This window comes from Novosphingobium beihaiense (assembly GCF_022832375.1).
In the GTDB taxonomy this organism is placed as follows: domain Bacteria; phylum Pseudomonadota; class Alphaproteobacteria; order Sphingomonadales; family Sphingomonadaceae; genus Novosphingobium; species Novosphingobium beihaiensis.
Window position 1 is genome coordinate 112428 of sequence record NZ_JALHLG010000003.1, and the last position, 57671, is coordinate 170098.

Here is a 57671-nt window from a genome sequence, read left to right on the forward strand (position 1 = left end):
GTGCTTGGCCTCGAAATCGCCGCCAAGGGCACGATCCCTCCGCGTGAGCGCGAACTGGCGATCCTGCGCATCGCTCTGCTCGCCCGCGCCCCGTTCGAATGGTGCGAGCATGTCGATATCGGCAAGGCCTTCGGCGTCACCCCCGAAGAGATCGAACGCGTGATCGCGGGCTCCTCCGCCCCCGGCTGGAGCGAACACGACGCAGCCCTGCTGCGCGCAGTAGAGGAAATGATCGCCGACCACTGCATTTCCGACGCCTCGTGGAATACGCTGGCGAAGACTTATGACGAAAAGCAGATGCTGGAACTGCCGATGCTCGTGGGATCGTACCTCATGACAGCGATCCAGCAGAACTCGCTGAAGATCCTGCCGAAGGGCAACGGGTTCGATTACCGCTGAGCCAGATCAATTCGCAACCGCCTGCCACCCGTTATTGTGGCAGGCACATTCCATCGGAAAGGACACCGGCATGAAGAAGGGCTTCGTCGACGACATCGAGAAACTGACCGAAGAGAACACCGACTTCCGCCGGGTTCTCTACACCGGAGAGAACCTGCAACTGGTGCTCATGTCCATCGAGCCCGGGGATGAGATCGGAGCAGAGGTTCATCTCGACATCGACCAGTTCTTCCGCATCGAGGCCGGAGAAGGCGAAGTCTCGATTGATGGCGTGGTGCACAAGGTCAAGGCGGATGACGGCATCGTCGTCCCCGCGGGCGCCCTGCACAACGTGGTGAGCACCGGCAAGGAGCCGCTCAAGCTCTACACCATCTACGGTCCGCCCGAACACGTCGACGGCACCGTGCACAAGACTTGTGCCGAAGCCAGCACGGCGCACGAGCACTTCGACGGTGAGACCACGGAATAGCCCCTGGTCAGATTCTTACCCTAGATGTTCTGGCAGAACGGCAGCGGCCAGTCCTGAGCTTGGGCCGGGGTGCTTTGCTGCTTCGGAACGGACGCTTGCGGGACAAAAAACGGTATGCTGTGCGGGTTTTCGGCCCCGTGCCGTGCCAGCAGCTGTGCCACTTCCGCGCGCGGCATGCTCCGTGCGAACAGGAAACCCTGCCCGATCTTGCACCCCAGTTCCTGCAGCTTGGCCGCCTGGGCGGGCGTTTCCACCCCTTCCGCTGTAACGCAGGCTCCCAGCTTTTCGGCTATGGCGACTAACCCGGCGATGATCGTGCAGCTTACTTCGTCACCGGGCAGGCGGGTCGTGAAAGCCTGGTCGATCTTGATGGAATCGACCGGCAGTTCCAGAAGATGGGTAAGCGAGGCGAAACCGGTGCCGAAATCGTCCAGCGCGATGCGCACGCCCCGGCCGCGCAAGGCCGATATGGCTTCGGCAACATGCTTGTCCCGGTCCCCAATATAGACGTTCTCGGTTACTTCCAGAACGAGCCGGTTGCGGAGCCCATCATCGGCAAAGAACCTGTCGAGCGTCTCCTCAAGCCGCCCGCCACGCATGTCCACGGCCGTGACATTGACGCCGACATAGCCGAAATCGATCCCCAGGTCGCGCCAGACCTTCATGTCCCTCGCCACCGTCGACAGCATACGTTCGGTCAGCACCGAAGCCACGCGTGCATCGCTGGCAGCATCGGCAAAGGATGCGGCCGAAATGATCTCTCCACTGGGTGAAACCATGCGGCACAAGGCCTCAAGCCCCACGATACGCTGATCCTTCAGGCGCACGATCGGCTGATACCAAGCCTCGATGCGCTCTTCCTGCAACGCATCGTCGAGGCTTTCGATCGAGGACATATGCGCGGTGATACGCGTGCCAATGTCACTGCAATATTTCACGAACCCGCCGCGCCCGCTTTCCTTCGCATGATAGAGCGCCAGATCGGCATTGTGGCGCACGGCATCGGCGGATGCTTCGTCTCCAACGACAACCGCCCCGCCTATGGTGGCCTCGGGAATGAGGGAGAATTGATTGCAATCGACGGCAGGAGCCAGAATCTCCAGAATGTCCCCGGCAGTTCGCCCGATATCTTCCAGCCGCGCGGGATCCTTCACCAGCAGGGCGAATTCGTCTCCGCCGATCCGGAATGCACTGTCGGGAACCGCAAAGCGCGACAGCCGCGCGGCGACTTCCTGCAGCAGCCGGTCCCCCATCGAATGGCCGAAGGTGTCGTTTACGGTCTTGAGATTATCCAGATCCATGATCAGGATCGCCCAACTGCCCGGATCATCGCAATTGAGATGGGCAATGGCCCGGCTGAAACTGCCCCGGTTGGGCAGCCCGGTCAGCGCATCGGTATTGGCCCGCCGTTCACGATCGGCGGCCCGGAAATGATGAGCAAAAGCAAGCTCGCACAAGTGCAGGCAGACCCTGACAATCTCGCGTTCTTCATCGGTGGGCCCGCGCGGCGTGCTGAAATAGAGCGCGAAAGTGGCCAGAACCGTCCCGGAGTCATCTATCAGCGGCGACGACCAGCAGCCTTTCAGGCCCAGCGAAAGCGCTGCGGCCTGAAAGTCCGGAAAAGGTGCCCAGCGCGGATCGTTCGCGATATCGTGCGCTTCCACCGGCTGTGCGATATAGGCCGCCGTCCCGCAGGAGCCGACCTTCGGCCCGATAGCAAGGTTATCGAGCCCCTGCGAATAGGCTTCAGGCAGACTCGGCGCGGCAAGAGGATGAAGCGTGCCGCTGCGGTCCACTGTCAGAACGGAACAGGTGACCCCCGGCAGCCGGTCTTCGATATGCCAGCAAATCTGGGCCATGACCTCGGCAAGAGGCATGCCCTTCGCAATCAATTCAAGTATGGCTGCCTTGAACTTCAGCACATCCGGTCCAGTCTCTGTCCTCCGTTTCAGCACCGGTTGCTAGCGTACAATGATTAACGGTTGGCCACTTCACGCCTATGCGCCGCCACGTCCCACAAGTGCTGTAACCTGTAAGAAAATGGCCGGGGCGGGCAAGGCAAGAAGCCGCCCCGGCCTAGTCTCAGGAGTGAACCGGGCGCCCCATGACAAGCGCCGGGCCCGGAGGGGCTTGACCAGAGAGCCAAGCCGCGTATCAATAGCTATTGATAATCATTCTCATTTGCAACCCCTTTTGGAGATTCGGCCATGTATCAATATGTCGACCGTCCCCTGAGCACTCTCGACGAAGGGGGCCGCTTCCTCGTCTGGTCCATGCGCGCCTGGGTCACGGCAATCGGGCACAAGCGCTGCCCGGCCCGGATGCTGGCCCCGGCCTTCGCCAAATGGCGCATGATCGGGGGGCTGCAGGCCTTCCACCGCACGATGCTGCTGTTCAACCGCGATGCGCTGGAAACGTTCGCGTTCTGCTCGCTTTCCTGCCCGCATGTGTCCGAGCATGAGGCTGTCATTCTCGAACTCGTCACTTCCATGCGCGATCGCGGGCCGCAGGCCACGCGCGACACGCTGGAACTGCTGGTGGCAGAAGAAAGCGTGGGCGACATGCTCGAAGCCCTTTCCCGCCTGGGCGCGGTGCTGGCAATCGCGGGTATCTTTCCGGGCGAACCGGCTCCTGTCAGGGACGCGCGCGGCTGACTGGCTCCGCGCGTCAGTCCAGCGGCGCGACGTCCACCGAAAAGAGCATCTTCTGCTGCGAAGAGCCCCGGAAGGTGCCATCCAGCGGCGCAACGTCGGAATAGTCGCGGCCCATGCCAATGAAGATGTGGTCGGCACCGGCCAGCACGGCATTGGTCGGATCAAATCCGACCCAGCCCAGATCTTCGCCGCACCACAGGTTGACCCAGGCGTGCATGGCGTCCGCGCCGACCAGACGCGCCTCCCCCGGCGGCGGCAGAGTGCGCAGATAGCCGCTGACATAGGCTGCCGGAATACCATGCGCGCGCGCCGCGATGATCATCACGTGGCTAAAGTCCTGGCATACGCCGTGGCGGTTGCGGAAGGCCTGAATCGGCGGCGTGTCGGTGAGAGTGGCGCTGGAATCGAATGCGAATTCCTCATGGATCGCCTGCATCAGCGTGTGCCCGGCTTCCATCACCGGCATGGCCTCGCCCAGAAACGAGCCCGCCCACATCGCGATATCGTGCTCGGGCACCGCGATCGGTGACGCGAAGATGTAGGACGCAGGCGCCAGTGCCGAAAGATCGGGAGTCTTCATCGCCCGCTCGCGCAGATCGGCAAGCCCCGGCCCGGACGCCTCGCTGATAAAGAACGGCAGCGGCTCGCGCTCCACGGTAAAGCGGCTCTCGATCTGCAGCCGGGTAATCGGTTCGCGCAGCGAGAAATGCGCTTCGTTCACATAGTAGCCGCCATCGTTCTCATGCACTTGCGCGGGTTGCGGATCGACCGTCAGCGCATAGCCGCTCACCCTCTGCCCCTGCCACTGGGCCGGGCGCAGACGCACGTTGAACTTCGCAAGCCTGACAGGCGTTGCGTATTCCAGCCTTGTCTTATGGGTAACGGCGTAGCGCATCACAGCAACCGCGTTCTCTTCTCCGCATCCTCACGATCGAACTTCAGGAAATACCGTTCGGAAATGTCGTCCGACAAATTCTGGAGCTGCAGCTCGATAGCCCGCAGCCGCTCCGGCGTCATGTCGGGGGCAAGTGCCGCTTCCAGCTCGCCGCGCAGCGCACGGACGGCACGCAGCGGAGGCTCGGGAATATTGTCGTCGCGCAGGCTGGGCAAGGCGGAAAGGTGCTCGACCACTTGCACCACCTGAAACTTCAGCGCCCGCGGATTGTCGGGATCGAGCAGGACAAGATCGCGCACCGGGTTGGTCATGGGGACAGTCAGGTAGCGGCTGCGGTAGACGATCTGGCTGTCGCACAGGTCGAGCAGCATGCCCAGCGGCTCCACGCCGCAATCATCGCCCGACAACCGGGCCGCCATCCGGCAGATCGCCTGCGCACGCTCGATCCGGTGCCCGATCTGCAGGAACCGCCAGGCCGCCGAACGCACCATGTCTTCCGAAACGAGTCCGGCCAGGGCACTGAAATGCTCGGTCAGCCAGCGCGCGGAGCTGAGCATGCTTTGCGGCCGCTCGACATTGATCGAGGGTATCGGCCTGCTGACAATGCGCCAGAAATCGCGGGCAAAGCGTTCACGCAGTGCCAGCCCGACTTGCAGCCGCTGGCGCATCAGCGCGGGCACGCCGCCGGACAGGCGCGTGCCGGTCAGCACTTTGGCGCTCACTTCCACCACCGGCTTGTCTGCCGCCGCGGCATCGATCGCGCCGAATTGCAGCAGCAGATCGACAAGGCCCGGCACGCCCCCGCCTTCGGTTTCGGCAGCGCTGTCCCCCTCCATCGAACTGCCCAGCAGTGCACGCACGATCCGCACCACCGTTTCGGCCCGTTCATTGTAACGGCCAAACCAGTAAAGGTTGTCCGCCGCCTGACTGGCCAGGATGCCGCCCCCGCGCGAAATCGGCGGTTCCCCGGCAGGGCGCGGCGGGACGGAGGGCCCCGCAGGCTTATCATCCACCACCCAGACATCGCCGGACAAGTCCCCTGCCCCCATCAGCGAGGTCGGCAGGGTGTGACGGGAAGACAGGTGGGCGAAACCGCCGGGCATCACGGTCCAGCCGCCATCGGCGGTGCGGGCGACAAACGCGCGCACGGTAAAGGGCCGCGGAGCGATCGCGCCGTCGATCACCGCTGGCGTGGTCGAGAGATGGACGATTTCCTGCGCGCAATAGTCCATCGGCCTGCGCCGCATGGCCTCCAGCAATTCCGTGCGCGCCTCTGCCCCGAAACTGCTGCCCACGGCAGGCTCCCGGCTGGGCAGCCCTTCCACCGGCAGGCCAAAGGCAGGCAGCAGCGCCAGTTCGTCAAAGCGGCGGGAGACAGTCGCGCTTTCGGCCGCCTGGCCGCACCACCAGGTCGCGACGTTGGGCAGGATCGGGTCCTCGCCCAGCAGCACTTTGAACAGGCGCGGCATGAAAGCAGAAAAAGCCGGGGTTTCCAGCACTTCCGCGCCCGGCCAATTGACCATTTCCACGCCGCCCGAAGCCCAGGCATCGAACAGGCGCGCAACACCCAGTTGCGACTTGGCATCGAAGGACAGCGGATCGAGCGATGTCGTGTTGATCCAGCGCCAGACCGCATCGACGCGCTTGGGCCCGGCGATCGTGCCGACATAGAGCCGGTCATCGATCACGGACAGATCGCGCCCTTCCACCAGCGGCAGGCCGAGATAGCGTGCCAGATGCGCCTGTTCCGCATAGGTCTGATTGAACCGGCCGGGCGTCAGCAAGGCAATGCGCGGCCCGTCCCGCCCGCAGGCCGCCGCCATGCCATCACGCATCTGCGCGAAGAAATCGGTAACGCGCCGGACGTGATTGTCAGCCAGGACATGGCCTGCCGCACGCAGCATCGCCAGGCGGTTTTCCAGCGCATAGCCTACACCGCTGGCAATGCGCACACGGTCCCGCAGCACGCGCCACTGCCCGCGCGGCCCGCGGGCGAGATCGGCGGAATAAACCTGGATGAAGTGTCCGTTGCGGGGCCTGCCGTCCAGCATCTTGCGCGCGAAGAACGGGCTGCCCGCGACCACAGCGGCAGGCAAGTGGCCTTCCTTCACCACCCGCTGCGGACCATAGACATCCCCGGCCAGCCGTTCGAGCAGATTAGCCCGCTGGATCAGGCCGCGCTCCACTTCGGCCCATTCCCCGGCACCGATGATCAACGGCATCGCCGTCAGCGGCCAGCCGCGCTCTTCCTCGTCGCCAGTAACGCGAAACGCCAGGCCCAGGTCCGCCGCATGGCGGGCCGCCGCGTCCTGCAGGACGGAAAGATCGCCGTCCGCACTCGCCGCCAGCCCTTCCGCCACCGATTTCCAGCACGCCGCCGCCGCCCCGGAGGCATCGCCGTAGAGATCCCCCCCGGAAACCTCTACCGGATAGGCATCGAGCCACCCTGCCGGGCGCTCCGCAGTGCTGACAGACGGCTTTTTCGCCATGTCTTCACACAAGGCCTATCGGACGCCGCAGGTCAAGCGTGCACGGAAACTCGCCGGACAGTTCCACCGGCGGCACCGGCAGCGGGCCCGGCGAGTGGCCGTTGTCTATGAACCGCGCCTTGCGCCGGGCTTCCGCCTCATAGTCATTGACCGGCACCGTATCGTAGCTGCGCCCGCCCGGATGCGCGACCTGATAGACGCAGCCGCCCAGCGAGCGGCCGTTCCACAAATCGAAGATATCGAACGTCAGCGGCGCCTGCGGCGGCAGCATCGGGTGGAGGCACTCGGCCGGAGCCCACGCCTTGTAGCGCACCCCGCCCACGCCTTCGCCCGGCGTCACCATCGTCAGCGGCACCCGGCGCCCGTTGCAGGTGATCACATGGCGTCCCTGCACCAGTCCGCTCGCCCGGACCTGCAGGCGTTCGGTCGAACTATCGACATAGCGCACCGTACCGCCGATCGCACCGGTCTCTCCCAGCACGTTCCACGGTTCCAGCGCATGGCTGATTTCAAGGCTGACGCCGCCGCCCTCCACTTCGCCGTGGACCGGGAAGCGGAACATGCGCTGCGCCTCGAACCAGTGGGGATCGAAATCGTAACCCGCGCGGCGCAGATCGCCCAGCACGTCCAGAAAATCGGCCCAGACGAAATGGCCCAGCATGAACTTGTCATGCAGTTGCGTGCCCCAACGCACCAGCGGCCCGTCCTGCGGCTCCTTCCAGAACCACGCAGTCAGCGCGCGCAAGAGCAATTGCTGGGCCAGGCTCATCTTGCCGTCCGGCGGCATTTCGAAACCGCGGAACTCGACAAGGCCCAGCCGCCCGGTCGGGCCATCGGGGCTGAACAGCTTGTCGATGCAGATTTCGGTGCGATGGGTATTGCCCGTGACATCAACGAGCAGATTGCGGAACAGGCGGTCCACCACCCAGGGCGCAGGCTGCTGCAAATCCGGCCCCGGCACTTGCGAGAGCGCCACTTCCAGTTCGTAGAGCGCATCGTGCCGCGCCTCGTCGATGCGCGGGGACTGGCTGGTCGGGCCGATGAACAGGCCGGAGAACAAATAGCTGAGCGAAGGGTGCCGCTGCCAGTAGGTAACGAAGCTCTTGAGCAGGTCCGGGCGGCGGATGAACGGGCTGTCGAGCAAGCTCGGCCCGCCGAGCACGATGTGATTGCCCCCGCCGGTGCCAATCGAGCGCCCGTCGACCATGAATTTGTCCGCGGTCAGCCCCACCTCACGCGCGCAGTCATAAAGCGTTTCAGTGATCTCCACCGTCTCGCGCCAGGACGCGGACGGATGGATATTCACTTCGATCACACCGGGATCGGGCGTCACCTTGAGCACGGTAAGGCGCGGATCGGGCGGCGGCGGATAGCCTTCGATGCGCACCGGCAGCTTGAGGTCCTCCGCCACGGCTTCAACGGCCGCGACGAGTTCGAGATAGTCCTCCAGCCACTCGGTCGGCGGGATGAACACGGCCAGATAATCGCCGCGCGGTTCCACCGTCATCGCCGTGCGCACCGCGCCTTCGATGATGTCCTGCTCGGCCACGGGCTGCTGCGAAACATGCGGTTCGGGCACATGTTCGAAGCGCTGGCCGGAAAGCCGTTCGCGCGATTGCATGCCCCGCTCTGCGACCTGCTTGCGGAAATCCGCCAGCGGCTCGCGCGGTTCGGCCGTATCGCGCGGGTGGATGTAGGGGAAATTCGCCGGAGCCACATATGGCAGCGAGCCCAGCGGCAAGCGGTAGCCGACAGCGGAATCGCCGGGCACCACCGTCAGCACGCCCTTGCGCACGCGCCACAGCTCACTGCGCCAGCGCGGCACGCTCTGGTCCCGGGCATTCCAGCGCTGCACCGGCAGCACGAAACCGGCCGGCTTGTCGAGCCCGCGCCGGTAGGTGCGCTTGAACCGGCGGGCCAGTTCCTCGTCCTCGATAAGGGGATCGAGCGGGGTGACGTTCACCGGCAGCTCGTCTTCGCGCTGCATCCACACGCCGGTGTCTTCATAGACCGGCTGGACGAACTCCGGGCTAACCCCCAGCCCTTCGGCCGCGGCCCGCAGCAGTTCCCCCGCCTGTTCCACCTCGATGCTGGGCACCGGATCGGGATCGCCGCCCTTCTCCAGCGGCTTTTCCCCGGCGATCAGACTGTCATCATGCCAGATCGGCACCCCGTCCTTACGCCAGTAGATCGAATAGCCCCAGCGCGGCAGCGTCTCGCCCGGATACCACTTGCCCTGCCCATGGTGGAGCAGCGAGCCCGGTGCGAATTTCTGCCGCAGCAGGCGGATCAGCCGGTCAGCATAGGCCGCCTTGGTAGGGCCCACCGCCTCGGCATTCCATTCGGGCGCCTCAAAATCGCTGGCGGCAATGAAGGTCGGCTCGCCGCCCATCGTCAGGTTGGCTCCACCCGCATTCAGATCGGCATCGACCTGATCGCCCAGCGCCAGCAGCTTGTCCCAGCGCTCCTCCGTGAAGGGCTTGGTGATGCGCACGGCCTCGGCAATGCGCGACACGTCCATTTCGAAATGGAAATCGACTTCGGCCGGTTCGGCCATGCCCTCGATCGGCGTAGCCGAGCGGTAATGCGGCGTGGCGCAGAGCGGAATGTGCCCTTCGCCTGCGAACATGCCCGATGTGGCATCGAGCGCGATCCAGCCCGCGCCCGGCACATAGGCTTCCGCCCAGGCGTGAAGGTCGCTCACATCCTCCAGCACGCCCTGCGGGCCTTCCTTGGGGATGACATCGGCGACAAGCTGGATCGAATAGCCGGAGACGAACCGCGCCGCGAAACCCAGGCGGCGCAGCAACTGCACCAGCAGCCAGGCCGAATCACGGCACGAGCCGATGCCCGCCGCCAGCGTTTCTTCCGGAGTCATCACCCCGGCTTCCATGCGGATTACATAGTCGATGCGCTGCTGGAGCTTGCTGTTGATATCGACCAGGAAATCGACGGTGCGCCCTTCGTATCCGGCATGCTGGGCCACCAGTTCCTCGAACAGCGGGCCCTGTTCTTCCATTTCAAAATAGGCGGCCAGATCGGCCTTCATCGCCTCCGAATAGGTGAAGGGATATTCCTCCGCGTCCGGCTCCACGAAGAAGTCGAACGGGTTGATCACGGCCATTTCGGCCAGCAGGTCCACCTCGATCGAGAAATGATCGACCGGATCGGGGAACACCACCCGCGCCAGCCAGTTGCCGTGCGGATCCTGCTGCCAGTTCAGAAAATGCTCGGGCGGGCTGATCTTCAGCGAGTAGTTGGGAACCGCCGTCCGGCTGTGCGGCGCCGGGCGGAGCCGGATCACCTGGGGGCCGAGACGGATGCGCCGCGAATAGCGGTAGCGGGTGAGATGGTGCAGGGCAGCCTTGATCATCGAGGCGGACTTTGCGCCAAACAATGCTGCGCTGCAACGATGTTCATTTCCCGTCTTGATCAAATTCGCTAGATTCAGGCAAGTTTGCCTCCACTGCCCCTTAATTGTCATCCTTGCATGCAAGGGGCGCCGTTGTGAAAATGAGAAACATGCTGGATACGCGCGAAGAATCGGACGCCACGGGAACCTGCGAAACCTCGCAGCTCGCTACTTTGCCCGAACGGTTTTTCAATCGCGAACTGAGCTGGCTGTCTTTTAACGAGCGCGTGCTCGCCGAAGCGACCAATCCCAACTACCCGCTGCTGGAGCGGCTGCGCTTTCTTTCGATCTCGGGCAGCAATATCGACGAGTTCCTGATGGTGCGCGTCGCGGGCCTTGCCGGGCAAGTGCGCAGCCAGATCGAGGAAGTCTCGATCGACGGCATGACGCCTTCCCAGGCCCTGACCGAAACACACGAGAAGGTGCTGGAGCTCGACGAAGTTCAGCAAAAGGTCTGGTCCGGGCTCAAGGCCGAACTCGCCGGAGCCGGGATCGCGGTGATCGGCGACGAAAAGCTGGACCACACCCGCGAACGCTGGGTGCGCGACTATTTTGAAGAGCACATCATGGCGGTGATCACACCGCAAGCGATCGATCCGGCCCACCCGTTCCCCTTCGTGGCGAATCAGGGCATTGGCGTGCTGTTCTCGCTCACCCGTATGGCGGACGATGCGCCGGTGATGGAGATGGTGTTGATCCCCTCCTCGCTGCCGCGCTTCATCCGCATCCCGGGCGAGGAAGCAGCGTGGATTTCCATTGAGGACCTGATCTGCCGCAACGCGGACCAGATCTTCCCTGGCTTTCGCGTCAACGGCCACGGCGTCTTCCGCATCCTGCGCGACAGCGACATCGAGATCGAGGAAGATGCCGAGGATCTGGTGCGCTATTACCGCACCGCGATCCAGCGCCGCCGCCGCGGCCTGGTGATCGTGCTGCAGCTTCAGGGCAAGTTCGATCCGGCGGCCGAAGAGCTGCTGCGCACCCAGCTCGGGCTCGACCGGGCGCTGATCATCAAGACAGAAGGACTGATCGGCTTTACCGGCCTCTCCTCCCTGTGCGACGAGGACCGGCCCGAGCTGAAGTTCGAACCCTATTCGCCCCGCTATCCCGAGCGCATTCTGGAGCATGACGGCGATATCTTCGCGGCCATCCGCGAAAAGGACATCGTCATCCAGCACCCCTACGAAAGTTTCGAGGTGGTGATCGATTTCCTGCGTCAGGCCGCGCGCGATCCGGACGTGATCGCCATCAAGCAGACGCTTTATCGCGCAGGCAAGCAATCGGCGATCATCTCCGCCCTGATCAAGGCGGCGGAAGCGGGCAAATCGGTGACGGCCGTGGTCGAACTGAAAGCCCGTTTCGACGAGGAGCAGAACCTGCTCTGGGCCAGCCAGCTCGAACGGGCAGGCGTGCAGGTGATCTACGGCTTCGTGGACTGGAAGACCCACGCCAAAGTTTCGATGGTGGTCCGCCGCGAGGGAGACAGCCACCGCACCTACTGCCACTTCGGCACCGGCAACTATCACCCGGTCACGGCGCGCATCTATACCGACTTGTCCTATTTCACCGCCGATCCCGCGGCCGGGCGCGATGCGGTGCGGCTGTTCAACTTCATCACCGGCTATGTCGAACCCAAGCGCACCGAAGTGCTGGCGGTTTCTCCCATGGGCCTGCGCGCCAAGCTGGACGAGTGCATCGACGCCGAAATCGCCAATGCCCAGGCAGGCAAACCGGCGGCGATCTGGGCCAAGATGAACTCGCTGACCGATCCGCAACTGATCGACAAACTCTATGAAGCCAGCCAGGCGGGGGTGGACATCATCCTTGTCGTGCGCGGCATCTGCTGCCTGCGCCCGGGCATCACGGGCCTGTCGGAGAACATCTCGGTCAAATCGGTGATCGGCCGCTTTCTGGAGCATTGCCGCATCTGGGTTTTCGCCAATGGCGCGCACCTGCCCAACCGGCGTGCTCGGGTATTCCTCACCTCGGCTGACGGGATGAGCCGCAATCTTGACCGGCGCGTCGAAGTCATGGTGCCGATGCGCAACAAGACCGTGCACGATCAGGTGCTCGATCAGGTCATGATGGCGAATCTGCTTGATACCGAACAGAGCTGGATTCTGGGGCCAGACGGCACTTATGAACGCGTGGGCGACGTGGAAAACCCGTTCAACCTGCACCGCTATTTCATGACCAATCCGTCACTTTCCGGGCGCGGGGCTGCAATTGCCAGTGGACGAAAGGTGCCAAAGCTCTCGCTAAGGCGCGGCAATATCTGACATAGGGGCCTCAGGCCGCCCGGACGACCCGGGCCTTACGAATCGCCTGGATTGATGATCGGGATCAGCCACTCGACCGAAAAACGCGCCATTATCGACATCGGGTCGAACACGGTGCGCCTCGTGGTCTACAACGGGCCGCCCCGCGCGCCGGTCGTGGTCCTCAATGAGAAAGTCAACGCGCGCCTCGGCCGCGATCTCAGCAAGACCGGCACCATTTCCGACAAGGCGATGCGCACCGCGCTCTCGGCGCTGGAACGGTTCGCCGGGGTGCTGCGGCTGCTCAAGGTCGGCAATGTCGAGTGCGTTGCCACCGCCGCCGCGCGCGATGCCAGCAACGGTCCCGAATTTCTCGAAGCCGTGCGCAGCTTCGGCCTGTCCCCCCGCCTGCTTTCGGGCGAGGAGGAAGCCCGCGCCAGTGCCGCTGGCGTAATTTCCGCCTTCCCGCACGCGCGCGGCGTGGCGGCAGATCTGGGCGGCGGCAGTCTGGAACTGGTGGAAATCGGCGGAGCCGAAGGCGGGGAAGTAATCGGTGGCGGCATCACCCTGCCCTTCGGCACGCTGCGCCTTCCCGACATACGCGCGGCCGGACCGGAAGCTCTCGCCAATGCCATGCGCGCGGGGCTGACGGAAAAGACCTGGGACAAAGGGCGCGGGCTGCCGCTCTACATCGTCGGCGGATCGTGGCGCGCGCTGGCACTGCAGGCGATGCGTGTGCTCGAATGGCCGGTGGACGATCCGCACGGCTTCGAACTGCCCGCTGAAGACGCCCTGCGCCTTGCGCGCCAGTTCGCGAAAGGCAAACCCGGCGATCCGGACCCGCGCATTTCCAATGCGCGCCTGACCACTTTGCCCGACGCCGCCGCTTTGCTGGTGCAGCTGATCACCTGCCTTGCCCCCTCGCATCTGGTGTTCTCTTCCTGGGGCCTGCGCGAAGGCCTGCTGCACATGCAGCTTCCCGCCCGCATCCGGCAGGAAAGCCCGATGCTCGCCAGCGTTGCCGGTTTTGCACTGGGCGCGCGGATTTCCTTCGACGATGCCGTGCGTGTGGCCGACTGGACCGCACCGGTCTGCCGCGACGAGCCGCAGGACGGCGAAGTGCGGCACGCGGCAACGCTGCTGGCGCTGGCCACGATGCGCACCGAACCCAACTTGCGCACCGAAGAAGCGCTGACCTGGGCGCTGCGCAAACGCTGGATCGGGCTCGACATGCACGGCCGCGCAATGATGGCGATGACGGTCTTCGCCAATACGGGGCTGACCGAAATCCCGTCCGAATTCCTGCGTCTGGCCGACCGGGCGGATCTCGATCGCGCCATCGGCTGGGGCCTGGCCGTGCGCCTGTGCCGCCGCCTTACCGCGTGCGCCGAAGCCGGGCTTGCCGCCGCTTCGCTGGCGATCCGGGACGGCAAGCTGGTACTCACGCTCGATGCGCTCGCCCGGCCGCTGTTCAGTTCCAGCAACAACAAGGACCTCAAGGCCCTGGCCGAATGGCTCAAGCTGGAAGCGGTGGTCGAAACGGACGAAGGCGCACTGGCAGCAAGCTGACGCTCCCCGTCTCAGCTCATCCCGTCATCCTACCAGCGTCTTGCTCTCCGCGATCTGGCTGATCCCGCGCTTGCCGTCCTGACGGTCAAGCTGGACGACGATGTCGATCACCGAAGCGGCATATTCCAGCGTTTCGGCGCGGGTGAGGCCAATCCCGGTCTGCATCGACATCAGCGCGATCTGCTCCAGCGCGCCGCGCGGCGTGTTCGCGTGAACGGTCGAGAACGAGCCGGGATGACCGGTGTTGATCGCGCGCAAGAAGCTCACCGTCTCGGTGCCGCGCAGCTCGCCCAGAACGATACGGTCGGGCCGCAGGCGCAACGCGGCTTGCAGCAGGTCGTTGGCGGAAACCTTCGCCTCGCCCAGTTCGCCCTTCACCGCGATCAGGCCGACGCCATTGGCGCCCGGCAAGTGCAGTTCGGCGGTATCCTCCACCAGCACCACGCGTTCGTGGCCCGGAATTTCGGACAGCATGGCATTGAGGAACGTTGTCTTGCCGGTCGAGGTACCGCCCGAAATCAGGATCGTGCGGCGGCGGCGGATGGCATCGCGCAGGAACGCGATGGGCTCGGCCATGGCATCGGGCGCCGGTTCCTCACGCGGCGGCGTAATCGGGCCCCGGTCATAGGCATCGAGCGGCAGTTCGAGCAGGCGGTGGCGGCGGATCGCCATGGCCCAGTTGGCGCGCGTGGCAGGCGGACCGACAAGCTGGATACGCGCCCCGCTCTTGCCGCCATAGGCAGGCAGCGTGGCGGACAGCAGCGGATGTTCGCGGTTGATGCCCTGATGGCTGATGCGCGCCACCTGCTCGGCCAGCCGCTGCAACAGGCGGTTGTCCATCTCCGGCAGCAGAACATGCTGCATCCCGGGATGCGCGGCATCCTCGATCCAGACTTCGCCCGGCCGGTTGACGAGGATTTCCGTCACCGTCTCCCGGTCGAGCCAGGGGCGCAGCGGCGCCAGATAGGCATCGAGGTAGACGCTGCGCGGTGCCTGCGGCTCGGGGTTTGTGTCAGCCAAGGCCGCGCTCCCCGTACCGCGCTCGGGCTGCAAGGTAAGAACCTCCGCCATGACAGGTCACTGGACCTCGCTGAAATCGAGATCCTTGGCCGTGAACACGCGGATCGGCTGGCCCTGACGCACGCGGATCGTTGGCCCCACGGAGGAGTTGTTCTGCACTGCCGCTGCCGCCGCCGACTGGCCGCCGCCGATCACGACATTCGCGCCGCTGGACGCCAGCGTGGAAAGGCCGCCCACCACCGAAAGCAGCATGGCTGAACCGAAACGTTCGAAGAAATGGCTGTTGACCTTGCCCGGCAGGCCGGTTTCGCCGCCAAAGGCAATTGCTGGCGAACCCAGGTTCACCGAAACCCCGTCCGGACGGATCAGGCGGGTCCAGATCACGTAAGCGCGCTTCTGCCCCGATGTCAGACCGCTCTTGTATTGGCCGATCAGCCGCGAGGAGCGCGGAACCAGCACGTTGCGCCCATCAAAGCTGCGCACGTCGGTGGAAACGATCGCGCGCACATAGCCGGGCACGTCGGTATCGATCGCGGTTTCCAGAACCGCCGGGATCAGCGTGCCCTGCGTCACCGTGGTCGCGGGATCGAACGAGCTGGCCGCCGTCGCGGTCGTGCCGGTGCCGGAAAGGCGCGCGGCGAAATCCTCGTTGGCATTGCCGCCGCTCTTGGCTTCGGCCGCAGAGCCAGCCACGGCGGGAGCCGCACTGACACCTTTGTCGAAAACGACAGTCGGGCTAGCATAGGGATTCGCGGACGGAGCAGGCTTGGCGGCCGGCGGTGCGGCCAAAACCGGTGCCGGAGCCGGGGCAGGCAGCGGTGCCGGCACAGCAGGCTTCCGCTCGGGAACCGCCTCGGCAACAGCCGGGGCTTCGGGCTGCGGTGCGGGCGCCTTGTCCGCCCCCGGATTGGAACCGGCCGAACTGTTGCGGACTGAATCCATCGACCACAAGGTCAGGCCGCCCAGAGCCGCGATGATCAGAACACCGGCAGCCAGGCCCAGCCCGTCCCCACGCTTGCGCTGCGTGACTTGCGGCAGGACATTGCGCGTGGCCAGATCGATGACCTGTGCCCCTTCGCCATCGCGCGGATCGGTCGCGGCATCGGGCGTCAGGCGTTCGCGCACGGATGAATTGGGCGCCATCTCTTACTTCCCCTGTGCAATCGCGGATTGGGACGTGTTCGCAGCCATCGCTGCCCCCGAAGCGGCCGAAACCGGATGGGTGTTTTCCAGCACCGCGCTAGCCTTGCCCGAACGCAGGATGATCTTGCTGGGCACATCGGGCAGCACGATCGTGGATTCATGCACCGAATAGTTGACCGGCCCTTCCTCGCCCTTCTCGTTCTCGATCAGGATGGCGGGAACTGCCGATTTCTCGGGCCAGACGAGGTATGTGGAATTGCCATCGTCATAGATGCGCGCGGGCAGCAGCTTGTCCGAACCCGAGCGCTTCCAAGCGAAATTCAGCTTCGCCGGATCGGCGGGCACGGCCATCGGATCGCCCGACGCCAGCGCTTCTTCCATGGGATTGAGCGCAGCCACGGCCGCGCCCGGAACAGGTGCCGTCTTCGGCTCGTCCTTGTAAGTGAAGCGCAGCATATAAAGCGGCTTGGACTTGGGCGAGGCCACGAGATCGAAGAAATAGGTATGGCGGTTGGTCACGACCGTCATATTGGTGCGCGCCGCCGTTTCGAGCGGCTTCACGAACAGCAGATCCGCCCGCTTGTTCGGCGTGATCTGCCACGCCTGGGAATCGCCCACCGCCACATTCTCGATCGATTCGCCGTCGCCAAAGGCAATCGCGGCCTGGATACCCGCCTTGCCATCGATCCGCACCACTTCATTGTCGCTATAGGCGTGATCGACCAGGCGTGGATCCTCAGCCTGCGCCGGAACGGCCAGGGCGAGCAGAACAGGCGCGAGCAGCGCGGCGCGCGATACCATGGCGCGGGTCATTGCATTTTCTCCTTTGCCAGCGTCCGGCCGGCATCGTTCGAGGCGCCGCGAAACCGGCTGCCGATCCCGCGCGTGCGGGACGTATTGCTGCTGGCGTACATGGGCTCGATGCCGCCGCCCGTCACTTGCGTCACCACTGTACGGCGGTCGCTGCTGCGCGTTTCCGTGCCTGCGGATGGCTGCGAAACGTCGGCCATGGCGGTGGCACCAGCGCTGGCGATCCCCGAAGCGCGCCCCTGCACAGCGGCCGGAGCCGGTGCCGGCGTAAACGCGGGAACCGCCGTTCCCGCCGCCGCGTAACCGCTGCCCGCGCCTTGCGCCCGGCCATCTCCGGCAAGCCCGAAGACGCGCCAGCCCGCCGCCATTGTCGACGCGACCTTGACCACCATGATCATCAGCGCGACGTGAACGGCAGCAACCAGGAAAAAGGCCATGGCGGCCCGCGCATCCACTTCCCCCAGCGCGGCGCTCTGCACCATGCCGGAAATGATCGGCACCAGCAGTTCCAGCGTGACCCCGCCGCCCAGCACCACGAACAGCGGCGTCACGGCCGTCAGCGCTACCCCGCGCAGCCAGCCCGCCGTGAGGCCGCGCGTGCCGTCGAACAGCCCGAAAATGATGAAGACCGGCCCGATGGCGAGCAGAACGGCCAGCGCGATCCGCGCCGTCAGCAGCACGCCCACGGTGCCCAGCAGCAGCAGCAGCGCGCCCATCCACATGATCGTATCCGGCGTCAGCAGCCCGGCCGCGCTCGTTGCCGCCTTGGCGGCCTCGCCGTTGCCCGCGCCCTGTGCGCTGCTGTTCGAGGCGATATCCGAGATCGCGCCGAAGACGATATCGATGCGGTCGCCGAAGATCGTGGTGGCAGAGCCCTTCACACCCATCAGCTGCGCCGCGATCCAGTCCGGCCCGCCCAGCGCGAGATTCCAGACGAACGTCTGGTATGCGGTCAGACTGGTCACGAGCACCAGGACGACGCCCAGACGCAACATGCGCGGCGTCAGCGCGGAAATGCCCAGGGTCGTGCGGCCGGTCAGCAGCGAATAGGCGAAGAACACGATGTAGAGCGTCAGCACGGCGGTGAGCACAGGCGCCATCGCCCCGCCCGCACCGAACAGGCGGCCAAAGGCGCTCCCGGCCATTTCGTTGGCCACACAGTCGACCGCCCGCAGCGCCGGGGCGACCCCGGCGGAAGCGACTTCGGTCAGCTTGTCGCAAGTGCCCGCCATACCGCTTACTCGGCCGCCTCAATCCAGAGCTGGCCGTCTTCGGCATCGCCCGGCCACTGCATGCCGGTGAGCACCGGATACCAGACCGCCGGATCGTCCCCGTAACTCTCGCGAAGCTGATCGAGCTTGCGCACCGTGCTTTCGCGGCCGGAGAGAACCGTGAGCACTTCGGGCATGCCCGAAAGATCGAGCCGGACCACCACCGAGGCATCCGACTGGCGAATCAGGAAGCAGCGCGATTGCGCGGGCAGCGTACGGATCACATCCAGCTCGTGCTGCGTCAGGCCGAAGCCTTCGCAGTAATCCTCATACCGCGCGCGGGCATTGGGCATGAACACCATCGTCGCGGTCTGTTCGACCAGCGCGGTTGCGATCTTGCTGTCCAGCGCATCGCGGGCCGACTGGGTGGCGAAACCCACCAGCGCATTGCGCTTACGCAGCGTCTTCAGCCAGTCGCGGATGCGCGCGGCGAAGACCTCGTCGTCGAGCGCTTTCCAGCCCTCGTCGATCAGGATCATCGTCGGCTCGCCGTCCAGCCGTTCCTCGATGCGGTGGAACAGGTACATCATGACCGGCGTGCGCAAGCGCGGGCTTTCGAGCAGCGCGGTCATGTCGAAACCGAGCACGCGGGCGGAAAGGTCGAGCTGATCGTGCTGGTTGTCGAACAGCCAGCCGTACTCCCCGCCTTCGATCCAGGCATCGAGCCGCGAGGCGAGATCGCCCGGCTCGGGACGGCGCGCGCCCGCCAGCAGTTCACGGAAGTGCGAAAGGCGGCGCAGCGAGGGATCGTTGTGATAGGCCGCGTCCACCGCATTGGCGATCGTCGCCAGTTCCTCCGGCCCTCTCGCTTCGAGCAGCACGCCCAGCCAGTCGCGCAGGAACGCGCGGTTGGTGGCGGAGTCGGGCAGCGAGAGCGGGTTGAAGCCGGTGGGATAGCCGGCGGCAATGCGGCTGTAGGTGCCGCCGATGCCGCGCAGAAACACTTCGGCGCCCCGGTCCTTGTCGAACAGGATGGTGCGCGGCGCGAACTTCTGCGCCTGGGCGGCGAGGAAGTTCATGACCACCGTTTTACCGGAACCCGACGGACCGATGACGGTAAAGTTACCGAGATCGCCCTGGTGGAAGTTGAAGAAGAACGGCGTCGAGCTGGTGGTGGAGAGCAGCGTGACCGCATCCCCCCAGTGATTCCCGCTCGCCTGCCCCATGGCAAAGCCGTGAAGGCTGCCGAAACAGGCCATATTGGCGCTCGAAATCATCGCCCGGCGGACAATGAAGCTCTCGTTCCCGGGCATCTGCCCCCAGAACGCAGGCTCCAGGTTCACGTCCTCGCGTACGGCGACGGCCCCGGCATCGGCCAGCGCGGCGGCACACGAAGCGGTCACTTCGTCCAGCGATTCGAGCGAATCGGCCCGCACCAGCACCGAGAGGTGATGATCGCCAAAGCCCACCGAGCCGGTGCCCAGTGCATCGCGCGCGGAACTCATTTCACGCCGTTCGGCCACGGCTTCCTCGTCCGCCGAGCGCAGGCGGCGAATGGCGAGATCGATGCGTTCGCGCGCGATCTGGCGGTCGCTGGGCGCGTAACTCTCGGTCAACACCAGTTCGCAAGGCAGGCGCAGCAGCGCGTCGGTCAGGCCCGGCGCAGTCGAATCGGGATAGTCCTTCAGGCTCACGATCGAACCGACCGTGCCGCGCCCGTTGGCGCCGCGCAGCTCCAGCGCGTCCATGCCGAAATTGATGCGGCGGTAGCCCAGCATATGGCCGACATCGGCATCCTCGGCAGGACGGCGCACCGGGCGCATCTCGCCGTTGTAAAGCGCGCTCAGCAGTTCGAGCACTTCCGAACAGGTGCCGGCCTGCCCTTCGTAATCCCCCAGCAGCCTTGCGCCATAGGCCCCGAGCGAGGCGGCCATGGCGCTGCCCGCAGCGCGCAAGGCCCGCACGTCGGCCGGATCGGCCTCTTGCGGGGCATAGCCCTTGTTCTTCATCATGCGCGAGAGCTTGTCCGCCCAGCCCGCCTTGCCGCGCGCGGGGCGGCGCACCAGGGTAATGAACTGGTCGTTGACGAAGAGCGCGCCGGAGCCCGTCCGCGCCCGCCAGCGTGCATCGATATGGGCGGCCAGAGGATCGTCGAAATGGCCCTCCATCTCGATTTCCACGCGGCGGCGGATCACGTGATGATAGAGCACGAACCGCGCATCGAGCGTGGAGCGCAGCAGCACCTCGCGCGTGGCGACATGGGCGTTAAGCTCGTCGGTATCGGCGGTTTCGAAGGCAAGCCCCGGCACCATCAGCGAGAACATCACCGAACCGTCGCGCAGCAGCAGGACGTTCTCGTCCACCAGCGCCGCATAGGGCAGCCGGTCGCCCACCAGCACTTCCCGGGCGCCCCAGCCCTTCAGCGGCGATTTCCTGCTCTTGCTCATAAGTCCCCCATCCCCGCTTGCTGCTCAGGGTGCGTAGCTGTTGCAGCCCCAGCGCTTCCAATTGGCAACGCGCGGGCACTTACTGACTTTGGCGATCCACAAGTCAAACACGCGCGGCTCCCGCAAGCAAGCGAGATAGCCCACGCCATGAATCACCGCCGCTGCGGGCAAGGCCCAGAAGCTCTTGGTGATGAGGAAGATTTCCGTCGTCACCGCGGCATTGATGATGAAATAGCTATAGGTGACACCCGCGAACATCTGCGGCCGCGTCAGCGCGCGATGGACGGGATAGCGGGCGAGCCCCATCAGCCGCCCCTTAGCCTACTGCTGCCTGCTGAATGCCCGACACGATCGCGCCGGCACCGAACAGGATGAACACGCCGATGATGACCGTGGCGCCGAAGCGCCAGTTCAGGCGCCCCGTCAGCATCATGAAGCCGACGGCGGCCACCGCCATGACAGCAACCGCCGTGGCGACATTGCCCAGCAACGTGCCCTGCAGCCAGCCGAGAGCCGCCACGATCGGGCCGCTGCCCGCCGGATCATTAGCAACCGTCTGCGCCTGCGCGCCCATCGGGGCCAGCGCCGCGAAAACCGTAGCAAAAGCACTGAAAACACCGCCACGCTTGCGGCGCGAAATCTGAACGTATCGAATCACCATGCCCTCCGTATGAGCGCCCATTGCGCTATACTAATGACAGGTATGTGACGATAACACGGCCAATCTTACACACGTGGAGCAAGCGTTTTCATCCTGCAGCACTGTAAAAGCGCAGAGGACGCCGGTTTCCACCAGCGCCCTCACCCCCGGCAAAAGCCTTCGCATATTTATATAGAACGCAACCCGAAGTGCAGCGGGACAAACGTGCGCGAAATCTCAATCCCAGACGATATCTGGGCGATACTCAGCGCGAAGCCTGCGCGTTCGCGGACAGCAGCCTGTTGAGCGCAGTGCGCGCCGCCAGACGCGAATCCATCCAGGAACCGTCAGCCAATTCCAGCTCATACCGGTCGGAACTCGCCATTGCCGCGCGGTAAGATACGATGGCCTTGTCGGTCCGGCCTGCGGCTGCATAGGCAGCCCCCAGATTGATCAGTGCGGCAGGATCGCCCGCACGCACGGCGCTACTGGCCTCCAGTTTCCGCAAAGCCGCATCGGAGCGGCCACTGGCCAGTTCTTCATAGGCAACGTCCTGCACCTTGCTGGCGGCAGGTGCTTCCACCGCAAGCGAGAAGGCGGACTGGCCAAGCAGTGCGGCGGTCATAAGGGCAGTAAGGGACACGGTCACTCTCCCGGTTTAGCTATCGATTGCAATGTATCCTCCACTTCCCGGGGCGATTTCGCAACAAAATGACGCAAGTGTCATAAAACTGCAATTTAATCGTGAATCGGCGGAAAAACCGCGAGTCGCGGAAGGCACACCACTGCCTGCGCACCGATGGTCATATTCAAGTCATATAAGTGAATATTATTGTCACTGTAGCGCCAACAAACTGTCACCCCTGCCGCCTAGAGGCCCCTGCAACGAGGTGTGGAATCGCCGCCTCGTCCGCGACTCGAACACGGGGGAAACTACGTGAAGAAAATTTCCGGTCTGCTGCTTGTTGGTTGCAGCGCTCTCGCTCTCGCCGGCTGCGGCGCTGATGATATCTCTTCGCCGGGTGCCGGCAGCATCACTGTCAACAACCCGGCCCCGACTCCGGCTCCGACCCCCACGCCGACATCCGGCACGGTCACTGCCGCGGCCGACTGCCCCGCGATCGGCGCGACGACCCAGCTCAGCAACGACGGCACGATCAGCGGTCCCGAAGGCACCTGGCGCGTTTGCACCCTGCCCGCGCTGATCGATGCGGACACCACGCTGCCGAAGATCGACGGCCTGCTCTATCGCCTTCACGGCCGCGTTGACGTTGGCTGCGATGGCGGCTTCAACGCCCCCGCCACCGGCGCCGCCTACACCACGACGACCGCAAGCTGCAACGGCCGCTCGCTGACGTCGGACACGAACGTTACCCTGAAGATCAACCCCGGCGTCATCGTCTATGGCGAAAACGGTTCGGAAGCCGCCTGGCTCGCCGTCAACCGCGGCAACAAGATCGACGCGCAGGGTACTGCCGCCCAGCCGATCATCTTCACCAGCGCGCAGAACGTGCGCGGCGAGAACGATGACACCGCGCAGGGCCAGTGGGGCGGCGTCGTCCTGATGGGCCGTGGCACCGTCACGGACTGCACCGTGGGTTCGATCGCCAACAGCAACTGCGAGCGCGACACCGAAGGTTCGGTCAACCCCGCCCGTTTCGGCGGCAACGACAACACCTACGACGCCGGCACCATGCGGTACTTCCAGATCCGCTACTCGGGCTACGTCCTGGGTTCGGACGTGGAACTTCAGTCGCTGACCGCAGAAGGCGTGGGCAGCGGCACGACGCTGGAATACTTCCAGAGCGTGAACAGCTCGGACGACGGCGCCGAGTTCTTCGGCGGCAACGTGGGCTTCAAGCACTACATCTCCGTGGGTGCCGACGACGACAGCCTCGACCTCGACACCGGCCTCCAGGGCAAGTTCCAGTACCTGCTGCTGCTGCAGCGCGACGGTGACGGCGACGCCCTGATGGAAATCGACAGCAACGGCGCCGAAAGCGACACCCCGCGCCAGAAAACCATCATCGCCAACTTCACTGGCGTTCAGCCCAGCGCGAACAACAACAGCGACGATGCTGCCGTGCTGATCCGCGGCAACTCGGACATCACCTGGGTCAACGGCATCCTCAACGTGCCGAACAACGAGTGTCTGCGTCTGAACGGTTCGGGCACCACCCCGGCCACTCTCACCGCCTACTCGACGGTGATGACCTGTAACGCTGCCAAGTACCTTGGCACCGGCTCCTACAGCGTCACCGACACCCAGACCCAATTCGGTTCGGGTGCGAACGGCAACGACGACTCGTTCACTTCCACGCTGACTGACGCCTTTGTGAACGGCACCAACGAAAGCGGTGTAAGCCCGTTCGACGCCAGCACGCTCGACTCCTTCTTCGACACCACCGACTACATCGGCGCGGTCAAGAATGCGGCCGACACCTGGTATCAGGGCTGGACCTGCGACAGCTCGATCGCCGAATTCGGCTCGGGTGAAGCTTGCACGGCGCTGCCCACCACCTGATCGGGGACCGCCCGGAACATAGGGAGGGGGCGGTCGCTTATGGCCGCCCCTTCATTGCATTCAAAACCTGTTTTCAGGGGGAATTTAGATGACCAAGCCGCGGCTAGTCTCGCTGCTGCTGCTTTCCACGTCGATGCTTGTGCCGTCTCTGGCGCACGCGCAGGAAAGCACTCCGCCCGCCGACACAAGCACCCAGTCCTCCGCATCCGAAGCAGAAGACGCCCAGGACGATACTCCCGACGTCTCCTTGCCCGGCGGTGAAATCATCGTCACCGGCAACCGCAAACGCAACATCGAGCAATATGCGCCGCAGGTCGTTTCCGTCCTTTCGAGCGCGGAAATCGCCCGCACCGGCGAAGGCGACATTGCCGGCGCTCTGGGCCGCGTGACCGGTCTTTCGGTTGTCGGCAACGGCTATGTCTACGTCCGCGGCCTGGGCGACCGCTATTCGCTGGCACTGCTCAACGGTTCGCCGCTGCCAAGCCCGGAACCACTCAAGCGCGTCGTTCCGCTCGATCTGTTCCCGACCAGCGTCATTGCCTCCTCGCTGGTGCAGAAGAGCTATTCGGTCAACTTCCCCGGCGAATTCGGCGGCGGCGTGATCAACCTCACCACCAAGGCCATTCCCACCGAGAGCTTCCTGACCATCGGCGGCGGCATCGGCTGGGACAGCGAGAGCACCAACAAGCTCGGCTATACTTACTACGGCAGCAAGACCGACTGGACGGGCTACGACAACGGCAACCGCAACAAGTCGGTCGAACTCAAGCAGTACCTGAAGAGCGGCACGCTGCTCGACGGTTCGAGCGATGAAGCCAAGGCGATCGGCAGCACCCTGATCAACGGGCGCAACGCCGTGGTCCAGACCGAAAAGAACCTGCCCGTCAACTTCTCCGGAAGCCTTTCGGCAGGCACCAGCTTCGACATGGGCGGCGCAACGCTGGGCGTGATCGGCGCGGCTGGCTACTCGAACAAGTGGCAGACCAAGGACATCACGCAGCAGCGCGTTGCCGGCCTTGAAGCCGATCAGTTTGCCCGCAACTTCCGCAATGTCGTTACCGACAACCACATTGTCGTCAACGGGCTGCTCGGGCTCGGGCTCGAATGGGGCGAGAACCAGCTGCGCTGGACCAACCTCTATATCCACGACACCATCAAGCGGGCTGGCCTGCGCTCCGGCCAGCAGGACAACAATACCACGATCGACTATCTGTATCAGGATACCGGCTGGTATGAACGTCAGCTCTTCGACACCCAGCTCGTCGGCGAATTCAAGTTTGGTGGCGACACGGAACTCGACTTGCGCGGCGGATACGCGAAATCGAAGCGCGATGCGCCTTACGAGATCGAATTCCAGTACGTGCGCCTCAATTCGGGCGGCCCGTTCGGCGATTCCTACGTCAACCGTCTGGACGGCGGCAACCAGGGCGATGCCCGCGTGGCCTTCTCCAAGCTTGACGAAGATGTCTGGTCTGCCGGTGCCGACCTCTCGCACACGTTCGGGCCGGGCTGGACGGGCACGGTGGGCTATGCCTACCAGCTCAACGACCGCAGCACCTCGCGCCGCGCTTTCCAGTTCCGCGCCGCGGGTGACAACAACCTGATCTCGTCGTTCGGCCTGCTGCGTCCGGACGTTCTGTTCCAGCCGGGCACCTTCTACGTCGACGACGTGGCCGGCCTGAACTATTCGATCCTGACCAACGAGATCGACTTTGGCGGCGCCGCCTTCGACGCATCGCTGAACAACCACGCCTGGTATGCCAAGCTGGCCGGTCAGCTGACGGATGCCCTCTCGTTCGATCTGGGCGTGCGTTGGGAATATGCCAACCAGAAGGCGGCCGTGGTCCCCGTCACCGGCACTACGACCTCGATCCCCGATACCGAACTCGAAAACGAGTACTGGCTCCCGGCACTCACCCTCACTTACGAAGTCCAGCCGGGCATGCAGGTCCGGGTCAGCGCCTCGAAAACGATCGCACGCCCGCAGTTCCGCGAGCTGCTGTACCAGACCTTCTTCGATCCGGACAGCAACCGCAGCTACCGGGGCAACCCGCTGCTGAAAGACAGCCAGCTGTACAATGCCGAAGGCCGTTTCGAATGGTACTTCGACCGTGACCAGCGGGTATCGGTCGGCGTGTTCTTCAAGCGCCTCGACAACCCGATCGAAACCTACCTGACCGACGTCAACAGCTTCATCACCAGCTATGCCAATGCACCGAAGGCTGACCTCTACGGTGCCGAAGTCGAGCTGCAGAAGTACTTCGACCTGTTCGCCGACCGTCGCCTGCTGATCGGGGCGAACTACACCTACACCAAGTCGAAGATCAAAGTTGGCGCAAGCGACACCACGGACGTGTTCGGTGCTCCGAATTCCCCGGCCAGCGCCTACTTCCGTGATGGATCGCCGCTGACCGGCCAGTCCGAGCATATCGCCAACGTCCAGATCGGCCTGGAGCAGCAGGGCGGCCTGTCGCAGCAGACCTTCCTGTTCAACTATGCCAGCAAGCGTTCGATCAGCCGCGGTCTCGCCAACTCCGGGCAGCCGGACTACGTCGAGAACCCCGGCCTCACCATCGACTTCGTTGCGCGCCAGGGCATCTATCTGGGCAGCAAGGAAATCGAGCTCAAGCTTGAGGCCCGGAACATCACCGGACGCAAGCACGAAGAATACCAGCTGCTTCCGACCGGCCGGATCGACGTCAACACCTACGACGTCGGCCGCGTGTTCTCGGCATCGGCTTCGATCAAGTTCTAACCTGTTCCTCACCGGAAGGTCCCTGCCCTTCCGACGGCACCTATACGGCCCGGCTGCAATCATGCGGCCGGGCCTTTTTTTTGGCTTTCCCGCCCGGCAGGCATCGCGTAAGCGGGCCATTGTCATCTGGGGAGTAGCCGTCCGCCCATTCCCGGCGGAACCTGCCGTCAACATACTTGGCCGAGAGGCCATGGCGCGCAGGAGAGTGGGATACCGCTCGGGCGAGACCAATGACGCTTGCGGTTCCGTCTGGCCGGGCGGGTGCCGTATGCGTCGTTGCGTCCTGTCTGCCCGGCCCGGAGAATTTTCTTGGAAGCCCTTCTCACCTCCACCGCCGTCGTTGCCCTTGCGGAGATCGGCGACAAGACGCAGTTGCTGGCGATCGTGCTGGCTGCCCGCTTCCGCCGCCCCTGGCCCATCATCGCCGGTATTCTGGTGGCGACACTGGCCAACCATTTCCTGGCCGCGCTGGCAGGCGAACAGGCCGCCGCGCTCCTGGACGGGCGCTGGTTTCGCTATCTCATCGCGGCAAGTTTCATCGTCATGGCGGGATGGACGCTGATCCCCGATACATTCGAGGAAGACGACGAACCAAAGCCTGGCCGCTTCGGCCCGTTCCTGGCCACCACGATCGCGTTCTTCCTTGTCGAGATGGGCGACAAGACCCAGATCGCCACGATCGCGCTCGGCGCCCGTTTCCAGAGCGTGCTGCCTGTGATGACCGGCACCACGCTGGGGATGATGATCGCCAATGCGCCGGCGGTGTTCCTGGGGCAGGAGATCGTCCGGCGCGTGCCGCTCGGCACGGTACGCATAATCGCCGCTTTGCTGTTCCTTGCCATCGGGCTGTGGCTGCTTGTGCAGACAACCGGCTGGGTTTGACAGGCGGGGCACAGAAAATCCGTTTCAAAACAGGCACTGCATCGTCCGTACTTTGACTGGAACGAGACTCCCCGCCTACGTGGGTCCGCGTAGGCCCGTTCAAACAGAAAACTCGCGTCCGTGCACTATTAGGGCGTGACAGTCATTTAACTTGACGAATGAATGACAACTTTGGCGAGGGCTTTTCAACCAGCAATCAAGCCAGAGTTTTCCTGCAAGGAACGGCACATGCTTGAGTGGTTCGAAAAGAAAGCGCCCATACGCGAAAAGTTCAAAACGCTGCTGATTGTTCACACGGGCCTGGGCCTTATCGGACTGGCTACGACGGCAGCGGCTGTATACAGCGACCTGCCTGCCATCCTCTTAATGGCGATCGCGGCGCTCACCTGCGCCGCCATCACTGCGACTGTTCTGGTTTCCGGCGAGCGCATCTGTACGCCTTATGTGAATACCGTCGGCCGCATGGAGGCCCTGGCCGCCGGGGATACGAGCAGTGAAGTGCTCTATACCGATTACGAGGACTGCGTTGGCCGCATGACCAAGGCCATGGCGGCTTTCCGCGACAACGCCGTTCAGGTTCAGAAGAACCACGAAGGCCAGGAACTGGTGGTCGCCAGGCTCGGGCAGGCGCTCAAGGCGTTGTCGAACAATCGCCTCGATTGCGAGATCCGCGAAACCTTCCCCGCGGAATACGAAGCGCTGCGCCAGGACTTCAACCGCGCGGTGGAATCGCTGACCGATACGATCTCAACGGTGCAGCGGACAGCGAATGCCGTGCTGACCGGCTCCTCCGAAATCCATACCGCGTCGGACGACCTGTCGCGCCGTAACGAACAGCAGGCCGCCAGCCTCGAAGAGACCACTGCGGCCATGAATCAGGTGACGCAGGGCGTCAACGAAACGGCCACTTCCGCCGTCGGCGCTCAGAACACCATCTCCAATGCCCACCGCGAAGCGACCGAAGGCGGTGCCGTCGTCGACCGCGCCGTGCAGGCCATGGGCGCAATCGAGCATTCCGCGCAGGAAATCAGCCAGATCATCGGCGTGATTGACGGGATCGCCTTCCAGACCAACCTCCTGGCACTTAACGCCGGGGTGGAAGCCGCCCGCGCCGGTGATGCGGGCAAGGGCTTCGCGGTCGTCGCCAACGAAGTGCGGGCGCTCGCCCAGCGCTCGGCCGATGCCGCCAAGGACATCGGCGCGCTGATCACGGCATCGACCGAACAGGTGGAAAGCGGTGTGAAGCTGGTCGGCGAAACCGGCGAACTGCTCTCCAAGATCATGACCCGCATCAGCGATGTGAACGAACAGATCGCAGGCATTGCGGAAACCTCGCAGAGCCAGGCCGCAGGCCTCAGCCAGGTCAATACCGCCATGAGCGAACTCGATCAGGTTACGCAGCAGAACGCCGCCATGGTGGAAGAAGCCAGCGCCGCGACCCGCTCTCTGGCGGACGAGGCGCGCGAACTTTCGCATGTCGTGGGCCGGTTCAGCTTCTCCGGCGCAAAGGCCCCGGTTCAGACCGTCACGGCTGCCAAGAGCGCTAAGTCCCCGCGGCCCGCCGCCGCCCGGCCTGCTCCGGCCTTTGAGGGCAACCTGGCGCTCAAACAGGCGCCTGCTACTGAAGACTGGTCGGAATTCTAATCCGCCGCACCGGCTGGAGACAGTATAGCCAGGGGGACTTGAGCGCCCCTTGGCCGCCTACACCGCGTCGAACACATATCCCAGCGAGCGTACTGTGCGCAGCGGATTACCCGCTCCTGCGCTTTTGAGGGCGCGGCGCAGACGGCCAATCCATACATCGACGGTGCGCTCGTCCACCGGCGGTTCCTGCTTGCCGAGCGCGGCGATAAGCTGCCCCCGGCTGAACACGCGCCCCGGATGCTCGATGAAATAGCGCAGCAGGCGCAGTTCGTTGGGCATCAGCGGGATCGGCTTGCCCTGCCAGCGCGCCTGGAACGCCGCAACATCCACCGTAAGATCGCCTTGCGCGACCATACGGATGCCCGCACTGTCCTGATCGCCCAGATTGGCGCCCAGCACCCGGTCGAGCAGCGCGGTACGGGTGAGCGGACCGACCATATAGTCGTCCGCGCCCATGCGCAGCGCGCGCTTGCGGTCCTCCAGATTGTCTTCCTCAAGCACCATGGTGACATGGGCATGGGCCGTCAGCGGATCGGCGCGCAGGCGGCGGCACAGCTCCAGCCCCGACATTTCGGGCAGAACCCAGTCGACGAAGATCCACAGTGCCCCTTCGATCAGGGGAAGTTCGGCGAAATCCGTCCAACGGTGCAGGACAACGTCGAATTCGTCATGCCGGAAAGCTGCCAGCCCTCCGGAAAGCTCACTGGCCAGTAATATATCGATCCGCCGCATTGCCCCTGCCCGGTTAACTTGGCGGGCTGTCTGCCCTCCGATTATGACGAACGGGTGACGTATCGGTGACGGGAGTGTGAAAACTTCTATCCCGCAGCCGCGTATGTGGATTGTCATTGAACTGACCCGCAAACGTCACGGCGGCGCAACGCCATTCTGCCAAGGAACGCATCGCGAGCAACCGGGGGCAACCGAGCGATGCGAACCGACATGGATACTCTTCTCGATCAGTACACCCGCCCGGCGGCCGGTATTCCAGCCTGGCTCGACCTTCCCGATCCCAAGGGCTTTCGGCCCAAGCGCAAGTACCGCACGATCTGGATTTCGGACATCCACCTCGGCACGCGCGGCTGCAACGCGGCGTTGCTGGTCGATTTCCTGCGGTCGGTTGAGTGCAAGACGCTCTATCTGGTGGGCGACATCGTCGATGGCTGGCGGCTGCGCAAGGGCTGGTACTGGCCCGATGCCCACAACGAAGTGGTGCGCCGCATCCTGAAAATGGCGCATCGCGGCACCCGCGTGGTGTTCATCGCTGGCAACCATGACGAAATCCTGCGTGACTATGCGGGGCTGACTTTCGGCGGCGTCGAACTCGCGCTCGAAGCGGTTCACGAGACAGTGGACGGGCGCAAGCTGCTGATCACCCATGGCGACGCATTCGATGGCGTCGTGCTCTACCACAAGTGGCTCGCCTTCCTGGGTGACCAGGCCTACGGCATGCTGCTGCGCGCCAACATCGCCTTCAACGCCGTGCGCCGCCGCCTGAAAATGCCCTACTGGTCGCTTTCGGCCTACATGAAGAAGAAGGTCAAGAACGCGGTCCAGTACGTGTGCAGCTATGAAGAGGCTGTTGCGTCCGAAGCGGTGAGCCGTGGGTTCGACGGCGTGGTCTGCGGTCACATCCACTGCGCCGAGATCCGCCAGTTCGGCGGCATCACGTATTATAACGACGGCGACTGGGTGGAAAGCTGCACCGCGCTGGCCGAAGACTTCGAAGGCAACATCGCAATCATCGATTGGGTCGCCGAGACCGGCGGCCATGCCAGCGAGGTTGCCGTCAGCGAGCTGGGCGCCGCGGCCGCAGCCGAAGCACCGGCTGGAGCAAACGCGTGAAACTGGCTCTGGCGACCGACGCCTGGCTGCCTCAGGTCAACGGTGTCGTCCGCTCGCTTTCCGCCACACTCGATGAACTGCGCGCACGCGGTCACAGTGTCGAGACGATCACGCCCGACCGGTTCCTGACCGTGCCGATGCCCGGCTATGCCTCGATCCGGCTGGCGATGGCTCCGCGCTTCGGCGTGCGCCGGATGCTCGACCGGGCCGCTCCGGAAATCGTCCATATCGCCACTGAAGGGCCGATCGGCTGGGCCGCGCGCGGCTGGTGTCTTTCACGCGGGGTGCCGTTCACCTCTGCCTTCCATACCCGCTTTCCCGAATATGCCGCTGTGCGCACCGGGCTTTCGGCCGAATACTTCTGGCCGATCCTGCAGCGCTTCCACGCACCAAGCAGCGCCGTGCTCGTCTCCACCCGAAGCCTGGCAGACGAACTGGCCGGACGCGGTATCGCCCACACGCGGCCGTGGAGCCGCGGCATCGACCACACCCTGTTCAAACCGGAAGGCCCGCGCCATCCGGCCATGACCGCCCTGCCCGGTCCGGTTCTGCTGAATGTCGGACGCGTCGCGCCGGAAAAGAACCTTGAGGCATTTCTCTCCGCCGATGTGCCCGGCAGCAAGGTCGTGGTAGGCGATGGCCCCGCGCTCGAAAGCCTGAAGCGCCGCTATCCCGGCGTGCTGTTCCTCGGCGCGCTGGCGGGCGAGGAACTCGCGTCTGCCTACCGCGCCGCCGATTGCTTCGTGTTCCCGAGCCTGACCGACACTTTCGGCCTCGTCGTGATCGAGGCGCTGGCCTGCGGCACGCCTGTGGCGGCCTATCCAGTAACAGGCCCGATCGACATCCTCGGCCCCGATGGCTGCGGTGTCGAAACACGCCTGCCCCACCCGGGCGGCGCCATCTCCAACGATCTGGAACAGGCCATCACTGCCGCCTTGCGCGTCGAACGCGAACAGGCAGCGGCGATGGGCGCGCTCTATTCGTGGGAACGGGCCACCGGCCAGTTCCTTCGTGCCATCGTGGCGGCGGTCAATGGCCAGGGCCCCGCGCTGAAAAGCGCCGCATAAGGCGCTTGCCCGTTCCCGGGGTTTGACCGTCCCTGCCGATTGCTGTTCCTTCTTCCGCAAAGGGATTCGGGAGAGGGAATTTCATGAAGCCGCATCGCGCGCTGCCTCCGCCAAGACTGGCGCCTTTGGCCTTCGGGCTGCTGGCCATTCTCCTGGCCGCCGCAGGCTCCTTCGCCGGTGCTGCCTCTGCAGAGACCGTGAAGAACACTCCGGGCGTCACCCCGGCAGGCGAGAAGTTTCCCGAAGGCGCCCAGGTCTATCGCACCGCATGCGCGGCCTGCCATGAAACCGGCGCGGGCCGGGCGCCTGCGCGTGTGTTGCTGAGCTACATGACGCCCGATGCCATTGTCACGGCACTGACCAGCGGCGCCATGCAGGCGCAAGGTTCCGCGCTCAGCCGCGAACAGAAAGTAAAAGTGGCCGAACACCTTTCCGGCCAGGCCCTTGGCACCGCGCAGGCGGCGCTGCCGGAACCGCCGCCTTGTGCCCCAGACCACGCAGCGTTCGACCGCAGGCAGATCCCCGCCTTCGCCGGAGCAGGACTGGACCATGCCGCGACTCATTCGATCTCCACCGCGCAGGCCGGGATCGGCAAGACGAACGTGAGGAGGCTCCGGCTGAAATGGGCCTTCGGCTTCCCGCAGGCCAGCCGCGCCCGCTCGCAACCGGCGCTGGGCGGCGGCGCGATCTTCGCGGGCAGCCACGGCGGCAAGGTCTATGCGCTCGACCGCGAAACCGGCTGCATGCGCTGGACATTCGACGCCGGCGCGGAAGTGCGCACCGCCATCGTCCTCTCTCCTTGGGAAGCAGGCGATGCCGGTGCCGTGCCCCTCGCCTATTTCGGCGACTGGGCAGGCAACGCCTATGCCGTAGAGGCCTTTACCGGCAAGCTGGTTTGGAAAGTCCATGCAGACGAACATCCTGCCGCCGTCATCACCGCCAGCCCGGCGCTCCATGGCGATACGCTCTACGTGCCGGTTTCTTCACTGGAAGAGGCCGCAGCGGCCACGCCGGGCTACAAGTGCTGCTCGTTCCGTGGCTCGGTGCTTGCGCTGGATGCCCGCACGGGCGCCGAAAAGTGGCGGACCTGGCTGGTGGGCGAACCCAGGCCGCAACCCGGTGGAAATACCCTCGGCCCCTCGGGCGTGCCGGTCTGGGCAGGCATCGCCATCGACCGCAAGCGCGGCAACCTGATCGTGGCGACAGGCGACAATTACACCCATCCGGCAACGGACCTGTCCGACGCGCTTGTCGCGATGGACTTGCGCACAGGCGCGATCCGCTGGCATTTTCAGGCGCTCGCAGGCGATGCCTGGAATGTCGATTGCGTCACGCCAGATCCCGATAATTGCCCCGAAGACGCCGGGCCGGACTATGACTTCGGCGCTCTCCCTGTTCTCGCCACGGGCAAAGACGGACGAGACTATGTCCTTGGCGGACAGAAATCGGGCCAAGTCTGGGCCGTGGATGCACAGACCGGCAAGCTGGCCTGGCACCGGCAGGTGGGGCGCGGCGGTATGGCGGGCGGCGTGCACTTCGGCCTCGCGGCGGACAGCGGCCGCGTCTACGTTGCCATCAGCGACATGCCCGATTTCGTCGACCGCCCTTTCCCGCCAGCCCCCGGCCTCCATGCGCTCAATCTTGCGGCCGGAACGCCGCTGTGGAGTGCCCCCGCGCCTGACGAAGTCTGCAAGGGCCGCCCGCTCTGCGTGCCCGGCAACAGCGGCGCCTTTACCGTAACGCCCGAACTGGTGCTGGCAGGAGGAGATGATGGCTACGTGCGCATCCTCGATGCCGAAACCGGCGCACAACTCTGGCAGTTCGACACTGCCCAGGACTTTACCACCGTCAATGGGGTGCCCGCCAAAGGCGGCGCGATGAGCGGCGGGGCGGCGCCGGTGGCGGACCGCGGCCAGCTCATCGTCTCGTCAGGCTATGGCTTCGTTTCGAAGATGCCGGGCAATGTACTGCTGGTATTCGAGGTGGAATAGGCCGCTTCTGCGCCTCAACACGAACGGAACGTGGTGCTGATTGAGACGCGGCCCCTAAATCACCGGAACCCCAGGCTGCGAGAGATCGCGGCAGCCTCGTCCAGCACCAGCCCAGCCAGTTCATCCAGACGGCCCTGCGCACGCTCGCTGGGCGCTGCAACCACCAATGCGCCAACCACGCCGCCTGCCGCATCGCGGATCACACTGGCAGTGCCGGTCACGCCGTCCGCCGCCTGATCAACGGTCTGTGCGAAACCGTCGCGGCGGGCCTGTTCTACCGCCCCGGCCAAGGCAACAGGATCGATCTCGGTAGTGCGGGCCAGGCGTTCGGGGGCCACGCGCTTGAGGTAGGACTTCACGGCCTCCGGCGAACAGGTCGCCAGCAACGCACGGCCGCCTGCCGTTGCGTAGAACGGGCGCCGGTCTCCGATCGAGACCGAATAGCGCACGACATTGCGGCTCTCGACGAGATCAACATAAGTCACCATGCCGCCCTCATGATCGCCCACGGCCAGCAGCACGGTCTCGCCTGTCCGCTCGCACAGGCGGCGCATACCTTCGCGGACCAGATCGGAACTGTGCAGGCGGCGGCGCGCTTCTGTAAGCGCGCTGCCCAGCCCGAAAGCGCCGGGGCCAAGCCGCCAGGCACCATCCGCCGCTATCACCAGATCCTCATCGGCAAGGCCGCGCAGCAGAGCGGCAAGGCTGCTCTTGGGCGTGGCAAGACGGCGGCTGAGATCAGCCAGTGAAACCGGTTCGTTGCTGGCGCACAGAGCCTCCAGCAGGCGGATGACGCGCGTCACCGACTGCGGGCTGCCTCCGCCACGGCGTTCGCCGCCTGCCCCTGTTTCCCGTGCCCCGCTCGTCAATTCGCCCTCACCGGAATGCCGGGATCACTTCCCGTGCAAAGGTCTGCGCATAGGCGAGGAAGCGCTCCGCCGGAAGTCCGGGTGGCTTCATCATCGTGAAATGCTCCACCGGCGCCTGTTCCAGCAGACGGGTGAAGTAGCCTATCGCCTCGTCCGGCGTCAGGATCTGCATGATGCCGCTGGCTTTGAAAGCATCGAGGTCCATGGGCTTCATCGCCGCATCGTCGAGCCCGATCGCCTTGTCCTCGTTCATCCATTCGCCGTAGGCATTGCTGACGTGGTGATAGTAGGGCGCGAGTTCGTCCAGCGCCGCCTGCTTGTCATGCGCGACCACCATCATCAGGCCTTGAATCCAGATCCTGGCCTGCGCCGGGTCCTTGCCCTGCTCTTCCAGCTTCTGCTTGTAGAGCGGCCAGATATCCGCGTTGCCGAAGTAGCCATCGCCATATTTCGCCACGCGCGCCATGGCCTTGGGCGCAAAGCCGCCGATGTAGAGCGGAATCTGTCCCCGGCTGGAAAGCGGACGGGCCTTGGCGCCTTTCAGGTTGAAGAACTTGCCTTCGAAATCGACCGTCTCGCCGTCCCACAAGCGGCGCACGATGTGCAGGAATTCATCGAAGCGCGCGCCCCGCTTGGTGAAATCGAGCCCGTGCGCGGCATATTCGCGGGCCCGGTAGCCGATCGCCAGCCCCATCGCGAGCCGCCCGCCAGACAGCGTATCGAGCACCGCGCAATCCTCGGCAAAGCGCAGCGGTTCGTAGAGCGGCCCCAGCGCGATGCCGGAACCGATCCGCATCCGGCTGGTCCGCGCGGCGATGGCCGCCAGCGCCACCATCGGCGAGGACATGTAGCCATCGTCCGCCAGATGATGCTCGGGCACCCAGGCGCCGTCGAAGCCCAGCGCCTCGGTCTCGGCGATAGCGTCCAGGGTTTCGCTGTAGAGCGCTTCGGGCGCTTGCTGCCACTGTGCCGGATTGCGGAAATCGTAAAGGTAGCCGAAGCCTATGCCCGTCATGCGCCTGTCCCGTGGATATGGTTCGGCAGCGACATTAGTGGGCTGGCATGCCCCGGCAAGGCGCAGGGGCGATCAGTGGCCCCGCCCTTCCCGTTCGTGTCGAGCGAAGTCGAGACACGTTGGCACAGTGCTGGCGTGTCTCGATTTCGGGCTTTCAGCCCGAAGTTTATCCTGAGCGCGTCGAAGGGCTCGACACGAACGGACGGAATTTGCCGGACGTAAGACCTCGCTCAGGACAAGCGGAGACAATTCAAAACGCGGCCTGAAAGCCTCGCCTCAATTCACGTCCATCGCGTAACCGGCGGCGCGCACGGTGCGGATGGGATCGGTGTCGCCATCGCGGTTGATCGCCTTGCGCAGGCGGCGAATGTGGACGTCCACGGTGCGCTCGTCGATGTCCGAGTCCATGCCCCAGACGCCATCGAGAATCTGCTGGCGCGAGACAACGCGGTTCGGGCGTTCCATGAAATAGCGCAGCAGGCGGAATTCGGTGGGGCCAAGGTGCAGCGGCTCGCCGCCCCGCCGCACGCGGTGGCTGGTGGCGTCCAGCTCGATATCGCCCCATTGCAGCACATTGCCTGCCAGCGACGGGCGGGAACGGCGCAGCAGCGCCTCGATCCGGGCCATCAGTTCGCGCGGGGAGAACGGCTTGGTGACGTAATCATCCGCGCCGGTCTTGAGCCCGCGGATCATGTCTTCTTCCTCGCCGCGCGCGGTGAGCATGATGACCGGGATCTGCGCAGTCTCCTTGTCCTTGCGCAGCTGGCGGCAGACTTCGATGCCCGGCACCTGCTCGATCATCCAGTCCAGCACGATGGCATCGGGCATCTGCTCACGCACCATCAGCAGCGCTTCCTCACCATCGGCGGTGGAACGCACTTCATAGCCTTCGGCGCTGAGATTCCAGGTCAGCAACTCGCACAGGGCCGTATCGTCCTCGACGACAAGAACGGTGGGGTTCATGCGCTCAGCCCCGTATCGTCGGTCTGGCTGTCACGCTCGGTGCAGTATTCGCCGGTGGCAGCGTAGTATACCATCTCGGCGACGTTGGTCGCATGGTCGCCGATGCGTTCCAGATTGCGGGCGATGAACAGCAGCTGCGCGGCGCTGGTGATGGTGGCCGGGTTTTCCATCATGTGCGTCAACAGCGAGCGGAACAGCGTGTTGTAGAACTGATCGAGCTTCTGATCGCGCCGGATCACTTCCACCGCCAGCGCCGCATCGCGCGAGCCATAGGCGTTGAGAACGTCGCGCACCATGCTCTCGGCGATCTCGGCCATTGTCGGCACCAGCGTCACCGGCTCGATCTTGTAGCGCCCTTCCAGCGCATTGACGCGCTTGGCGATGTTCTTGGCATAGTCGCCGATACGCTCGATCACACCTGAAATCTTGAGCGCGGCGATCACATCGCGCAGATCGTCGGCCATCGGCGCGCGCAGGGCGATGGTGCGCACCGCAAGGCGATCCACTTCGGCTTCCAGCGCATCGAGCTTGGCATCGGCGGCCACGACCCGCTCGGCCAGGTCCTCGTCATGCTGGGTGAGCGCGGTGATGGCATCGCGGATGGCCACTTCGGCCAGGCCGCCCATTTCCGCGACGAGGCCGCGAAGCTGGCCGATCTCCGAATCGAATGCCTTGACGGTATGGTCTACCATGGCGTGTTCCTTCTCAGCCGTAGCGGCCGGTAATATAGTCCTTGGTCTTCTCTTCGCGCGGGTTGGTGAAGATCTCGCTGGTCTCACCATACTCCACAAGGTTGCCAAGGTGGAAGAAAGCCGTGCGCTGGGAAACGCGGGCGGCCTGCTGCATCGAGTGGGTGACGATCACGATCGCATAGTTTTCCTTCAGCTCGTCGATCAGTTCCTCGATCTTGGCCGTCGCGATCGGGTCGAGCGCCGAACAGGGCTCGTCCATCAGGATCACTTCGGGGCTGACGGCGATCGCGCGGGCAATGCACAGGCGCTGCTGCTGGCCGCCCGATAGCGCGGTTCCGGCGTCGGAAAGACGATCCTTCACTTCGTCCCACAGGCCCGCCTTGGTCAGCGAGCTTTCGATCACCGCATCCATCTCCGCCTTGGAAGAGGCAAGGCCATGAATGCGCGGGCCGTAAGCGATGTTCTCGTAGATCGTCTTGGGAAACGGGTTCGGCTTCTGGAACACCATGCCGACGCGGGCGCGCAGGGCCACCGGGTCCATCGACGGGGCGTAGATATCCTCACCGTCGAGCAGGATCTCCCCCGTCACGCGGGCCCCGGCGATCGTGTCGTTCATGCGGTTGAGCGAACGCAGGAACGTCGACTTGCCGCACCCCGAAGGGCCGATGAAGGCAGTGACGATGCCATTGTCGATATCGATCGATACGTTGTCTATGGCCTTCTTTGGGCCATAGTACACGTCGACGTTGCGGGCTGTAAGCTTGGTTTCGGTCATGTCCCTACCAGCGCACTTCGAACTTGTTTCGAAGGTAGATCGCAAGGCCATTCATCACCAGCAGGAAGACCAGCAGGACGATGATGGCGGCGGAAGTGTTCTGGACGAAAGCCTTGTCGATCTCGTCAGACCACAGGAAAATCTGCATCGGCAGCACGCTGGAAGGATCGGTGACCCCGCCCGGCGGCGTGACGATGAAGGCGCGCATGCCGATCATCAGCAGCGGCGCGGTCTCACCCAGCGCGCGGGCCATGCCGATGATGGTGCCGGTGAGGATGCCGGGCAGCGCGAGCGGCAGCACATGGTGGAACACCGCCTGCACCTTGGAAGCGCCCACTGCCAGCGCGGCATCGCGGATCGAGGGCGGAACCGCCTTGATCGCGTTGCGGCCGGAGATGACAATGACTGGCATCGTCATCAGTGCCAGCGTCAACCCGCCCACAAGCGGCGAGGAGCGCGGCAGGTTCAGCGTGTTGATGAAGACGGCAAGGCCCAGCAGGCCGAAGATGATCGAAGGCACCGCCGCCAGATTGTTGATCGAGACTTCGACCAGCTCGATCCAGCGCGAGCGCGGCGCGAATTCCTCAAGGTAGATCGCCGCCAGCACGCCCATCGGGAACGAGAGCAGCAGCGTCACCAGCATCGTCAGGATCGAGCCCTTGGCCGCGCTCCAGATACCGGCCGTGTGCGGATCGGTGGAATCCGAACCTGACAGGAAATTCCAGTTCAGGCCGCCCAGCCCGTTGTGCATCATGATGAACAGCAGCAGCGCCAGAAAGGCGAGGCTGAGCACAATGGCGCCCAGGCCGATGAGCTTGAAGCGGCGCTCTGCCGCGTGGCGGCGGGCCAGGCGCTTCGCGAACGCCGGCGAGCTGAAAGTGGAGTTATTACTCATAAGCTTCGCGGAACCGTTTGACGACGCGCAGGGCGATGATGTTGAGGATCAAAGTGACGATGAACAGCACCAGCCCCAGCGCGAAAGCGGAGAGGGTCTTGGGGCTGTTGAACTCCTGATCGCCCGTCAGCATCTGGACGATCTGGTAGGTCACCGTGGTCATCGAGGCGAGCGGGTTGGCGCTGAGACGCGCAGAGGCACCGGCGGCCATGACCACGATCATGGTCTCACCGATCGCACGGCTGATCGCCAGCATCACACCGGCGACGATGCCGGGCAGCGCGGCGGGCAGCAGCACTTTCTTGATCGTTTCCGAACGGGTCGCGCCCAGTGCCAGCGAACCATCGCTCATCGCGCGCGGCACGGCGGCCAGCGCATCGTCGGCCATCGAGGAGACGAAGGGGATGATCATCACGCCCATGACAAGGCCCGCGGCCAGCGCGCTCTCGGTCGAAGGGTTGGCGACGCCGAGCGAAGCGGCGGTGTCGCGGATCAGCGGCGCCACCGTCAGCGCGGCGAAGTAGCCGTAGACCACCGTGGGAATACCGGCGAGGATTTCGAGGATCGGCTTCACCCATTTGCGGATCGTGCTCGATGCATATTGCGTGAGGTAGATCGCGCTCATCAGCCCGAGCGGGATCGCCACGATCATGGCGATGATCGCACCGATATAGATCGTGCCCCAGAACAGCGGCACCGCGCCGAAGTTGCCATCGATATCGACGCCGCGCGCATTGCCCGGCGCCCAATGGGTGCCGGTGAGGAAGGCGATCGGGGATACATCCTTGAAGAACAGCCCGGCCTCGAACAACAGCGAGGCAACGATGCCGAACGTCGTCAGGATCGCCATCAGCGAGGCAATCAGCAGGAGCGCCAGAATCGCCCGTTCGACATGGGTCCGCGCCGGGAAGCCCGCACGGACGCGGGTGAAGCCGTAGCCGCCGCCCGCCAGCGCGACGATCAGCACCAGCAGCGCACCAATCGCACTGAAACGCCCCTGTGCCGCGCGCATCGGCTTGGCCAGTTCCTCGGCCAGCGGATCGAAAGCCACGGCGTCTGGATTGGCGGCAAGGTTGCGGGCATCGGCCAGCACCGCCGCCCGGTGCATGTCACCGGCGGGAAGCTGCACAGCGGCTGGATCGGCCATGACGGCCCCATCGACGAGCCCGGGCATGATCATCGACCATGCAGACCAGGCCAGCAGCGCCGGAACCAGGATCCACAGCGCCATGTGCCAGCCGTGGTAGCCAGGCATCGAATGCATCGATCCCCGGCCGGTATAGAGCAGCCGGGCCCGGCCCCGTGCGGCAAACCAGCCGACAAGGCCCAGGCCGATCACGGCCAGGAGAACTCCTGAGAGAATCATAACTGGCCGTAACGTCCTTTACTTCTGGGCATTCAGGCTTGCGGGGCAGCCCGGCGGGCCGCCCCTGCGCACAAAGTGTCTGCGGATCTTACTTCAGCACGCTCGGATCGAGCGGCGTCATGTTGGCAATGACCTCGGCATTCTTCTTGCGCACGTCTTCGGTGGCAATGATCATGCCCTTCGGCTTGAGGTAGCCATCGGGGCCCCAGGCCTGGGTCCAGGCCTCGGCATAGGCCTTGAGGTCCTTGATCGGGCCGAGGTGCTGCTTCTTGATGTAGATGTAGAGCGGACGCGCGCCGGGATAGCTGAAGTTCGCAATGGCGTCGTAAGTCGGCTTCACGCCCGAAAGCGGGATGCCGTTCAGCGTGTTGATGTTCTCTTCCAGATAGGAATAGCCGAAGATGCCGATGGCCTTGGGGTTCTGCGACAGCTTCTGAACGATCAGATTGTCGTTCTCGCCCGCATCCACATAGGGACCGTCCTCACGGATGTCGTGGCAGACCGCCTCGTACTTGTCCTTATCGCTCTTCTTGAGCTCGCCCATTGCCGGGTCGGTATCGCAGCCGGCCTGCAGGATCAGCTCCTTGAGCGCATCGCGCGTGCCCGAAGTCGAGGGCGGGCCGTAGACGAGGATCGGCTCGGCGGGCAGCGAAGGATTCACATCCTTCCAGGTCTTGGACGTGTTGGGCTTGCCGAACGGATTGGCGGCCAGCGCCTTGTAGATATCGGTCGGGGTCAGCTCGAAGCCAGGCCCCTTCTTGTCTTCGGCGAAGGCGATGCCGTCGATGCCGACCTGCACTTCGACGATGTCGGTCACACCGTTCTTCTGGCACAGTTCGTATTCCGACTTCTTCATGCGGCGCGAAGCATCCTCGATGTCGGGATTCTGAGCACCGATGCCCGCGCAGAACAGCTTCATGCCCGCGCCGGTGCCGGTCGATTCGATGACCGGAGACTTGTGTCCGGACTTGGCGAACTCTTCCGCCACGGCGGTGGCGAACGGATAGACCGTGGAAGACCCCACGGCCGTCACGTAATCGCGCGCACCGGAACCGGATCCGCCCGAGCCGCCGCAGGCGCTGAGCGCGAGGACGGAAACGGCAGCGAAGATGAATGTGTTGGTCGAACGCATAGACTTACCCCTTGGGCTTTATTCTGGAACGCCCCTATTGGGGTACAATGACACTTCCATGACGAAGACATGACATTGTATGCCGATTCCGGAAATTGCTGAAAAATGCTTGGTTTTTGGCCAATTTCTGCGACATTTTGCGACAAGAAACCCAACGGGCCCGGTCTAGGCGCAGGAACGCCAGGTTGCAAGCGCGGGCAGAGCGCAGTGCCCGGCCTTGCCAGCGCTTGCTACGGAATCAGAAGTCGAACTGCGCGCGCATGCCCATGGCATCCGCGCCATAGCTGGCATCGCCATTGGCCGTGACCGGCGCGTCCTTCACCCAGACATGCCCGTAATCGAGGATAAAGCGCACATAGTCCGTGGGAATCCACAGCGCGGAAATCCCGGCGGTCTGCTGGCGTCCGCCACGGATTCCGGCATCCGTCAGATCCAGCCAGTCGTAACGGGCATTGATCTGCACCGCGCCGAGGCCGCCGCTGTCGAGACCATGCTTGGGCTTGATGCGGCCATAGGTGCCGTTCTTGTAGGCGGTCGTATCGTCCGTCAGCAGGTAACCCACTTCCGCGTAACCGCCATTGAAAGTGGGATCCTTGAAGCCGGTGCGGCGAACGGTCTGCCAGAAGCTTTCCGCCGTCGCGTGGAAGCGGCCCTTGATATAGGCAGCTTCAAGCCCCAGCCCGCGCTCCTGCGTGGCGCTGCCAATGCCCGCCTTCACGAAGCGCAGATCGGTCGTGTGGACGAACGGACGGGTCTGATACGTGACGGTCGGTATTGTATCATTGAGCGTGCGCACATGAACCGAGCCGCCCAGATGCAGCGTGCCCCCCGCAACCCTGGGCATCGCGGCCAGACGGCCATCGACGCTCCACGACTTGTCGCTGTCGCTGCCCAGCGACTTGGGATCGTCGGCAAAGACGCCCAGTTGCGCAACCACGCCCTTGCCCAGATATTGAGCATTGAGGCCGATCCGCCGCTCGAAACCGAACGCCTGCGAGAAGCTGGCGCGCTCCTGGAAGCTGGTGAACAGATCGGAGGTCATTTCCTCCAGCCCCCAGTTCGGTTTCTGGTTGCCCAGCGTCAGGGTGACATTCCTGCCCGCCTGATAGGTCAGGTACATGTCGTTGATCGACACATCGGAATTGGCGACGTTGATCTCCGCCCGGTAGCCGAAACCGCCCGGCATCGAACCGTCGAAGCCCAGATAGACCCGGCGGAACTCGACGCTGGAGCCAAGGTGCGCCTGCTCGCCCACCGTCAGCCCCGAAGGCCCGTTCACACTGCCGAAATCGACCTGCATGCGGCCGCGCGGCTTGAAGCTCCAGCCGTCGTCCGTGCTGATCTGCGGGGCGCCCTTGAACGCGATCTTCACCGGCGGTTCCTTGGCAGCGGCAGTCTGCGCGGCGGCGGCGGCCTGCGTCGCATCCCCGGCAACCTGTGCAGCGGAAGCCGCTTCGGCCTTGGCGGTGGCCAGTTCCTCTTCCAGCGAATCGATCCGCTGCGCCATCGCCTGCATCTGCGCACGCATCGCCGCGAGTTCTTCCTGAATGGATGCCGCATCGGCGGCACTGGCCTGAGTGGGCAGCGCCCAACCGGCGGAAACGGCCAAAGCGACCGTCGAAACGCGAATGATAGCCCTCACTTCCAGCACCCCTTATGAACACTAGGTTACAATTTGGCGACGCCAGTATGACTGTTATATTTCACTTTGATGACGGACGGAACGTAAATCGTCCAGGCCCGGACGCAGGCTTACAGTCCCCGCGTGCCGCCGTATTGCGAAAATCGCCGGGAAGCCTCGGGCCAAAGACAAAAGGCAGGAACCGGGGATCCGGCCCTGCCTTCAGATATCGCGATCCCCGGAACAACCGGATCAATGCGATCCAGCTGCCCCGGGGCCCCAGCGAAGGCCGCCCGGACAAGCCGGAAGCGGCCTTGGAAAGGGATCAGAAATCGATTTGCGCGCGCATTCCCATGGAATCGATGCCGTAGGAACCGTCACCATCGGCCGTAACCGCGGCGTCATCGACCCAGGAGTGGCCGTAGTTCACGAGCAGACGAAGGTTGCTGACGGGGATCCAGACAAGCGACAGTCCGGCCGTCTTCTGGCGCCCGCCCATAATGCCACCATCGACAAGATCGACCCAGTCATAGCGCGCATTGACCTGCACGGCGCCCATGCCTCCCTTGTCCAGCCCGTGCCGGGGCTTGATCCGCTTGAAGACACCGCCGGAATAGGCCGTCGTATCGTCGGTCAGCAGATAGCCCACTTCGCCATACCCGCCGGTGAAAGTGGAATTGGCCACTCCAGGACGGCTCACTTTCATCCAGCGCGATTCGGCGGACGCATGGAAGCGGCCGGAAATCCAGGCACCTTCGAGCATCAGCTGGGTTTCGCTATCCGCCGCAAGCGTGCCGGTATCGACAAGGCGCAGGTCGGTCGAATGCAGGAACGGGCGCGCACGGTAGCGGGACGAAACCACGGAACCGCCCAGTTCCTTGTAGTGCGCCGAGCCGCCCAGATGCAGCGTGCTGCTGCCCAGCTTGGGCGCGAAAACGACACGGCCGTCCACGCTCCAGACTTTGGCGGTATCGGCACTGATCGTCGAAAGATTGTCGCTGAACACGCCGCCCTGAACGATTACATCGCCGCTGGTATACTGCGCGCTCAGGCCAAGGCGGCGCTCGAAGCCGAACGCCTCGCTGACAGCGGAACGCTCGGTAAAACTGGTATAGAGGTTTGCCGTCAGGTCTTCGAGGCCGGTAAACGGTTTCTGGTTGCCCAGCTTCAAAGTGACGTGCCTGCCTGCCTTGTAGGACACGAAGGCATCGGCCAGCGATACCGACGAACCGCCGACGCTCACGTCCACCCGGTAGCCCACGCCGCCCGGCATGGCGCCTTCGAACCCGATCCAGGCGCGGCGCAGTTCGGTGCCGACGCCCAGACGGTCATTGCCCGAGCCGGACAGGCCGGAAGGCGCATTGATGCCGCCTGCGTCAAGCTGAACACGGCCGCGCGGCTTGAAACGCCAGCCGCCCTCACCGCTGAATTCGGGCGCGCCCTTGAAAGCCACCTGCACGGGCGGAGCCTTTTCGGCCGTGGCCTTGGCTTCGGTTGCGGTCTGTGCTGCCACCTGTGCGGCCTGGCTGGCGGTATCCGCCTTGGCGTTGGCCTCGGCCAGTTCCCCTTCCAGCGTATCGATACGCTGGGCCATGGCCTGCATCTGCGCGCGCATCGCCGCGAGTTCTTCCTGCACCGATGCGGCATCGGCCGCATGCGCGGGCATCGCCCAGCCAGCCGAAACGGCCAGCGCAAGCGCCGAAGTGCGAAGCGTAATATTCACTATCAAAACCCCCCTGAACCTTCCTAGCAACCGGACGGACATCGATGTCCGCCCGGCTGCCGCGCAAGGCCCTGCAGAGGGGAGCAACACCCGCCCCCGTTATCGCGACCCGCGACGGCAAGGGGCAGCTTATGCGGGAAAGAAGCTAAACTTCCTTAAGCGGCAGCATAAGGGAAGCTGTCGTCCCCGCTCCTAACCGGCTCTCAACATCGAAGCGGCCGCGATGGCGTTCGACGATGTGCTTGACGATGGAAAGCCCCAGGCCGGTTCCCCCAGCCGCCCGGCTGCGGCTGGTATCGGCGCGGTAGAAGCGTTCGGTGATGCGCGGCAGGTGCTCGGGCGGAATCCCTTCGCCTTCGTCCTGGACCGAAACCAGCACCCAGCCGGTGCTGGCCGCCTCGACCGAAACCATGACCGCCCCGCCCGGCTTGCCGTACTTGAGCGCATTGTCGATCAGGTTGCGCAGCACTTGCGAAAGCTGCCCGCGGTCCCCGGCAATCACGGCATCGGTACAATTGGCCGTAACCGAAACCTGTCCGCCGCTGCGGAATTCCCCCACCACTTCGTGCGCCAGCGCGACCAGATCGATCTGGTCCGAGGGCACCTCGTGCTTCACCGCCTCGATCCGCGACAGGGACATGAGATCGCCAATCAGTGCCTGCATGCGCTGCGCTTCATGGCGGATCGTGCCGAGGAAACGGTTGCGCACCGTCTCGTCACCGCCCGCCTTGGGGTTTAGCAGCGTTTCCACGTAGCCCAGCACATTGGCCAGCGGCGTGCGCAGTTCATGGCTGGCATTGGCCACGAAATCGGCATGGGATTTGGCGACGCTGACCCGCTCGGAAAGATCGTAGAGGCTAACCAGCCGGTCGGTCGGGCTCAGCGCCCTGCAATCCACTTCCCAAACCGAGCCGCCGGTCGAAAGGCCGGTCACTTGCGCCAGACCGCCAGTATCGCTCAGGATTGCAGCCACTGCCTTGGGATCGCGGATGGCGATGCGCACGTCCTGCCCGATAATATGCGCGCCCAGCAATCCCTGGGCCGCACTGTTGGCAAAGCGCACCTGCCCCCGCGATACGACAAGCGCAGGCGTCTGCAACTGTTCGAGGAGGTAGACTCCCTCGACGGTCATGTGTTCATTTCCCCTTTCCGGCATCCTCTTGCCACACTGTTACCATATGGCTGCCACGCACGAAGGTCCGTCCTTACTATTTGAAAGAGACAGTCCAGTGGCAATGGCAATACCGAGGCAATTCCGCAATCAAATCCACAAACTGCTTGCAGCAGGGGGCTCTTGCCCGCTGGCCAACCGCCCAGACAGTGGTTATGCTGCGTGCGCGAGAGCCGAACGGGTGACGACCATCCCCGGGAGGCCCCCCGTTCACAAGGCCGCGAGGAGGAGCGCGGTTTTCCCGATGGAAAGGTTTTCGTGACGAAATTCACTTCCGATCGCTTGCTCCTCTTCGGCGCCACCGGCGATCTTTCCCGCAGGATGCTCCTGCCTTCCCTCTGCGCGCTCGACGCCGAGGATCTGCTCGATCCGCAGATCGAGATTATCGGCACGGCCCGGTCGGACATGGACGATCTCGGCTTCCGCAACTTCGCGCGCGAATCGCTCGAACAGTTCCTGCCGGCCAACCGGCGGGGCGGCATGGCCACGTTCCTCAACCGGCTGAGCTATCAGCAGCTCGACGCCAACGATCTTTCCGGTTTCGACGCGCTGGCCAACAAGGTGGGCACGCCGCAGGAAGGGCTTTCGATATTCCTGTCGACCGCGCCCAGCCTGTTCGAACCCACCATCCACGGCCTTTCCAGCAGTGGCCTGGCGGGAGAGCGCGTGCGCATTGGCCTCGAAAAGCCGCTGGGTATCGATCTCGCCTCCAGCAAGGTGATCAACGACGCGGTTTCCGCCGCTTTCCCCGAAGACCGGATCTACCGGATCGACCATTATCTGGGCAAGGAAACCGTGCAGAACCTGCTGGCGCTGCGCTTTGCCAACCTGATGTTCGAGCCGCTGTGGAACGCGGCCCATATCGATCATGTCCAGATCACCGTGTCCGAGACGGTCGGGCTGGAATCGCGCGTGGCCTATTATGACGATTCGGGCGCCCTGCGCGACATGGTGCAGAACCACATGCTGCAGCTTCTCGCGCTCGTGGCGATGGAACCGCCCGTCTCCTATGACGCAACCAACGTGCGCGACGAGAAGGTAAAGGTTCTGCGCGCGCTGCGGGCGGTGAAGACCGGCGAAACCGTCACTGGCCAGTACCGCGCAGGCGCCATCGGCGGGCAGGCGGTACCCGGATACGACGAGGAACTCGGCAAGGATTCGGACACCGAAACCTTCGTCGCGATCAAGGCGCATATCGACAACTGGCGCTGGCAGGGCGTGCCGTTCTATCTGCGCACGGGCAAACGCCTGCCGCGCCGCACGACTGAGATCATCGTCCAGTTCCGCCCGGTGCCGCATTCGATCTTCACCGGGCGCGGGGCTAAGACCGTGGCCAACCGGCTCGTCATCGGCATCCAGCCGAGCGAGAACATCACGCTCTCGTTGATGGCCAAAGTGCCTGGCCTCGACCGTGAGGGGATCGGCTTGCGCTCAATCCCGCTGGAAATCTCGATGGCGGATGCCTTTGCCGGGCCGCAGCGGCGCATCGCCTACGAACGCCTGCTGCTCGACCTGATCGAGGGCGACCAGACCCTGTTCGTCCGCCGTGACGAAGTGGAGGCCCAATGGGAATGGATCGATGCGATCCGCGCCGGCTGGGAGGAACAGCAGCTTGAGCCCAAGACTTATACAGCCGGAAGCTGGGGCCCGTCGGCCGCCATCGCGCTTGCCGAGCGCGACGGCGTGACCTGGCACGAATAGCCCTCCTTCCGGAACACAGTTTGAATTGATCCCGGCCGTCAGGGCCGCCCCGCTAGTGGCGCCTCCGGCGAGCCCTCGCGGCCGGGCCAGAAAAGATCAGGAGAAGCCCATGAGCCATCTCAACCCCGTGGTCGCGCGTGTAACCGACCGCATCATCGAGCGTTCCAAGCCCACGCGCGACCGCTATCTTGGCCTTGTAGAACAGGAGCGGGACCGTCATTCCGACCGCAGCTTCCTGTCATGCTCCAACCTTGCCCACGGCTTCGCCGCCTCGGGCGAGGACAAGCCCGCCATCGCCACCGGTGGCGCCATCAACCTCGGCATCGTCACCGCCTACAACGACATGCTCAGCGCCCATCAGCCCTATGGCCGCTACCCTGAGCAGATGAAGCTCTTCGCCCGCGAAGTGGGCGCGACGGCGCAAGTCGCGGGTGGCGTGCCCGCCATGTGCGACGGCGTGACGCAGGGTTTTGACGGCATGGAGCTGTCGCTGTTCAGCCGCGATACCATTGCCCTGTCCACCGGCGTCGCGCTGAGCCATGCGATGTTCGACGGCGTGGCGCTGCTCGGCATCTGCGACAAGATCGTGCCCGGTCTGGTCATGGGCGCGCTGCGCTTCGGCCATCTGCCCGCCGTCTTCATCCCCTCGGGCCCGATGCCCAGCGGCATTTCCAACAAGGAAAAGCAGAAGACCCGCCAGCTCTACGCCGAAGGCAAGGTGGGCCGCGAGGATCTGCTCGCGAGCGAGAGCGCCAGCTATCATGCGCCGGGCACCTGCACGTTCTACGGCACCGCCAACTCCAACCAGATGATGATGGAGATGATGGGCCTGCACGTGCCGGGCGCCGCTTTCGTGCCGCCGAACACGCCGCTGCGCCAGGCCCTCACCCGCGCCGCCGTGCAGCGGCTGGCGGCCATGACCAAGAAGGGCAACGATTACCGCCCGCTGGCCGAAGTCGTGAACGAAAAGGCCATCGTCAATGCCGTGATCGGCCTGCTTGCCACCGGCGGCTCCACCAACCATGCGATCCACCTGCCCGCCATGGCGCGCGCAGCAGGCATCGTGATCGACTGGGAGGATTTCGACGAGCTGTCTGCCGCCGTTCCCCTCCTCACCCGCGTCTATCCCAACGGCTCGGGCGACGTGAACCACTTCCACGCCGCAGGCGGCATGGCCTGGGTGGTAAAGGAACTGCTCGGCGCGGGGCTCGCCCATGGCGATATCCTCACCGTGGCCGAAGGCGGGATGAGCGCCTATGCCAGCGAACCGGTGCTGATGGACGATACCCTCGCCTGGACCCCCGCCCCCGCCGAAACCGGCGACGACACCATGCTGCGCCCCGTTTCCGACCCGTTCCAGCCTGATGGCGGCATGCGTCTCGTCTCGGGCAATCTCGGGCGCGGCACCTTCAAGACCAGCGCGGTCGACAAGGAGCGCTGGACCATCGAGGCGCCCTGCCGCGTGTTCGACACGCAGGAAGCGGTCAGCGCCGCATTCAAGGCAGGCGAGCTGGACAAGGACGTGGTCGTCGTCGTGCGTTTCCAGGGCCCGCGCGCCAATGGCATGCCCGAACTGCACAAGCTGACGCCGCCGCTCGGCGTGCTGCAGGATCGCGGCTTCAAGGTCGCCCTCGTCACCGACGGGCGCATGTCGGGCGCATCGGGCAAAGTCCCCGCCGCCATCCACGTCACGCCCGAAGCGCTGGCCAAGGACGGCAAGCCCGGCCCGCTCGCCTATCTGCGCGATGGCGATGTGGTGCGCCTGTCCGCCGAGGACGGTTCGCTTTCGACCGCCGCCGATCTTACAGGCCGCGAACCGGCAGCGGCACCTGCCGAAGCCATAGGCATGGGCCGCGAACTCTTCGCGATGTTCCGCATGGGCGCAGGCGGCGCCGAACAGGGCGGCTCGGCCATGCTGGAGGCGGCAGGGCTATGACAGCGATCACGCCACAAAATCCTCCCTGTCCCCGCAGGGGATGGGGAGGTGGCGCGCACGAAGTGCGTGACGGAGGGGTTTCTGCCCCCTCCACCACCCGCTGCGCGGGCGGTCCCCCTCCCCATTCCGCAAGCGGAACAGGGAGGATTGAAGATGGAGAGCGGCATGACTGAACTCGTCGCCGTCGATATCGGCGGCACCCACGCCCGCTTCGCCATCGCCACTGTGGCGCCGGACGGCACGATCACGCTGGGCGAACCGGCCACCCTCCACACCAAGGACCACGGCAGCTTCCAGCTCGCCTGGCAGGCCTTTCGCGAGATGAACGGCGGCACCCTGCCCCCGTCCGTCGCGATGTCCGTCGCCGGGCCGGTGGGCGGAGAGATCATCAAGTTCACCAACAACCCCTGGATCCTGCGCCCCGGCCGCATCGAAGAGATGCTCGGCCCCACGCGCCACACCATCGTCAACGATTTCGCCGCCGTCGGCCATGCCGTCGCCCGCGCGCATGAGGATGACTACATCCACCTCACCGGGCCCGAAACGCCGCTGCCCGCCTCGGGCACGCTGAGCGTGCTGGGCCCCGGCACCGGCCTCGGCGTCGCCCATGTCTGGCGCGACGGAAAGGGCGGCTACCATGTGCAGGCGACCGAAGGCGGCCATATCGACTTCGCGCCGCTCGACCTGATCGAGGACGCCATCCTCGCCCGGCTGCGCAAGCGCCATAACCGAGTCTCGGTGGAGCGCGTCGTCTCTGGCCCCGCCATTGTCGATATCTACCAGACGCTGGCCGCCATGGAGCACCGCGCGGTCGTGGAACTGAGCGATGTCGAAATCTGGACGGCGGGCACTTCGGGCGAAGACAGCCTTGCCGCTGCCGCCGTCGACCGGTTCTGCCTGTCGCTGGGCGCAGCGGCGGGCGACTATGCCCTGGCGCAGGGCGCCTCGGGCGTCGTGATCGCGGGCGGGCTTGGCTACCGTATCCGCGAGACCATCCAGAAATCGGGCTTTGCGGAACGTTTCCGCGCCAAGGGCCGTTTTGCCAGCATGATGGCGGGGCTTCCCGTCAAGCTTATCACTCATCCGCAGCCCGGCCTGTTCGGCGCGGCTGCCGCTTTCGCCAGGGAGCATCTGCAATAATGACCACTTCATCCGCCGCCGTCGAAAAGGTCATGCTTCTGGCCCCGGTCATCCCGGTGCTGGTGATCGAGGATATCGAACACGCGCTGCCCATCGCCGAAGCGCTGGTCGCAGGCGGGCTGCCCGCGCTGGAAGTCACGCTGCGCACCGAATGCGCGATCGAGGCGATCAAGGTGATGAAGCAGGTTCCCGGCGCCGTCGTCGGCGCAGGCACCGTACTCACGCCCGAAGATCTGGCGAAGTCGATCGACGCGGGCGCCGAGTTCATCGTCTCGCCGGGCCTCACGCCCAAGCTGGGCGAAGCCGCCGCCAAGTCCGGCATCCCCTTCCTGCCCGGGACCGCCAATGCCAGCGACGTGATGTTCGCGCTCGAACTCGGATTCGACCGGCTGAAGTTCTTCCCCGCCATGGCGGCGGGCGGCCCGCCCGCGCTGAAGGCGATCTCGGCCCCGCTGGCGGCCGCGAAGTTCTGCCCCACCGGCGGCGTAACCATGGACAACGCGCCGGACTGGCTGGCCCTCGATGCCGTGCTCTGCGTGGGCGGAAGCTGGATGGTACCCAAGGGGGCGCCCGATGTGGCCAGGATCGAGGCGACGGCCCGCGCGGCGGCAGGGCTCGCTCGATGACCGGCCCGGCGCTCTCCACCGTCGCGGATCTCGAAGCCCGTCTTCAGGAACTCCACAAGCTGACGGCGCAGACGCCGCTTTACAATCCGGTCTTCCAGCTCGGCATAGAACTGTCGCGCAAGCTGGAAAACGGCGAAATGAGCCTCGACGATATCGAGGCTCTCGTGGCCGAGATGGAATGCGAGGGGCTGCGCGCCCGCGCCATCCGCCTCGGCCGCGTGCTCGAAACTGTCTCTCTCGAAGAAAACGACGCCCGGCTCGACGCGGCGGCGGATGAAGACGACTTCACCGCGTTCGCCGTGCGCTGGCAGCGTCCGGCCGCGCATGTCGTCTTCACCGCGCATCCCACGTTCCTGCTCACCAGCGCGCAGACCGAAGCCGTCGCCCGTTCGGCCTCGACCGGCGATCACAGCGATGCCACCGTTTGCGTCGCTTCGGCCGAGCGCGACACCATCACGCTCGATCTCGAACACGAAAAGGCCATGGCCGCCATCGCCAAGGGTCAGAAAGCGCGCGACCGCATCTGCGCCCGCCTGTTCGACATCGCCGCCGCCCGCTGGCCCAAGCGCTGGAAAAGCCTGCAACCGATGCCGGTGCGCTTCGCCTCCTGGGTCGGTTATGACATGGACGGGCGCACCGATATCGGCTGGTCCACCTCGATCCGCTACCGCCTGCAGGAAAAGGCGCAGCGCCTGTCCGGCTATGCCAAGAGCCTCGAAGGGCTGGAGCCCGAAATCGCCGCCCGCCTCGCCCGCGCGGCGGCGCATACGGCGGAAATGGCCGCCAATTTCAGCCGGGACCTGAGCGAGCCCGAAGCGCTTTCCGCCGCTGCCAATGCGCTGACGGCCGATCATCCGGACAAGCTCACCAGCCTCTCCGGCGTGATTGCGGAGCTGGAGGAAGAGGCCCGCCACGCCGGGCAGGAGGCCGCCTGCAAGCTGCTCGTCACCGCCGCCGCCATGCGCGCGGACGGCCTCGGCATGGGCTGGATTCACTTCCGCGTGAATGCCTCGCAGCTCCAGAACGCGATCCGCCGCCGCATCGATCCGGACGGCAAGCTCAGCCTCGCCAGCCAGGCCGCACTGATGAAAATGCGCGAGCTGCTGGCGGACGTGAAACCGCTGAAGTCCAATTTCGCCGCGCTCGCGATCGAGAACAGCACCGCCGTGCGCCAGTTCCTCGCCATGGCGCAGATCCTTGGCCATATCGACGCCGATGCGCCGATCCGGATGCTGGTGGCCGAGTGCGAACAGCCGACCACCGTGCTGGCCGCGCTCTATTTCGCCAAGAAATTCGGGATCGAGGACAAGGTGGACGTCTCCCCCCTGTTCGAGACCGAATCCGCGCTGGAACACGGCGGCCGCTTCCTCGATGCGGTGCTGTCCGAACCGGCCTACCGCGAATACGCCAAGAAGCGCGGGCGCATCTCGATCCAGACGGGCTTTTCGGACGCGGGCCGCTTCGTCGGCCAGATCCCGGCGGCGCTTGCCATCGAGCGCCTGCACGGGCGCCTGGCCGAGGCCATGGTGGCCAACGGGCTCACCGATGTCGCCGCGCTGATCTTCAACACCGGCGGCGAATCGATGGGCCGCGGCTGCCACCCCTCCAGCGTGGACGACCGTTTCGACTGGCAGATGCCGCCCTGGGCCCGCCGCCGCTTCCTGCGCGCCGGGATCCGGCTGGAGCCCGAAGTCTCGTTTCAGGGCGGCGACGGCTATCTGTGGTTCGGTTCAGACGAGCTGGCGCTGGCGATGCTCACCCGCATGGCCGAAAAGCCGCTATGGGGTGCGGACATCAACGCGCCGACCGACGTGTTCTACCGCCGCACCGACCTTAGCCTCGATTTCTACCGCGCGATCCGCCGGGTGCAGCACGAACACCTCGAAAGCGCGACCTACAGCCGGGCGATCACGGCTTTCGGCCTCGGCCTGCTCAACGATACCGGGAGCCGCAAGTCGCGCCGCCAGTCGGACCTTGCCGCCGACCGCACGATGAGCCTGCGCCAGATCCGCGCGATCCCGCACAACGCGATCCTCCAGCAGCTCGGCTATCCGGTCAACGTGATCGCGGGCATGGGCACCGCGTCGGACGGCAACCGCGAGGAGATCGCCGAAATGCTGACCGAAAGCGCGCGCGGGCGGCAACTGGTGCGACTGGTGCGCGCGGCGAACGCGCTCGCCTCGATCAAGACGGCGGCGGCCTATGGCGAGCTGTTCAATTCGGCCTACTGGGCCAGCCGCCCCTATCGCGGGCACGAGCAGCACATTTCCGAGGCCTGCCTGACGCTGGCGGAATACCTCACCAAGGATGACCGCACCGGCGTGTTCCGCCGCCTCGCCTCGCGCCTGCGCGTCGATGCGCTGAAACTGCACAAGCTGCTCGACCTGATCCCGGACGAAGACCCGCCGATCAAGGACCGCGAACACACCCGCCGCAGCCTCGGCGCGCTGCAGGCGCTGCGCATCGCGCTGTTCAAGCACATGTTCCTGCGCGCGGTCATGGTCCCGCCTTTCAGCCGCGCCAACGACATCAGCCGCGACGACGTGCTGGAGATGTTCTTCAGCCTGCGCGTGGAAGACGGCCTTGCCCAGCTGCGCCGCGCCTTCCCGGTCCACTTCCCCTCGATCAGCGACTTCGCCATCGACGCGCCGAGCGAGTACCCGGATTCCAGCGCGGCAGGCTATGCACAGATCCACAAGGACTTCATCGATCCGATCGCGCGCTCACACGCCCTGTCGCTCCGGATCACCACGGCGCTGGCGAACGAGTTTGGCGCGCATGGGTAAACTGAATTGGCTTGGCGCTGTGGCCGCCCTTGCGATGCATGCGGTTCCTGACGGTGCCGCATACGCCGACACACGCCAGACGGCGGAAATTCGCACCAGTGACGTCGCAAGATTCTATGCCATCTACGACGCTGCCAAAGGCAAGCCTTCGGCAGAAGTTCTGCAACGGGAGTATATCGAAGGCGGCACCGACGGTGTTCGCCAGTTCGTGCCGTACCGGATCGTCTCGGGCGAAGCGCTGGCCAAAGCTATTGCCGGGAACCCCGAGGTCTATGATCATGCACGCCAATGCTTGAATGTTCTGCCCACAGTATCGGCTCGACTTAAAAACGCCTTTCGCAAGTTGGCCGAACTCGATCCAGACGCAACGTTCCCCCCCGTGACCATTTTGATCGGCCGCAACAACAGTGGTGGAACGACCGGCGAATCCGGCGTGCTGATTGGATTGGAAGTGACTTGCCGTTCGAACTGGCTGGAAGCCGATCTCTCCGACCGGCTCTTGCATCTGATTGCGCATGAATATGGGCACATCCAGCAGGCGCCCGAACTCAATGACGGAACAATTCCGGCAAACCTCCTCAAGCAATCGCTGACCGAGGGCGTGGCGGAACTGATGGCCTGGCTCACCTCCGGCAGCGTGAGCAACACACATCTCGCGAACTGGACCAAGGGGCACGAGCGAGAGATCGAGGGAAAATTCCTTCTGGACAAGGACAGTACCGATATCTCCGCCTGGCTCTACAATGGCCCGGGGACGCCCGAGCATCCCGGCGATCTCGGCTATTGGGTCGGATACCGCATTGCGAAAGCCTACTACCAGAAAGCCAAGGACAAGCGCGCGGCCCTTCGCGTGCTGCTAAAGCTCGAAGACCCTGACGCCATTCTGGCACAGAGCGGCTGGCATCCTGGCATGACGGACGAAACACAGCCACCAGCCTAGCCCGGCACGCTGTTTCTATCCCTCGGTCGCCAGCAGCAGGAACGACTTCGCCACACTCTCCAGCATCGCCGTATCCGCGCTGCCGGGCAAGATGCTGGCAAGCAGGTTGGTGTCCTTGAGCAGCATCTTCGCGCCGTGTTCGAACGCGCGCGGCTCAGGAATGCGGGCATAGACTTCGAAACCAAAGCTGCGGCCGGAGCTGGCCTTGACCAGTTCGGCGAGCGCCTTGCGGTCCACACCCAGCGCCTCGCCCGCCTGCAGCGCGGCCTGTGCCAGGCCCATGTTGGCGGCCATCAGCGTGTTGTTGACGATCTTGGCTTTCTGCCCCGCGCCCGCGCCGCCGAGCAGCACGATCAGCTTGCCGAAGCTTTCGAACACCGGCTTTGCCTGATCGAAAGCCGCCTGCGATCCGCCGCACATCACCGTCATCGTGCCTGCCTCGGCGCCCGGCGCGCCGCCGCTGACGGGGGCATCGACCATGGCCACGCCATGGCTGCCGCACAGCGCCTCCACCCTGATCGCGGTTTCGGGCAGGATCGTGGAATGCAGCGCCAGCAGGCTGCCCGGCTTCATCGCGGGCACCAGCCGCCCGCAAATTTCCAGCACGTCGGCATCGTTGACCACGCACAGTCCTACGTGATCGCAAGCCGCGCCCAATTCCTCAACGCTAGCCGCGACGGTCGCGCCTTTTTCGGCAAATTCTGCGGTCACTTCCGGGCGCCGCGCCCAGACCGTGAGCGGAAAGCGCAGCAGCATCCGGTGCGCCATCGGCCCGCCCTGACTGCCAATTCCAATAAAACCCGTGCTGATCGCCGCCATGTGCTTTTCCTTCTCCCGCCGATGCGGCGTTTCTCGCCATGGAAGCGTCTGGACGGGAGCCTGTCCAGTCATCGGAGCCCAAGACCGCCGTGCATCGCCGGGGCGTCATCCCCCTTTGGGAAGGTTATCCCGCCCCCAGACCGGCGGCGCATGGACTTCCCCCTGCCAAGTTCCTAATGTTCCGCCCACACGCAACAATTGAACAACGAGGATGTCATGGCTCCCCCCACTGCCAATGCCGCCCACGATGCGGAAACACTCGCACACCTGCTCGCTGCCGCGGTTGGCGAGGCCCGCGCCGCATGGACGCTGGAAACACTGGCCATCGCGCCGGACTTGCGCGGCAGCTCCAGCCGCCCCAGCCGCGCACACGTGGCCATAGCGCTCAATGCGGCGCTGTTCCTCGATCTGGTGGACCGCGTGCCCACCGCCGCCCGCTATGTGCAAGCCGTGCGTGCCACGGGTGAGCCAATCGTCTTCGATCACGGCGCCCTGCGCACGATCGATGGCCCTTGCGGTGCGCTGCCCCGGGGCTACACCGCCTTCGCGCGCATTCTGGCGCCTCTGGGCTATGAAGTGGGCGGCCTCTATCCCCTGCCCGCCCTGAAGATGACCGGCCGCGCTTTCGTGCACCGCGATTTTCCGGAAACGATCCCGCAGTTCTTTGTTTCCGAATTGCACGTCAGCGAACTGCCCGAGGCGGCTCAGGCCGCGGCGGAACGGATTTTCGGCGCCTCCAGCGATCCGCTGGGCAAGGCCGAACAGGCCGCGCTCGACACTCTGGCCCGCGACGGCACCTGCTCAATGGAAGAAGCCGAAACCATCGTGAAAGGCCTGCTGCGCGCCTTCGGCCGGCAGCACCCGGCCCCTGCGCTGGAGGATTACCGCGCGCTGCTGGAACACAGCAAGGAAGGCGGCTGGATCGCCACCGAAGGCAATGCCTTCAACCACGCCACCACCCGCGTGCCCGATGTCACCGCGCTGGCCAAAGAGTTGAAAGCGGAAGGCTATCCGATGAAGCCCGCCGTCGAAGTCTCGCAGAACGGCCGCGTGCGCCAGACCGCGATCCTCGCCGACACCGTCAGCCGCCCGTTCCGGCTGCCCGACGGCAGCGAGACGGTGATGGACGTGCCGGGATCGTTCTACGAATTCATCACCCGCGATACTGACCCGGCCACCGGCCTGCTCGACCTCACGTTCGACAGCGGCAACGCCACCGGTATCTTCGCAGTCACGAGAGCCCAATGACCACTATGCTGCAATCCTTCGATCCCGCCACCGGCGATCTCGTCTGGGAAGGCGAAATGGCCAGCCGCGATCAGGTGACCGCCGCCCTGCACCGCGCCCGCAGCGCCTTCCCGCAATGGGCAGCGCTGC

At 64.7% G+C, this 57671-nt stretch carries 45 protein-coding genes and 1 riboswitch (2 of these 46 cut by a window edge); of the genes, 20 read left to right on the plus strand and 25 right to left on the minus strand.

Annotated elements, in window-relative coordinates; all coding sequences use genetic code 11:
• Nucleotides 1-399, plus strand: partial view of a carboxymuconolactone decarboxylase family protein gene (locus MTR66_RS01880; RefSeq protein ID WP_243917407.1) — the 3' portion only. The gene continues 228 nt to the left of window position 1, outside the view; the window shows 399 of its 627 coding nt (coding positions 229-627); its start codon lies off the left edge, out of view; its stop codon occupies nucleotides 397-399.
• A gap of 70 nt (nucleotides 400-469) precedes the next feature.
• The gene (locus MTR66_RS01885) at nucleotides 470-868 is read left to right on the plus strand and encodes a cupin domain-containing protein (RefSeq protein WP_243917409.1); all 399 of its coding nucleotides are present in this window, start codon (nucleotides 470-472) and stop codon (nucleotides 866-868) included.
• A 20-nt stretch (nucleotides 869-888) separates the two neighbouring features.
• Here MTR66_RS01885 and MTR66_RS01890 read toward each other — a convergent pair whose 3' ends face one another.
• Complete coding sequence (locus MTR66_RS01890) at nucleotides 889-2745, minus strand: bifunctional diguanylate cyclase/phosphodiesterase (protein WP_243917410.1); 1857 nt, start codon at nucleotides 2743-2745, stop codon at nucleotides 889-891.
• 330 nt (nucleotides 2746-3075) lie between these two features.
• On the opposite strand from MTR66_RS01890, the gene MTR66_RS01895 reads away from it, so the two are divergent.
• Nucleotides 3076-3522 carry a hypothetical protein gene (locus MTR66_RS01895; RefSeq protein WP_243917411.1) on the plus strand — a complete coding sequence of 149 codons (447 nt, stop codon included), beginning with the start codon at nucleotides 3076-3078 and terminating at the stop codon, nucleotides 3520-3522.
• Between the two features lie 13 nt (nucleotides 3523-3535).
• On the opposite strand, the gene MTR66_RS01900 is transcribed toward MTR66_RS01895, so the two are convergent.
• From MTR66_RS01900 to MTR66_RS01910, 3 genes are read right to left on the minus strand one after another with little or no spacing between them, the layout of a single operon-like run.
• Complete coding sequence (locus MTR66_RS01900) at nucleotides 3536-4417, minus strand: transglutaminase family protein (protein WP_243917412.1); 882 nt, start codon at nucleotides 4415-4417, stop codon at nucleotides 3536-3538.
• On the minus strand, nucleotides 4417-6906 hold the full coding sequence (locus tag MTR66_RS01905; RefSeq protein ID WP_243917413.1) for a circularly permuted type 2 ATP-grasp protein: 2490 nt from the start codon (nucleotides 6904-6906) through the stop codon (nucleotides 4417-4419). The genes MTR66_RS01900 and MTR66_RS01905 overlap by 1 nt, the downstream gene beginning before the upstream one ends.
• A gap of 4 nt (nucleotides 6907-6910) precedes the next feature.
• The gene (locus MTR66_RS01910) at nucleotides 6911-10279 is read right to left on the minus strand and encodes a transglutaminase family protein (protein WP_243917414.1); all 3369 of its coding nucleotides are present in this window, start codon (nucleotides 10277-10279) and stop codon (nucleotides 6911-6913) included.
• A 149-nt stretch (nucleotides 10280-10428) separates the two neighbouring features.
• Here MTR66_RS01910 and MTR66_RS01915 point away from each other — a divergent pair, with 149 nt between their 5' ends.
• Complete coding sequence (locus MTR66_RS01915) at nucleotides 10429-12597, plus strand: RNA degradosome polyphosphate kinase (protein WP_243917416.1); 2169 nt, start codon at nucleotides 10429-10431, stop codon at nucleotides 12595-12597.
• A gap of 54 nt (nucleotides 12598-12651) precedes the next feature.
• On the plus strand, nucleotides 12652-14145 hold the full coding sequence (locus tag MTR66_RS01920) for a Ppx/GppA family phosphatase (RefSeq protein ID WP_243917419.1): 1494 nt from the start codon (nucleotides 12652-12654) through the stop codon (nucleotides 14143-14145).
• Nucleotides 14146-14169: 24 nt separating this feature from the next.
• Here the strand turns inward: MTR66_RS01920 and virB11 are convergent, their stop codons facing one another.
• From virB11 to MTR66_RS01960, 8 genes are all read right to left on the minus strand, one after another.
• Entirely contained in the window at nucleotides 14170-15216 is a 1047-nt protein-coding gene (virB11, locus tag MTR66_RS01925) for a P-type DNA transfer ATPase VirB11 (protein ID WP_243917420.1), read from the minus strand.
• A gap of 6 nt (nucleotides 15217-15222) precedes the next feature.
• The gene (locus tag MTR66_RS01930) at nucleotides 15223-16308 is read right to left on the minus strand and encodes a TrbI/VirB10 family protein (RefSeq protein WP_243917421.1); all 1086 of its coding nucleotides are present in this window, start codon (nucleotides 16306-16308) and stop codon (nucleotides 15223-15225) included.
• Nucleotides 16309-16311: 3 nt separating this feature from the next.
• A complete protein-coding gene (locus MTR66_RS01935) occupies nucleotides 16312-17121 on the minus strand; it encodes a TrbG/VirB9 family P-type conjugative transfer protein (RefSeq protein WP_243917422.1) in 810 nt (269 codons plus the stop codon).
• Complete coding sequence (locus tag MTR66_RS01940; RefSeq protein ID WP_243917423.1) at nucleotides 17118-18350, minus strand: TrbL/VirB6 family protein; 1233 nt, start codon at nucleotides 18348-18350, stop codon at nucleotides 17118-17120. The genes MTR66_RS01935 and MTR66_RS01940 overlap by 4 nt, the downstream gene beginning before the upstream one ends.
• Nucleotides 18351-18355: 5 nt before the next feature.
• Entirely contained in the window at nucleotides 18356-20776 is a 2421-nt protein-coding gene (locus tag MTR66_RS01945; RefSeq protein WP_243917424.1) for a VirB4 family type IV secretion/conjugal transfer ATPase, read from the minus strand.
• Between the two features lie 24 nt (nucleotides 20777-20800).
• Nucleotides 20801-21082 (minus strand): VirB3 family type IV secretion system protein, encoded by a 282-nt coding sequence (locus MTR66_RS01950; protein WP_243917425.1) that lies wholly within the window; start codon nucleotides 21080-21082, stop codon nucleotides 20801-20803.
• A gap of 10 nt (nucleotides 21083-21092) precedes the next feature.
• Nucleotides 21093-21437: a TrbC/VirB2 family protein gene (locus MTR66_RS01955; protein WP_268740152.1), complete on the minus strand. Its 345-nt coding sequence runs from the start codon at nucleotides 21435-21437 to the stop codon at nucleotides 21093-21095.
• Nucleotides 21438-21681: 244 nt separating this feature from the next.
• A complete protein-coding gene (locus MTR66_RS01960) occupies nucleotides 21682-22059 on the minus strand; it encodes a tetratricopeptide repeat protein (protein ID WP_243917426.1) in 378 nt (125 codons plus the stop codon).
• A gap of 294 nt (nucleotides 22060-22353) precedes the next feature.
• On the opposite strand from MTR66_RS01960, the gene MTR66_RS01965 reads away from it, so the two are divergent.
• The 4 genes from MTR66_RS01965 to MTR66_RS01980 all read left to right on the plus strand — a co-directional run bounded on the left by MTR66_RS01965 (nucleotide 22354) and on the right by MTR66_RS01980 (nucleotide 29221).
• Nucleotides 22354-23940 carry a hypothetical protein gene (locus tag MTR66_RS01965; protein WP_243917428.1) on the plus strand — a complete coding sequence of 529 codons (1587 nt, stop codon included), beginning with the start codon at nucleotides 22354-22356 and terminating at the stop codon, nucleotides 23938-23940.
• An 88-nt stretch (nucleotides 23941-24028) separates the two neighbouring features.
• Nucleotides 24029-26695 carry a TonB-dependent receptor domain-containing protein gene (locus MTR66_RS01970; protein ID WP_243917429.1) on the plus strand — a complete coding sequence of 889 codons (2667 nt, stop codon included), beginning with the start codon at nucleotides 24029-24031 and terminating at the stop codon, nucleotides 26693-26695.
• A gap of 115 nt (nucleotides 26696-26810) precedes the next feature.
• Nucleotides 26811-27004: riboswitch (yybP-ykoY riboswitch) on the plus strand.
• Nucleotides 27005-27577, plus strand: coding sequence for a TMEM165/GDT1 family protein (locus MTR66_RS01975; RefSeq protein WP_243917430.1), 573 nt, complete (start codon nucleotides 27005-27007; stop codon nucleotides 27575-27577). It abuts the riboswitch before it with no gap.
• 228 nt (nucleotides 27578-27805) lie between these two features.
• Nucleotides 27806-29221 (plus strand): methyl-accepting chemotaxis protein, encoded by a 1416-nt coding sequence (locus tag MTR66_RS01980; RefSeq protein WP_243917431.1) that lies wholly within the window; start codon nucleotides 27806-27808, stop codon nucleotides 29219-29221.
• 57 nt (nucleotides 29222-29278) lie between these two features.
• Here MTR66_RS01980 and MTR66_RS01985 read toward each other — a convergent pair whose 3' ends face one another.
• Nucleotides 29279-29953, minus strand: a complete 675-nt coding sequence (locus tag MTR66_RS01985) for a response regulator transcription factor (protein ID WP_243917432.1) — start codon at nucleotides 29951-29953, stop codon at nucleotides 29279-29281.
• Nucleotides 29954-30151: 198 nt separating this feature from the next.
• Here MTR66_RS01985 and MTR66_RS01990 point away from each other — a divergent pair, with 198 nt between their 5' ends.
• The 3 genes from MTR66_RS01990 (at nucleotide 30152) to MTR66_RS02000 (ending at nucleotide 34124) form a co-directional block, all read left to right on the plus strand.
• A complete protein-coding gene (locus tag MTR66_RS01990; RefSeq protein WP_243917434.1) occupies nucleotides 30152-31066 on the plus strand; it encodes a UDP-2,3-diacylglucosamine diphosphatase in 915 nt (304 codons plus the stop codon).
• Nucleotides 31063-32133, plus strand: a complete 1071-nt coding sequence (locus tag MTR66_RS01995; protein ID WP_243917436.1) for a glycosyltransferase family 4 protein — start codon at nucleotides 31063-31065, stop codon at nucleotides 32131-32133. Before MTR66_RS01990 ends, MTR66_RS01995 begins: the two co-directional genes overlap by 4 nt.
• 83 nt (nucleotides 32134-32216) lie before the next feature.
• Entirely contained in the window at nucleotides 32217-34124 is a 1908-nt protein-coding gene (locus tag MTR66_RS02000) for an outer membrane protein assembly factor BamB family protein (protein WP_243917438.1), read from the plus strand.
• A 59-nt stretch (nucleotides 34125-34183) separates the two neighbouring features.
• On the opposite strand, the gene MTR66_RS02005 is transcribed toward MTR66_RS02000, so the two are convergent.
• From MTR66_RS02005 to MTR66_RS02055, 11 genes are all read right to left on the minus strand, one after another.
• On the minus strand, nucleotides 34184-34927 hold the full coding sequence (locus MTR66_RS02005) for an IclR family transcriptional regulator (protein WP_243917440.1): 744 nt from the start codon (nucleotides 34925-34927) through the stop codon (nucleotides 34184-34186).
• Nucleotides 34928-35000: 73 nt separating this feature from the next.
• Nucleotides 35001-36008 (minus strand): LLM class flavin-dependent oxidoreductase, encoded by a 1008-nt coding sequence (locus tag MTR66_RS02010; protein ID WP_243917443.1) that lies wholly within the window; start codon nucleotides 36006-36008, stop codon nucleotides 35001-35003.
• Between the two features lie 276 nt (nucleotides 36009-36284).
• Complete coding sequence (phoB, locus tag MTR66_RS02015) at nucleotides 36285-36971, minus strand: phosphate regulon transcriptional regulator PhoB (protein WP_243917445.1); 687 nt, start codon at nucleotides 36969-36971, stop codon at nucleotides 36285-36287.
• On the minus strand, nucleotides 36968-37663 hold the full coding sequence (gene phoU, locus MTR66_RS02020; protein WP_243917447.1) for a phosphate signaling complex protein PhoU: 696 nt from the start codon (nucleotides 37661-37663) through the stop codon (nucleotides 36968-36970). Before phoU ends, phoB begins: the two co-directional genes overlap by 4 nt.
• Nucleotides 37664-37676: 13 nt before the next feature.
• Nucleotides 37677-38438 carry a phosphate ABC transporter ATP-binding protein PstB gene (gene pstB, locus MTR66_RS02025; protein ID WP_243917450.1) on the minus strand — a complete coding sequence of 254 codons (762 nt, stop codon included), beginning with the start codon at nucleotides 38436-38438 and terminating at the stop codon, nucleotides 37677-37679.
• Nucleotides 38439-38442: 4 nt separating this feature from the next.
• Nucleotides 38443-39333, minus strand: a complete 891-nt coding sequence (gene pstA, locus MTR66_RS02030) for a phosphate ABC transporter permease PstA (RefSeq protein WP_243917452.1) — start codon at nucleotides 39331-39333, stop codon at nucleotides 38443-38445.
• Nucleotides 39326-40699: a phosphate ABC transporter permease subunit PstC gene (gene pstC, locus MTR66_RS02035; protein WP_243917454.1), complete on the minus strand. Its 1374-nt coding sequence runs from the start codon at nucleotides 40697-40699 to the stop codon at nucleotides 39326-39328. Before pstC ends, pstA begins: the two co-directional genes overlap by 8 nt.
• An 88-nt stretch (nucleotides 40700-40787) precedes the next feature.
• The gene (locus MTR66_RS02040; RefSeq protein ID WP_243917456.1) at nucleotides 40788-41831 is read right to left on the minus strand and encodes a substrate-binding domain-containing protein; all 1044 of its coding nucleotides are present in this window, start codon (nucleotides 41829-41831) and stop codon (nucleotides 40788-40790) included.
• 238 nt (nucleotides 41832-42069) lie between these two features.
• The gene (locus MTR66_RS02045) at nucleotides 42070-43473 is read right to left on the minus strand and encodes an OprO/OprP family phosphate-selective porin (protein ID WP_243917458.1); all 1404 of its coding nucleotides are present in this window, start codon (nucleotides 43471-43473) and stop codon (nucleotides 42070-42072) included.
• A 304-nt stretch (nucleotides 43474-43777) separates the two neighbouring features.
• A complete protein-coding gene (locus MTR66_RS02050; RefSeq protein WP_243917460.1) occupies nucleotides 43778-45175 on the minus strand; it encodes an OprO/OprP family phosphate-selective porin in 1398 nt (465 codons plus the stop codon).
• 145 nt (nucleotides 45176-45320) lie between these two features.
• Nucleotides 45321-46307 (minus strand): sensor histidine kinase, encoded by a 987-nt coding sequence (locus MTR66_RS02055; protein ID WP_243917462.1) that lies wholly within the window; start codon nucleotides 46305-46307, stop codon nucleotides 45321-45323.
• Between the two features lie 297 nt (nucleotides 46308-46604).
• Here MTR66_RS02055 and zwf point away from each other — a divergent pair, with 297 nt between their 5' ends.
• The 6 genes from zwf to MTR66_RS02085 all read left to right on the plus strand — a co-directional run bounded on the left by zwf (nucleotide 46605) and on the right by MTR66_RS02085 (nucleotide 55475).
• A complete protein-coding gene (gene zwf / locus MTR66_RS02060; RefSeq protein ID WP_243917464.1) occupies nucleotides 46605-48047 on the plus strand; it encodes a glucose-6-phosphate dehydrogenase in 1443 nt (480 codons plus the stop codon).
• A gap of 109 nt (nucleotides 48048-48156) precedes the next feature.
• Nucleotides 48157-49983 carry a phosphogluconate dehydratase gene (gene edd, locus MTR66_RS02065; protein WP_243917465.1) on the plus strand — a complete coding sequence of 609 codons (1827 nt, stop codon included), beginning with the start codon at nucleotides 48157-48159 and terminating at the stop codon, nucleotides 49981-49983.
• A gap of 165 nt (nucleotides 49984-50148) precedes the next feature.
• Nucleotides 50149-51123 (plus strand): glucokinase, encoded by a 975-nt coding sequence (locus MTR66_RS02070; protein WP_243917466.1) that lies wholly within the window; start codon nucleotides 50149-50151, stop codon nucleotides 51121-51123.
• Entirely contained in the window at nucleotides 51123-51749 is a 627-nt protein-coding gene (eda, locus tag MTR66_RS02075; protein ID WP_243917467.1) for a bifunctional 4-hydroxy-2-oxoglutarate aldolase/2-dehydro-3-deoxy-phosphogluconate aldolase, read from the plus strand. The genes MTR66_RS02070 and eda overlap by 1 nt, the downstream gene beginning before the upstream one ends.
• Nucleotides 51746-54535, plus strand: coding sequence for a phosphoenolpyruvate carboxylase (locus tag MTR66_RS02080; protein WP_243917468.1), 2790 nt, complete (start codon nucleotides 51746-51748; stop codon nucleotides 54533-54535). The genes eda and MTR66_RS02080 overlap by 4 nt, the downstream gene beginning before the upstream one ends.
• On the plus strand, nucleotides 54528-55475 hold the full coding sequence (locus MTR66_RS02085) for a gliding motility protein GldB-related protein (RefSeq protein WP_243917469.1): 948 nt from the start codon (nucleotides 54528-54530) through the stop codon (nucleotides 55473-55475). Before MTR66_RS02080 ends, MTR66_RS02085 begins: the two co-directional genes overlap by 8 nt.
• A 15-nt stretch (nucleotides 55476-55490) precedes the next feature.
• Here the strand turns inward: MTR66_RS02085 and MTR66_RS02090 are convergent, their stop codons facing one another.
• Nucleotides 55491-56294 carry an NAD(P)-dependent oxidoreductase gene (locus MTR66_RS02090; RefSeq protein WP_243917471.1) on the minus strand — a complete coding sequence of 268 codons (804 nt, stop codon included), beginning with the start codon at nucleotides 56292-56294 and terminating at the stop codon, nucleotides 55491-55493.
• A gap of 216 nt (nucleotides 56295-56510) precedes the next feature.
• Between MTR66_RS02090 and MTR66_RS02095 the strand changes: the two genes are divergently transcribed.
• Together MTR66_RS02095 and astD are read left to right on the plus strand one after the other, a co-directional pair.
• Nucleotides 56511-57542: a 2-oxoadipate dioxygenase/decarboxylase family protein gene (locus tag MTR66_RS02095; RefSeq protein ID WP_243917473.1), complete on the plus strand. Its 1032-nt coding sequence runs from the start codon at nucleotides 56511-56513 to the stop codon at nucleotides 57540-57542.
• 5 nt (nucleotides 57543-57547) lie between these two features.
• A protein-coding gene (gene astD / locus MTR66_RS02100; protein ID WP_243917976.1) for a succinylglutamate-semialdehyde dehydrogenase crosses the window boundary here: on the plus strand, nucleotides 57548-57671 show its 5' end (the start). The gene runs 1289 nt beyond the window's last position; only the first 124 of its 1413 coding nucleotides appear in the window; it begins with the start codon at nucleotides 57548-57550; the stop codon falls past the right edge of the window.

What these genes read in the sequence shown, in the direction of transcription:
- MTR66_RS02090 (WP_243917471.1), bottom strand. Translation starts at nt 56,294, where the DNA reads ATGGCGGCGATCAGCACGGGTTTTATTGGAATTGGCAGTCAGGGCGGG.
- MTR66_RS02070 (WP_243917466.1), top strand. Translation starts at nt 50,149, where the DNA reads ATGACTGAACTCGTCGCCGTCGATATCGGCGGCACCCACGCCCGCTTC.
- phoU (WP_243917447.1), bottom strand. Translation starts at nt 37,663, where the DNA reads ATGGTAGACCATACCGTCAAGGCATTCGATTCGGAGATCGGCCAGCTT.
- MTR66_RS01895 (WP_243917411.1), top strand. Translation starts at nt 3,076, where the DNA reads ATGTATCAATATGTCGACCGTCCCCTGAGCACTCTCGACGAAGGGGGC.
- MTR66_RS01955 (WP_268740152.1), bottom strand. Translation starts at nt 21,437, where the DNA reads ATGGTGATTCGATACGTTCAGATTTCGCGCCGCAAGCGTGGCGGTGTT.
- MTR66_RS02000 (WP_243917438.1), top strand. Translation starts at nt 32,217, where the DNA reads ATGAAGCCGCATCGCGCGCTGCCTCCGCCAAGACTGGCGCCTTTGGCC.
- MTR66_RS01970 (WP_243917429.1), top strand. Translation starts at nt 24,029, where the DNA reads ATGACCAAGCCGCGGCTAGTCTCGCTGCTGCTGCTTTCCACGTCGATG.
- MTR66_RS01935 (WP_243917422.1), bottom strand. Translation starts at nt 17,121, where the DNA reads ATGACCCGCGCCATGGTATCGCGCGCCGCGCTGCTCGCGCCTGTTCTG.
- MTR66_RS01910 (WP_243917414.1), bottom strand. Translation starts at nt 10,279, where the DNA reads ATGATCAAGGCTGCCCTGCACCATCTCACCCGCTACCGCTATTCGCGG.
- MTR66_RS01905 (WP_243917413.1), bottom strand. Translation starts at nt 6,906, where the DNA reads ATGGCGAAAAAGCCGTCTGTCAGCACTGCGGAGCGCCCGGCAGGGTGG.
- virB11 (WP_243917420.1), bottom strand. Translation starts at nt 15,216, where the DNA reads ATGGCGGAGGTTCTTACCTTGCAGCCCGAGCGCGGTACGGGGAGCGCG.
- MTR66_RS02080 (WP_243917468.1), top strand. Translation starts at nt 51,746, where the DNA reads ATGACCGGCCCGGCGCTCTCCACCGTCGCGGATCTCGAAGCCCGTCTT.
- phoB (WP_243917445.1), bottom strand. Translation starts at nt 36,971, where the DNA reads ATGAACCCCACCGTTCTTGTCGTCGAGGACGATACGGCCCTGTGCGAG.
- MTR66_RS01900 (WP_243917412.1), bottom strand. Translation starts at nt 4,417, where the DNA reads ATGCGCTACGCCGTTACCCATAAGACAAGGCTGGAATACGCAACGCCT.
- MTR66_RS01985 (WP_243917432.1), bottom strand. Translation starts at nt 29,953, where the DNA reads ATGCGGCGGATCGATATATTACTGGCCAGTGAGCTTTCCGGAGGGCTG.
- MTR66_RS01950 (WP_243917425.1), bottom strand. Translation starts at nt 21,082, where the DNA reads ATGGGGCTCGCCCGCTATCCCGTCCATCGCGCGCTGACGCGGCCGCAG.
- MTR66_RS01930 (WP_243917421.1), bottom strand. Translation starts at nt 16,308, where the DNA reads ATGGCGCCCAATTCATCCGTGCGCGAACGCCTGACGCCCGATGCCGCG.
- MTR66_RS01920 (WP_243917419.1), top strand. Translation starts at nt 12,652, where the DNA reads ATGATCGGGATCAGCCACTCGACCGAAAAACGCGCCATTATCGACATC.
- MTR66_RS01890 (WP_243917410.1), bottom strand. Translation starts at nt 2,745, where the DNA reads ATGCCTCTTGCCGAGGTCATGGCCCAGATTTGCTGGCATATCGAAGAC.
- pstA (WP_243917452.1), bottom strand. Translation starts at nt 39,333, where the DNA reads ATGAGTAATAACTCCACTTTCAGCTCGCCGGCGTTCGCGAAGCGCCTG.
- MTR66_RS01940 (WP_243917423.1), bottom strand. Translation starts at nt 18,350, where the DNA reads ATGGCGGGCACTTGCGACAAGCTGACCGAAGTCGCTTCCGCCGGGGTC.
- MTR66_RS01885 (WP_243917409.1), top strand. Translation starts at nt 470, where the DNA reads ATGAAGAAGGGCTTCGTCGACGACATCGAGAAACTGACCGAAGAGAAC.
- pstC (WP_243917454.1), bottom strand. Translation starts at nt 40,699, where the DNA reads ATGATTCTCTCAGGAGTTCTCCTGGCCGTGATCGGCCTGGGCCTTGTC.
- MTR66_RS01945 (WP_243917424.1), bottom strand. Translation starts at nt 20,776, where the DNA reads ATGAGCAAGAGCAGGAAATCGCCGCTGAAGGGCTGGGGCGCCCGGGAA.
- edd (WP_243917465.1), top strand. Translation starts at nt 48,157, where the DNA reads ATGAGCCATCTCAACCCCGTGGTCGCGCGTGTAACCGACCGCATCATC.
- pstB (WP_243917450.1), bottom strand. Translation starts at nt 38,438, where the DNA reads ATGACCGAAACCAAGCTTACAGCCCGCAACGTCGACGTGTACTATGGC.
- eda (WP_243917467.1), top strand. Translation starts at nt 51,123, where the DNA reads ATGACCACTTCATCCGCCGCCGTCGAAAAGGTCATGCTTCTGGCCCCG.
- MTR66_RS02095 (WP_243917473.1), top strand. Translation starts at nt 56,511, where the DNA reads ATGGCTCCCCCCACTGCCAATGCCGCCCACGATGCGGAAACACTCGCA.
- MTR66_RS01980 (WP_243917431.1), top strand. Translation starts at nt 27,806, where the DNA reads ATGCTTGAGTGGTTCGAAAAGAAAGCGCCCATACGCGAAAAGTTCAAA.
- MTR66_RS02085 (WP_243917469.1), top strand. Translation starts at nt 54,528, where the DNA reads ATGGGTAAACTGAATTGGCTTGGCGCTGTGGCCGCCCTTGCGATGCAT.
- MTR66_RS02055 (WP_243917462.1), bottom strand. Translation starts at nt 46,307, where the DNA reads ATGACCGTCGAGGGAGTCTACCTCCTCGAACAGTTGCAGACGCCTGCG.
- MTR66_RS01990 (WP_243917434.1), top strand. Translation starts at nt 30,152, where the DNA reads ATGCGAACCGACATGGATACTCTTCTCGATCAGTACACCCGCCCGGCG.
- MTR66_RS02010 (WP_243917443.1), bottom strand. Translation starts at nt 36,008, where the DNA reads ATGACGGGCATAGGCTTCGGCTACCTTTACGATTTCCGCAATCCGGCA.
- MTR66_RS02040 (WP_243917456.1), bottom strand. Translation starts at nt 41,831, where the DNA reads ATGCGTTCGACCAACACATTCATCTTCGCTGCCGTTTCCGTCCTCGCG.
- MTR66_RS01915 (WP_243917416.1), top strand. Translation starts at nt 10,429, where the DNA reads ATGCTGGATACGCGCGAAGAATCGGACGCCACGGGAACCTGCGAAACC.